We start from the raw sequence: 56,173 nt of genomic DNA, 5'->3' as shown, positions 1-56,173 counted from the left end.
TCCTATGCTCGGGAAGCCTTTATCATGCAGCACGTTATAAGGGATACGCTCCCCTTTAATATAATCATTCACCATATCAAAAGTCCAGTCAAACAAGGGATGAATTTTAATAATGTCATTCACCTGATCATACTCAATATAGTCCATATCATGACGATTAGCAGACTGTTCAGCGCGAATCCCAGTGATCCAGATTTTAGCTCCGCGCAATGCCCTTTGCAGCGGTTCTATTTTACGAATATAACAGCAGGTCTTTCTATTTTCAACAGATTCATAAAAAGCATTTGGACCCTTTTGCGAAACAAATTCTTGGATTTGCTCTGTATTCGGGTAGTACGTATCGATCTTCAATGCATATCGTTCTACCGTTCTGCTCCATAGCGAATACGTCTCCTTAAACAATCGTCCAGTATCCAAGGTGAAAACTGCAATATTCACTTTGCTTTTTCCGATCCAATCGGTGATGATCTGGTCTTCGATACCAAAAGATGTCGAAAACACCACCTGATTAGGATAGTGCTCAGCAATAGCCTCAAGCAATTCGACTCCCTGCTTACCTGATAAAAGTTCTTTAATGTTACTGATCTCCATCTCGCTCAATCAATGATTTAGTATGTTCATTAAGTGCATTTACTTTCGCTTGAAAATCTCCCTTCAATTGATCCCGCAGTTGACTCATCAACTCCAACGTATCATCAATTTCTTCAGGAAGCATATTCTGCAACAGTTCCTTCACCCGTTTTGCTATAGTTGGCGATTTCCCATTTGTCGAAATCGCAATTTTTAAATTTCCTTTTTTTACAATAGATCCCAGATAAAAATCACATAACTCAGGCTTATCAGCTGCATTCAGCAAAATAAAGCGAGCACTGGCTAACGCTCTGATCTGATCATTGAGTTCGTGGTTATTTGTCGCTAACATCACCAGATGCTTATGATCTAGATCAGACTCCAAAAAATCACGCTCTTCAAATTTTATATGCGCATATTGCATTAATATAATCTTAAACTCGCAGCATATTTCAGTAGCGATCACGGTGATCTGTGCTTGATCATTATTTTGAATGATCGCTTGAAATTTTTCTAAACCAATCGGTCCACCACCTACTAATAGGATCTGAATTTGATCTGGCTTGATAAAAATTGGAAATAGCGTATTCATTTAAGCTGTTGCATATTTTTCTACGATATTTTTGAAATTGGGATGTTTCGAAACCACTTCTCCCAATACAATTATTGCAGGAACACCAATACGTTTTTCTTGCGTTTCATCCAAAATATCATTAATAGTGCCCATTATGATTTTCTCATCTGGTGTAGAACCATTTTGGATCAACGCAATGGGAAGATTTTCTTTGCCATGCTTTCTATACAATTCCACGATCTCCGCCAGCTTTCCAAAACCCATCAAAACTACAACTGTAGCATTGGTTTTAACAGCAGCATATAGATCTTCAGACAGTTTACCAGCAGTCGTAGACCCCGTGATCACCCAAAAACTTTCACTTATGCCGCGGAAAGTCAACGGAATCTTTTGCAAACCAGTAAGCCCGATGCTCGAAGAGATACCTGGGACAACAGCTGTTTCAATGTCAAATTGGCTCACAAAATCCAGCTCTTCACCACCACGGCCAAAGACAAATGGATCGCCACCTTTCAGACGCACCACATGACCATGTGTGCATGCATAATCAACCAATAGCTGATTGATCTGGTCTTGTGAAGTAGAGAGCTGTTCCGCCCGTTTTCCTACATATATTTTTGTGCAATTTTCACTAGCAAAATCCAATAGACTTTCATCAACTAAGGCATCATATAAAATCACATCAGCAGATTTGATTGCCTTTATACCTTTTAAACTGATCAATTCAGGATCTCCAGGACCAGCTCCGACCAAGGTTACTTTGGGTTTAATATTCATTCTTCTATCCTCCTCATTAATTGACCTTCACACTATTTCTATACGCATACACTGCATCAAAGAAAATATTCAAGCTCGCAAGATAATTTTCAGCAAACTCGGGTGTAGGTTCATTCTTATTAATTTGTAATACCAATTCTGGAAATGTCGTTTCCAAACTAAACAACTGCTGCTCCACAAATTGGGTTTGAAATTCCTGGATCACAGCATGCTGTGAACTCACATTTACACCTTTATCCAATAATAAAGCTTTGGCACAACCGACAAACGTACTATAGGCATGGTATATCGAATCCGCATATTTCCTTTCTTCAAAAGCAGAAATCGCCCAGCCTTTCTTTTCCTCGGCTTCATAGATCAAGGTAGCCACCAGATCAATCACAACACCCGCACATTCACCTACGCCAATTGCTGTTTCAAAAGTCTCTTGATGTCCCCAATCAATATATTCATCATCCGACAATGTCGTCAAGTCTGCCAATGGCTTCAATAAGGTATAAAAGTAATTTTTTGACTGACGGTCATAATAAGCATGGAAGTTTTCACCTTCCTGTACATTCTTTTTATAATCCGATAAGACCAAATCTACCACATGTAACACTCTTTTCGTCGGCACTTTAATGATTCTTTCAGCCACACGGCCCACGCCATCGCCAACAGTACCACCACCGATCATCACTTGTGCTGCAGGAACAACTTTCCCATTCGCTTTGACAGAGCTACCATGAAATCCCAGATGGGCCAAACCATGTTGACCACAAGAATTCATACAACCTGATATTTTTATCTTTAGTTCCTTATTATAGACAAAGTCGGCATAAAACTCACGGATATATGTTTCGATCACCCGAGCCATCTCTGTACTATTGGAGATACCCAAATTACAAGTATCCGTACCTGGACAAGTCGTCACATCCGATGTGCTCTGAAATCCCGCAGAAGCCAATTCCAGTTTCTTCAACAGCTGATAGATATGAGGCAGAGATCGCTCAGTAGCATATTTTAAGAGTAATCCTTGATTTTGTGTGAAACGAATCTCATCCGCTACTAGACCATCTAGTCCTGCCACTAGCGCTCGCGCTTTTTCCGTAGGAAGATCACCTGTAGATATCTTAACAAATACCCCATAATAGCCTTTCTGCTTTTGTTCAAACGTATTTGTCGACTTCCAGATCAGATATTCAGCGTCTTCATGCAATGATAGATGCGCAATAGCACTTGTATCTGGCGGAGTCGGTTGACTAATGGTATCTCGATCAATCGGAAAAGATTTAACAGCATTTGCAACACGCTCTACCGCGATCAGTCGCAATACTTCATCAATACCCAATTTTTGGATCAAGTATTTAAAACGTGCTTTATTTCGATTATTACGTTCACCATAGCGGTCAAAGACACGTAAAGAAGACTCCACAAAAGGAATCAACTGATCTTCATGTAAAAATTCATGTACCAGATGTGCTAGAAAAGGTTGAGATCCCAGTCCACCACCTAATAGAACTTTAAAACCGCGTTCCTCCTGTCCATCAACGATCTTCACTTTAGGAATAAAGCCCAGATCATGGATATAAGAAAAAGCAGTATCATCATCTGACGACGAAAATGACATTTTAAATTTACGGCCCATTTCCGCACAGATCGGGTTTCTTAAACAAAATTCAAAAACAGCCTGTGCGTAAGGAGAAACATCAAAAGGTTCTTTTGGATCTATACCAGCTGTAGGAGATGCTGTTACATTACGCACCGTGTTGCCACATGCTTCACGTAAAGTAATATCATCCTCAGCCAATTGAGCCCATAATTCTGGTGTACGATCTAGACTAACAAAGTGAATCTGAATATCCTGTCTTGTCGTGATATGCAAATTACGAATCGCATATTCATCAGACACGTCCGATATTTTGATGACTTGTTTGAAAGTTGCTTTTCCAAAAGGCAATTTAATACGCACCATTTGCACTCCGGGCTGACGTTGTCCGTAAACCCCTCTTGCTAGGCGTAAAGAACGAAATTTTTCATCCGTAATCTTCCCCTCTTGAAAAAGTCTAATTTTCTTTTCTAAATCTATAATCTCTTGCTCAACCACAGGGTTTTCAAGCTCTGTACGGAAACTTTGCATATGCTGAAATTGTATTTATTTGGTCTGTATTCTCTTCTATTGGTTCAAAAGTAGAAAAAAAAACGATATAATCTATAAAATCTATTAAATTAATATATATTTGTCAAAAATATTATTGTAGACCAATCCTATAGATATACATAAAATGATAAAAAACAACTGTAATTTACTTGTAATAAGCTTATTGTTGTTGCTTAATAATAATGCATGCGCTCCAAAAATTGAAAACGGATACACTAAGGAACGAGGTTTCGAAGGAAATATTTCTTTGTCTGGAGCATTTGCCCTCTATCCTTTAGTTGTTTTATGGAGTGAAGAATTTAAAAAGGAACATCCACTTGTTCGCTTTAATATTTCTGCCGGTGGAGCCGGAAAAGGAATTGCCGATGCGCTGACTGGAATGGTCGATATTGGACTGATTTCTCGCGATCTTCATCCCGAAGAAATGAAAAATGGTGCATATCCCATTCATGTTGCAAAAGATGCCGTTATCTGCACCATCAATGCCGACAATCCAAACTACCGTCTACTGAAGGAACGCGGATTGACCAATGCAGAACTAAAAAATATCTTTATTTACAATAAGTATAAAACGTGGAATGACATTGATAAACGTTTTACAACAGATCCTGTAACGGTGTATACACGTGCAGATGCTGCTGGAGCAGCTGAAACATGGGCCAATTTTTTTAAAAGTAAACAAGAAGATTTAAAAGGAGTCGGCATATTTGGTGATCCCGGCATTGCACAAGCGGTCAAAGATGATCAAAATGCCATCGGTTTCAATAATATCAATTATGTCTATGATTTAAAGACAAAAAAAGTAATGGATAAGATTGATGTACTGCCCATAGATCTCAATGGCGATGGCAGCATCAACGAACAGGAAAGTTTCTATAATACGATTGATGAACTGACAGATGCCGTGAGTAATAATAGATATCCAAGCCCGCCATCCAGAGACCTGTCTTTTATCACGAAAGGCAAGCCCGACAATTTACTGCTTAAAGAATTCATCTCTTTCGTCTTAAAGAAAAAATCGCAGAGCTATTTACTGGAGAATGGCTATGTGCCGCTAACAGAAACATTTATGAACGAAGAATTGAAAAAGTTATAATATGTTGCGAACAAGATTAATAAAAAATGCTATTGCAAAGCAGTCAAGCTTTGTTTTGTTGCTTATCTCCCTTTCGGTTGTGATCATTATTGGTATTGGCTTGACTTTCAAGTCGATCCCTTTATTTGAAACCTTCAATATTTGGGATCTTCTGACGAATCATATCTGGGCGCCCATGAAAGGAAGTTTTGGATTTCTCCCTTTCATTATGGGTACATTAAGTGTCACACTTGTCGCCCTGCTCATCTCTTGCCCACTTTGTATCCTCAGTTCAATTTATTTGACGGAATATGCTTCCGATACATTAAAAAATATCGTGTTACCTCTGATCAACGTCTTGGCTGCAATTCCTCCCGTACTATATGGGGTATGGGGCGTACTGTTTATTGTACCAGCAATACAATCCTACATAGCTCCTATATTTGGTATCTCTACTTCAGGATATACGATTTTAGCCGGCGGCATCGTATTATCGGTTATGATCTTTCCGATCATGATCAGTATTATGGTCGAAGTACTCAAAACAATACCTGCGGAACTTAAAGCCGCTTCTCTATCTTTAGGAGCGACCAAATGGGAAACTGCCCAAAAGGTGATCTTACGCCGAGCAAAACCGGGTATTATTGCCGCGATTGTTCTCGCCATCTCCCGAGCATTTGGAGAAACAATAGCCGTCTTGATGGTTTGTGGCAATGTGCCCAAGATACCGACATCCATCTTTGACGCAGGATATCCGATTCCAGCACTAATTGCCAATAACTTTGGCGAGATGATGTCTATTCCCCTTTACGATTCAGCACTGATGTTTTCCGCTTTACTCCTATTTGTGATTATTTTCGGATTCAACTTAATTTCACGTATCATATTAAACAGATTGGAGGGCAAACACAATGGATAATCTAAAAAAAAGACTTTTTAAAGAAAAGATTGCGAAAGGCTTTATGCGGCTATCAGGTATGTTGGTCACAGGTTCACTTTTTTTTATTATCGGTACAATACTCTACAAGGGTTTACCATATCTATCTTGGGAGATGGTCAGCCAACTGCCTCAAGGAGGATTTTATATGGGTAAAGAGGGAGGAATATTAAATGCTATTCTCGGTTCGCTCTATCTCGCTGGGGTCGCGACCCTGTTAGCGACCATCATTGGAGTTCCGATCGCTTTATTTTTAAATATATACATCAAAACCTCTTCCAGATTAGCGCAATATTCAAAATTGATGTTCGATATTCTTTACGGTATCCCTTCCATCGTATATGGTGCTGTAGGATTTACGATTATGGTCTATTTTGGTATCCGTGCATCCTTACTTGGGGGTATTATCACCATTACATTACTAACTATACCGATCGTGGTCCGTACAGTCGATGAACTGATCCGAACAGTTCCCAACGATTTGAAGCATGTGACTTTATCCTTAGGTGCCACCAACTGGGAAGTAGCAAAGGTCTTTATTTTACATATTAAACCAGGCATTTTCACCGCTATATTGTTGGCATTTGGACGTTCTATTGGTGATGTCGCTGGCGTGTTGTTGACCACGGGATTCAGTGACAACCTCCCACGGTATATTGACGAACCAGCAGCAACTCTACCGCTGGCTATTTTTTTCCAGTTAAGCAGTCCTATTCCTGAAGTCCAAGGTCGTGCCTACGCATCTGCACTTATTTTAACTTTTATCATTCTAATTATTGTTATATGCACTCACATCCTATCATCGAAACAGAACAAACACAAGTTGTAAACCCTGCTATTCAGCCGCATATTCAAATACAAGATCTGAATATTCATATTGATGGGCACCATATTTTAAAAAACATCAATTTGTCACTACCCAATAATAGTATTACCTCGATCATTGGTCCATCAGGCTGTGGAAAGACAACATTATTAAAAACACTGAACCGCCTGATCGATGATACTAAAGGTGTGCAGGTATCCGGATCAGTCTTTGTCAATGGTGAAGATATTTATGCACCAAATGCCGAAGTGACCCATATCCGAAAAAAAATGGGACTGCTTTCTCAAAAACCTTTTCCACTACCGATGTCGATCTATGACAATATCGCTTATGGGCCACGCATCCATGGTACACGAAACAAAAAGGAATTAAACGCAATCGTAGAGACACAGCTGAAGAATGTAGGACTTTGGGAAGAGGTCAAAGATCGATTGGACCAATCCGCCACGAGGCTTTCTATTGGTCAACAGCAACGCCTATGCTTAGCTCGAGGACTAGCGGTCAAACCAGAGATTATCTTAGGAGACGAATCGACATCTGCACTCGATCCGATCTCCACGCAGACCATTGAAAATCTTTTGATTGAACTCAAGAAAGATTATACCATTGTACTGGTTACCCACATCCTGAGACAAGCACGCCGTGTATCCGATTATATTATTTTTGTATATGGTGGAGAGATCCTTGAGTTTGGAAAAACAGAAGAAGTACTCTTAAATCCTAAACATGAGATCACCCGACAATACGTCAAAGGATTTATTTCATGATAATGAGCTGACGTGCGTATTTTTTAATAAATTATTTATATTTTTATATGATATGAAACAATTCAACTTGTCTATGAAAAGTAAATTAGCCACCGTACTGATTAGTTCTTTTGCCTTGTACTCGTGTTCAAACGGGACTACGGGAGCAGAAACCAATACAGTAGATAGCATCTATCCAGCTGTTGAAAAAAATGAAGCCAATACAAAATACAAACCTGCTTTTGCGGGTCAAACACGTATCAATGGCGTAAAGACCAACACGGCATTTGAAGGAGTCGTATTGAATACCACCTTAAAATCTCCTTGGGGCATAGCAGCGCTACCAGATGGACGGTTACTGATCACAGAAAAAGAAGGTACATTTAGAATTGCTACTACCGATGGCAAAGTTTCAGAGCCGATAACAGGACTGCCAAAAGTAAATTCGGATGGGCAAGGTGGATTGTTAGGATTGACAATCGATCCAAATTTTGAAACCAATCGCATGATTTACTTTGTTTTTGCAGAGCCAAGTGCAGAGGGCAACTTGACAGCAGTAGGCAAAGGAAAATTATCTGCAGATGATAAAACAATAGAAAATGTAGCCGTTATTTATCGAGCTACTCCCAAATACAAAGGCAAGTTACATTACGGTGGACGGATCTTATTTGACAAGTCCGGCAATTTAATCGTGAGTACCGGCGAACGTTCAGATCTAGCAACCAGACCACAAGCACAAGATCTCAAATCAGGATTAGGTAAGATTGTCAGAATCACGACAGATGGTGCGCCTGCATCGGGCAATCCATTTGCAGGACAAGCTGATGTAAGGCCAGAAATATACAGTTACGGTCATAGAAATGTACAAGGTCTGGCACTACATCCAGAAACTGGTGATCTGTGGGAAACTGAATTTGGTCCACGTGGCGGAGATGAATTGAACCGTATTGAAGCTGGTAAAAACTACGGATGGCCGACCATTACTTATGGATTAGAGTACAGTGGCGAAAAAGTAGGTGATGCCATTCAGCAAAAAGAAGGGTTAGAACAGCCCGTTTACTATTGGGATCCTGTCTTATCGCCAAGCGGTATAACATTCTATACCGGAGATCGTATTCCAGAGTGGAAAAACAACCTATTTATCAGCGGTCTAAGCAGTACACATATTGCGCGATTGGTCATCAAAGACAATAAAGTCGTTGGCGAAGAGCGATTATTGGCTAAAGAAGGACAGCGTTTTAGAGATATCACGCAAGGCAAAGATGGCGCACTATATGCGATCACCGATTTAGGAAGACTCTATAAAATCGATAAAAAGAACTAATCTTTTCGAAATAAATGCAAAAAGGTAACCGATGGGGTTACCTTTTTTTATATAGCGGTATGAATAACAAAAGAGATAGTATGATCAGACACGTTGTTTTTCGGATTTTAGCACTAATTATATTGTTGTTCATAGCTATTCCCATTGCGATGGCACAACTCGATCCCGCTCGCCGTTGCGGGACCGGCGATATTGGTGCTATCCTATTTTTTATGGGTATAAATTATCTAGTTTGGATGATCTACCTACTTGCAGAATCTTTTTTCTTATATCGTAAGCATGAAATCGCAAAATTCAAGTTCAATGTGATCGCTGCCTTGATCCTTCCCATCTTTATATTAGTATCTTTTGTTTTTAATCTGATGGATTAAGAACTCAATTCCATACTATAAAGATCAAAATCTTTCGCCCAATAGTCCTTTACGATCTGGTTTAAAATAAAACCATTTTTTTGATAAAACAAATACGTCAGCTGCGAAGTACGGACCGTAATCCGATCGATATCCGGCATACTTTTTAAAATTGCAATCCGGTGTTCCAATAATTTTCTTCCGTAGCCTTTACCTTGTTCACTAGGCAGAACAATATCCCAGCTGATTACACCCCTTCTTTCTTCCAGTTCCAGGTTGATACCACCACAGGCCACTATTTTACCCTCCGCTTCCAGCACAAAGTATTGCTCGATTTCAAAATCGAGGTAGTACTTCAAATCCTCCATTTCATCTTGAGCAAAATAAGCTGGAATATTTTCTTGCATGACACTCAATACGATCTCCCGATCTCTTACCTCGTAAGCTCTAATTACAACCATAACATCGTGATTTTAGGAATAAAAATGACAAGCGCTATTATAACAGAGACAAACGCCGCGGTCAATACCGCTGCAGCTGCCAGATCTTTTGCTTTTTTAACAAATTCATTATTTTCTTGACACACCAAGTCTGCCAAATTCTCAATGGCCGAATTGACTATTTCCAGTGCAAAAACAGCACCAATGCACAGTAAAATAATCATCCATTCGACTGCAGAAATATCAAAATAGAAACCTGCGATCACCGTTACCACGGTCGCAGCAAGATGAATACGCGCATTATGTTCTTCAATCAATAAGATTTTAAACCCATTAAAAGCATAAGTAAAACTTTTTATTCGATCTTGTAGCGAGAATTTTTGATTTTTCATGTAAAAATGCCGTAAAAGCAAAAGCCGTTTCTTACGTATGATAAAGAAACGGCTTTTATTTGATTATTTTAAATTAAATCAGATGAAATATATCATCTACACCTAATATTTTTTTCACCGTAAATCCTTCCGCATATTTAACCTGTATCGATCTCCCAAATTCTCGAGCACGAGCTGCGGTCGATTCCATAAAATCAGGATTTGAAATGTAAGTCTGAGGTTCATCCGAATCACTCTCCTCACCAGTATAAAACTGCGTCTTATACGCCAAAATTGATTTTTCTTTAATAGCGTAAAAATCGGTAATATCCATCACGATATCCGGTTTAATATAATAATCCTGGATCATCTGCAGTACGAGTCGAGGACGATGCGACTCCTGTAGCACACCATCATAGGAAGTTTCGATCTTACGCAATCCCGATAAAAAACAAGCTTCAGAAACCATATGCCCTGCTCTTCCGTGATCGGGATGGCGATCAGTGATGGCATTGGTAATGATAATTTCAGGTTGATATTGACGGATAGCACGGATTACCGCTAATTTATCCTCTTCACTATTATTAAAAAAGCCATCGCGCAGTGCTAAATTATCCCTTACCGTCAATCCCAAGATTGAGGCGGCATCATTTGCCTCCCGGTCCCTTGTTTCAGCCGTGCCACGCGTACCCAGTTCACCCCTAGTTAAATCTACGATACCTACTTTTTTGCCCTCAGCTAAATATTTTGCTATCGTTCCTCCTGCGCCCAATTCCGCGTCATCAGGATGCACAGCAATTACTAATAAATCCAGTTTTATCATGGGAGTATATTTTTAAATGTTTAACCAACTAAATGTAGGCAAAAGTACTAAACATTTTTTTCTTTCTACTCTTTTGATCTTACTCTTCCATCAGTAATTGTTCCACACGCTTTTTCACTTTAGCAGCCATCGGTGAAGTAATGGGATAGAAGTAATCAACGACTTCTCCTTTTTTATTGATGAGGTATTTGTGAAAATTCCAAACAGGCTTACTGTCAATACGGCCATTCTCTTCTCTATGAGAAAGATGTCGGTATAAGGGCGATGCATATTCTCCAGCCACATGTGAGCGTTTAAAGATCGGGAAACTCACTTGTTGATTGATTCGACAAAATGTTTCCAGCGTATAGCCGGTCAATGGTTCCTGTTTTCCAAAATTATTGGAAGGAAAACCCAATATCTCAAAGCCTTGGTTTTTATAGGTCTGGTATAGTTTTTCTAAAGATTTGAATTGTCGTGTAAAAACACACTGGCTCGCGGTATTGACGATCAGCAACACTTTTCCTTTGTAATCAGCTAATGATTTTTCTTGACCATTAAACTGTAAGGCTCTAAAATCATAAACTGTCTTCATAAATTATTTATTGTTATTTTTTAAAAATAGCGTGGATCCCTTCTCGTTTTTTGAAATTCTCTGATGATATTTTCAATTTCAAAATCCTCTCTAGGATCATACGTACTTTTGAGGTTATGTCCAAATATTTTAGCCACTCCCTGATATAAAAATGCCGTCAGTCCGCCTTTCATCTGTTTCACCATTTCATAACTCGAGTGCCCAGTCTGTCTATCAATAAGTTTAATTAAGATTTTCCCCTGTGTGATACTCATGTTTTTAATTTCTTTATTAAACATGGCTTTCACCTCATTTTCACAATTTTCTATTAGTTTCTTTTGTTGTTTTTTATCGGTCTCCAAAGCCAGTTCACGATCCAATTGATCGTATCTTTTTTGAGCAAATATCGCATACGGTAATACTCTTAAGACATTTCTTCTTAATCTCAAATATTCTTTTTTAGCATCCTCCGAAGTCCAGATACGCGGTTTGGAGATTTTTACTTCAGGAATTAAAAACCAAGGCAGTCGCTCACCAGTCTCCAAAGTGGTCATATTGTATTCTTCCAGCAGTTCCTGTTCTCCCTCCCCGTAACGAGGTACTGTCAATGCTTGAGCCATCCCTAAAAGAGGAACGAAGAAAAGCAAAAAAAGCATCCAGCGTAAGTTTATTTTGATCATTACAATTTAAAAATTGTCCTTTTTTTGTCAATAGTATTAAAAAATTATTACATTTAATAAAAATAAATTTGGTTTACTACTTATTCCATTAAATTAACATTAACTAATTTAAGAAATGTATTTTTAAAATCATAATGCAACTGCAAGTTTATGAAAGATTATGTGATTGATATAGAAGCAGAAAATAAAGAAATACGTAAAAGATACAGAGCATTACTACGCGCATGTAAACCAACGATGCAACGAGGCGACAAGCAGATGATCAGAAAAGCTTTTGATCTTGCTCTGGATAGCCACAAAGAAATGCGTCGAAAATCTGGCGAGCCTTATATTTTCCATCCAATAGCTGTAGCGCAAATCGCTGCAGAAGAAATTGGCTTAGGGACTACCTCGATTGTATGTGCCCTATTACACGATGTAGTTGAAGACACCAACATTACTCTTGATGAAATCGAGCAGATGTTTGGTAAAAAAGTACGTCGTATCATTGATGGATTGACAAAAATTTCAGGAATTTTTGATCCCAATAGCTCCATGCAAGCGGAAAATTTCCGTAAGATGCTGTTGACATTGGCCGATGACGTCCGCGTTATCTTGATCAAACTTGCCGATCGCCTCCACAATATGCGCACCATGGAGTTTATGGCTCGCGACAAGCAGCTCAAAATCGCTTCCGAGACCAGCTATTTATATGCACCACTCGCCCATCGCTTGGGTTTGTATGCCATTAAGTCCGAGCTCGAAGATCTCTCCATGAAATTTACCGATCCGGATACTTATAAGTTTATCGCACGCAAGCTCAATGAGAAAAAGGCCGAAAGGGAAAAATTCATTGCAGACTTTATCGAGCCGGTACAAGAAATATTACGCGAACAAGGCATCTCGGCACAGATCTTTGGTAGACCAAAATCCATCCATTCCATTTGGAGCAAAATGCGTAAAAAATCTATTCCTTTTGAAGAGGTTTATGATCTATTTGCTATTCGAATTGTCATCGATACAGATGATGAGCGCGAAAAAACGGAATGTTGGAAAGTCTATTCTATCGTTACTGACCTCTATCGTCCAAATCCTGATCGTTTAAGAGACTGGGTATCCTCTCCAAAAGGAAATGGATACGAATCGTTGCATACAACGGTCATGGGACCAAGAGGGCAATGGGTTGAAGTACAGATCAGAACCAGCCGTATGAATGAAATTGCGGAAAAAGGTTTTGCAGCACACTGGAAATACAAAGAGTCAAATTCCGATAGCGGATTAGACCAATGGATTAAAAAAATCCGAGATGTCTTAAGCAATCCTGAGCAAAATGCCTTGGATTTTGTCGATGACTTCAAGATGAATTTATTTTCAGATGAGATCTTTATTTTCACCCCAAAAGGAGCTTTAATTCAGCTTCCCCATGAGGCCACAGCTTTAGATTTTGCATTTGAGATCCATTCCGATATCGGAGCGACCTGTATTGGAGCAAAAGTCAACCATAAATTGGTACCACTCAGCCATGTGCTGCAAAATGGCGATCAAGTAGAGATCATCACTTCGACCAAGCAGACACCAAAAGAAGATTGGTTAAATTTTGTCGTTACAGCCAAAGCAAAATCAAAGATCCGCTCTTCTTTAAAAGAAGAAAGACGTCGAGTAGCCGAAGATGGAAAAGAAATTTTAGAACGCAAGCTGAAAACATTAAAAATTACTTACAATACGGACAATATTAATAAGATCGCTAACTTTCTAAAATTCTCCAGCTCTCAAGATCTGTTTTATAATGTAGCCAAAGGATTGGTCGATATCAAACAGTTACGAGAATTTGTTGCACATGAAAAAAACAACGATGCAACCTTAAGTACACAAAACACACAATTCAATAACCATATTGGTGGACTGGTCGAGAAATTTAACAAAAAAGACCAAGATACCCTATTAATTGGTGACGACCTGCAACAGATAGACTATACACTAGCTCCTTGTTGCAATCCCATACCCGGAGACGATGTATTTGGATTTTTAACCGTCAATGACGGTATCAAAATACACCGCACAAGCTGTCCAAATGCATCTAAATTGATGGCAAATTATGGCTATCGTATTATGAAGGCCAGATGGACCTCCAAAAATGATGTTTCCTTCTTAACCGGATTGCGTATAGTAGGGATCGACGATGTCGGCTTGGTCAATAAACTGACCACGGTGATTTCACAAGAGTTCAACGTCAATATACGTTCACTCAGTATCACGAGCAACGAAGGCATCTTTGAGGGTAACATTATGGTGTTTGTCAATGATATCGCACAATTGGAGAGCTTAATGAAAACCCTTAAACAAGTACAGGGCATCACAACTGTTTCGCGTTATGAATCTGAAAGTTAACATCAGTTTAATATCACATTTTTTTTATCTTACGATAATTGAATCAAAATTGGTAAATTTGTAAAGAATCTTATTGATTAATATGAACTCAGCTGAAAATTACGCAACAGTAAAAAAGATCTTTGAAGCCTACTTAGAGAATAAAAATCTAAGAAAAACTCCAGAGCGATATGCTATTTTAGAAGAAATTTATTCCCGCACGGACCACTTTGACGTTGAGTCATTGTACATCCACATGAAGAATAAAAAATATCGAGTTAGCCGTGCTACTGTTTACAACACATTAGAATTATTAGTTTCCTGTGATTTGGTGACCAAACATCAATTTGGCCGTAATATGGCACAATTTGAAAAATCTTATGGATTTAAGCAACATGACCATGTCATCTGTATCGAGTGCAATAAAGTAGTTGAGTTTTGCGACCCCCGTATTAACCAGATTCAGAGTCTTATGGGCGATCTATTGAAATTTGATATTAAACATCACTCCCTCAATCTTTACGGTATTTGCAATGAGTGTCAGCAAAGTATTGCTGCTGCAAAAGCTAAAAAAGAGGTTATTTCAAATTAATCTGAGGATTGGTAAAATATAATAGTACATTTGTTCAGAAAATGATTTGCTCATTTTTCTGAACATTTTGTTTTTAGATAATTCAAAAAAATTAACATAAATTCTTAATCACAATACTTTAAAAGCTATGCAAGTTGATGTGCTTTTGGGCTTACAATGGGGAGACGAAGGTAAAGGTAAAATCGTTGATGTATTTTGTCCACAATACGATTTAATTGCTCGTTTCCAAGGCGGCCCTAACGCCGGACACACATTGGAGTTTGATAACAAAAAATTCGTTTTAAACACGATCCCTTCGGGTATCTTCAATGAAGGAATTCTTAACCTAATCGGAAATGGTGTTGTTATCGACCCGATTATTTTAAAGAGAGAACTAGACAATTTGAAAACTGCTGGATTTGATCCAGTAGGAAAAGGAAATTTAGTGTTAGCTCGCAAAGCGCATTTAATCCTTCCTACACACCAATTATTAGATGCTGCTTCAGAATCTAAAATGGGTGAAGGCAAAATTGGTTCGACATTAAAAGGTATCGGTCCTACCTATATGGATAAAACAGGTCGCAATGGCCTACGTGTGGGTGATACTACATTAGCAGATTTCAAAGAACGCTATGAGAAACTGAGAGAAAAACACCTTTCTATTTTAGCACATTACGGTGAAATCCCTGATTTTTCTGAAAAAGAAGAAGCTTTCTTAGCGGCGATCGAATTCATTAAAACAATTCCACATGTTGATTCTGAGCATTTAGTAAATCAATACTTGAAGGATGGCAAAAAAGTATTAGCTGAAGGCGCTCAAGGTACTTTGTTAGATGTTGATTTTGGATCATATCCATTCGTAACATCATCCAATACAACTACTGCAGGTGCATGTACAGGTCTAGGTATCGCTCCAAATAAAATTGGTGCAGTATATGGTATCTTCAAAGCTTATGCAACACGTGTAGGTGGAGGTCCATTCCCAACAGAGTTACATGATCAAGTAGGTGAAAATTTACGTCAATTAGGGCATGAATTTGGTGCCACTACAGGTCGTGCACGTCGTACAGGTTGGATTGATATTCCTGCATTAAAATATGCTATCATGTTAAACGGTGTGACCGAATTGATCATGATGAAAGCCGATGTATTGGATACATTTGAAAAAATCCAAGTGTGTACACACTACAGACATGAAGGCAAAGTAATTGATTATATGCCATACGAAATCATCACAAACGAGGCTGAGCCTATTTTAGAAGAAATCGATGGATGGAATCAAGATTTAACAGGAATTACGCAAGAGAGCGAAATCCCAACAGCATTGCAAAACTACATTACGTATCTAGAGAAAGCATTAGAAGTGCCTATCACGTTCTTATCAGTAGGACCAGATCGTAAACAAACATTAAAATTGACTAAATAGTTAATGCGGGTCGAAGACAATTTTGTTATAGATTCAAAGTATAATTTTCATCAAAAAGCGCTGCAATGGGCAGCGCAATTTGATGAAGTAGCCTACCTCCATTCTAACGAACAGACGGATCAATGGAGTGCATTTGACTGTTTAATTGCTGTTCAAGCCACTGAGCAGTACACCTCTACCCATCAGCATAGCCTCGCTGAGGTTCAACAATTCATTTCGGATCATCCCCATACTTATATACCAGGTTTTCTTTCATACGATCTGAAAAATGAAATTGAGCAACTCCAAACCCATCAAGTCGATCGGTTGGACTTTCCACTTGCATATTTTTTCATTCCGGCTATTACGATTAAGATCATCGGAAATACAGTATCGATCAGTGCCGAAAAGCCTGATGAAATATTTCGAGCCATTCTAGCCCTTGAAATAAAAAACGAAGCGGTCGGTTTTAATGGTCAGGTACAGACCAGATGGACCAAGAAAGAATACCTTACAGCATTTAGCAAGATGCAGGATCATATTCAACGAGGAGATATTTACGAGGTCAACCTTTGTCAGGAATTCTATGCAGAGCAGGTCGATCTAAATCCTTTGGCAGCATTTGAAAAACTAAATCGAATCTCCCCTACACCTTTTGCCGCTTTTTTTAAATTTCAGGACAAATATATCCTGTCCGCTTCACCAGAAAGATTTCTTGCCAAACGCGATAGGCAACTGATCTCTCAACCCATAAAAGGAACAGCAAAGCGCGGATCTACAGATGAAGAAGATCAGCAGATCATAAATCACATGTTGAACTCTAAAAAAGAAATTGCTGAAAATGTGATGATCGTCGATCTCGTCCGTAATGATTTAACAAGAAGCGCAGTTCCAAAATCAGTTAAAGCAGACCATCTATTTGAAATCCACACATTCAAACTGGTCCATCAGATGATTTCAACAATCACCTGTGAGATCAGCCCCGATGTATCAGATATCGAAGTCATTAAAAATACTTTTCCAGCAGGTTCCATGACCGGAGCACCTAAAATAGCAGCAATGCAGATCTGCGATCAAGTCGAAGCAAATCGACGTTCACTATATGCCGGATCTATCGGTTATTTTGACCCAAATGGTAATTTTGATTTCAATGTCGTCATTAGGACCATTTTATATAATGCCCAAAACAAGTATTTATCCTTTCAAACCGGTGGTGCCATTACTATTCAGGCCAATGCAGAGGATGAATATCAGGAATGCTTATTAAAAGCAAATGGCATGTTGAAAGTACTTGATACCCATATCCAATAAATATCTACACCTTTAGTAGGATAAAATTATCAATCTTCATTTTTTTTTCTCAAATTTGCGCCTGATTATGGCACAGCTCTATATTGACATTCATACCCATCAGCACCGCCCGCCAGAGGCAGATCTCTTTTGTGTATACAACAATATGCTTAACAGTGATCAAGATCATAGTTTTTTTTCACCCCTCACCGCAGGATTACATCCTTGGCATATCGCAGCAGAAGATCCATTTAAAGGTTTACCGCTCCTGGAAGAACTACTCCAAGACCAGGAAATCTTAGCAGTCGGTGAATGTGGTATCGATAAAATAATTCCTGTCCCCATGCAGGTGCAACAAGACGTATTTCAAAAGCAAGTTAGGCTAGCCAAAGAATATGCTAAACCATTGATTATTCATTGTGTACGTGCTTTTGAGGAAGTACAATATATACTAAAAGAAGAGCAATTTGCGTGCAAGAGCATCTTTCATGGATTTAACAAGAATAAAGAACTTGCAGAGCAATTATTAAAAAAAGGATATTACCTTTCGTTCGGAGCTTCCATATTGACTGGTAAGCACGATGAAGCACTCGCATCTGCACCCCTAGATCAGCTGTTTTTAGAGACAGACGATGCAACGCTAGATATTAGGACCTTGTATGCCTATTTGGCGCAGTTAAAAAAAATATCTTTAGAAGAACTAAAGAATACCGTATTTAATAACTATCAACTTGTATTTGGATAAAATATGAAAGACTTATCATGGCTATCACGCACAGAAGCATTAGTGGGACGTGAAGCTTTAGAAAAATTGGCAAATTCTCACGTCATGGTTTTAGGACTGGGTGGTGTAGGTTCATTTGCAGCAGAATTTATCTGTCGTGGCGGAGTTGGCAAAATGACCATCATTGATGGTGATACGGTTGATCCATCCAATAGAAATAGACAATTGCCTGCACTGGCAACAAATCATGGTATGTCCAAAGCGCAGATCATGCGCGATCGCTTGTTGGCTATCAATCCAGAATTGGATTTAACCATTATCGAGGATTTTGTTCTTCCCGAAAAAATTTCCGATCTATTAGATCTCAAGCCAGATTATGCCGTAGAAGCCATCGATAGCATTACGCCAAAATTGTTTTTCATCCGTCAGGCCTTAGAAAGAAAAGTTCGCTTTGTAAGTTCAATGGGTGCCGGAGGTAAAATGGATCCCACCAAAATAGAAATTGCCGATATCGGAGAAACGTATAATTGTAAACTTGCCCACCATATTCGCAAAAAACTATATAAGCATGGTATACGAAGTGGCTTCAAAGCGGTATTTTCAACAGAATTGCCAGATAAAGCATCTCTATTATATACAGATGGAAGCAATTATAAGAAATCGGCTTATGGCACCATGTCTTATCTCCCAGCTGCCTTTGGAGGCGCCATCGCATCAGTAGCTCTAAGAGATCTAATTGCTAAAAATTAATGATATTCTCGTCAATATGTACTTAATATATTGACGAGAATATGTAGTTTTGACTATGGAAAAACTTTTAAAGTTAGTTGAAAAGAACAAACTTGCTAATCAGCCAGTTGATGAGTTTTCAATGGTGATCGACGATAAACAAATTGTTCATGGGGTCATTTTTGTCGTAAAAATTGAGAAAAAAACCTTCAAACTTTTCATTCCTGAACCCCACTATAAGGCAGTCATTGATGGCGATGCTAAACCCTTGATCAAAAACATCTTAAAACATCCTGAAGTTATGCTATTTGCATAAAATATTATTAGGCAATGCATTATAAACAGTATATAAACTTTTTGTATTATACTGTTTATATCTCCTTTCCGCATCAAAAATCACTCCCTCACGTTAAGATCCATTGCTGAACATATCTTTTTATTTAAGGCGCTTTTTAAGCGATTTAAAGTATTAAAATATAGTAATAGAACAGAAGTGTAGCATTGAACTCCAGAGACGCTTCAGTGTATTTATTATTGATTATCGCCATCAAGCCAAAATCGGATCAGCTCTACCCCTTGCAGTTGACGCTACTCGATCAAGTTAAAGATCAATAATAAAGAAGTTATAAATAGTACAAACAGGCCCGTTGAAAAGATAATATCTGCAATATTTTCCAATCTTTTAACTTCACGCAAATGACTTCTTTTCATCGCAATAAAAGAGATGATACAGCTTGCCATAAATATAAAGATCGCAAGGGCAGCACACTCATCAATTAAGCTTTCCTCTGTTAATTTCATCTTTTTTATTGTCGTTAAGACTAAAAAACAAATTCCGAGTAAATTGGCCGACGTATTTAATATATGAGAAGTACGTCCTGTACTTTCCCGTTTATCTTGATTATGATTTGTATCCATTGACAATTTTCAATTACAAACAAACTTACCTATACTTTGTTGTTTTTACGGTTGTTGATCATCCTTTTTAAGCGCGCTTACACTTCAGATAAAATCTTGTAATTTAAACCTCAAATGTTACAGTATAAATTTTTATCCAAACAGGGATATTTGTTTAAGTTAATTTAAAGCAGATTATGAATCAAAAATATCAAATATCAGGCATGACTTGCAATGGGTGCCGCACCCATGTATCGGATAAACTCAATCAAATACCTGGGATCAAAGCGATCGTTACATTAGATCCTGCCGAAGTGATCATTGATAGCGAACAGGCTATTGATATCGAACAATTGAATGATACACTATCCGAGATTGGTGATTATAAAATCAGGGAAACAGTAATTGAAAATAACGAATCTAATTCAACAGAACATAGAAAAGAATATCAAACGATAACCAAAGCAGCAGTTTCACCTTCTGGTAAGTATATCTGTCCCATGTATTGCGAAGGACATGCTCATACATACGATGCACCTGGATCCTGTCCGATCTGCGGTATGTTTCTCGTTCCTGTTGAGTCCTTGGCAGATCAGGCAGCAAATCAAGTTGAAGTACCCAAAGCTTCCTGCTGTTCGTCAAAAAAACAGGACAATCCAGTAACAGCAACATCTACAGCAGCTTCTGGTAAGTATATCTGTCCCATGTATTGCGAAGGACATGCTCATACATACGATGCACCTGGCTCCTGTCCCGTCTGCGGTATGTTTCTCGTTCCTGTTGAGTCCTTGGCAGATCAGGCAGCAAATCAAGTTGAAGTACCCAAAGCTTCCTGCTGTTCGTCAAAAAAACAGGACAATCCAGTAACAGCAACATCTATAGCAGCTTCGGGTAAGTATATCTGTCCCATGTATTGCGAAGGACATGATCATACATACGATGCGCCTGGCTCCTGTCCGGTCTGTGGTATGTTTCTCGTTCCTGTTGAGTCCTTGGCAGATCAAGCAGCAAATCAAGTTGAAATACCCAAAGCTTCCTGCTGTTCAACACATGAAAAAGTAGATAAACCAAAGGTTACAGCCCAGTCGGCCGGAAAATACTATTGCCCTATGATGTGTGAAGGTGACAAACTGTATGATAAGCCCGGATCATGTCCCGTATGTGGAATGAATTTAGAAAAAATCCCTGAAAAGAAGGCGGCAGTCACCTACAGTTGTCCTATGCATCCAGAAGTCGAAAGCGACAAACCCGGATCATGTCCCATCTGTGGTATGGATCTAGTCGCCAATGCCGCTGCAGAGGAGGTAGATCATACCTATCAAGATCTGAGGAAAAAACTTTGGATTGCCATTTTATTTACGGTACCCTTATTTATACTGTCCATGGGTGAAATGATCCCAGGCAACCCGATTGGTCAGATCATTACACCAAAGATGTCAGGTTGGGTTCAGCTATTTTTAACTATTCCTGTTGTCTTTTATGCCGCATGGATGTTCTTTGAGCGCGCTTGGACATCCTTCAAAACCTGGAATCTGAATATGTTCAGCTTGATCGGTCTAGGAGCAGGAGCAGGTTTTTTATACAGTGTCGTTGCCCTATGTTTTCCATCGCTCTTTCCAGATGAGCTTCTCGGACATCATGGGCAAGTTGCCCTATATTTTGAATCTGTCGCTGTTATCCTGACCCTAGTCCTATTGGGACAGATGATGGAAGCAAAAGCTCATTCCAAAACAAATTCAGCCATTAAAGAACTGATCAAACTATCGCCTGCGGAAGCAAATTTGGTTGAAAACGGTGTGGAGAAGAAAATTTCCGTCGCCGACATTCAGTTGGATCAACTATTACGCGTTAAACCAGGAGAGAAAATCCCAGTAGATGGAGCAATTACATCGGGTTATAGCACCATTGACGAATCCATGTTAACAGGAGAACCCGTTCCGGTAGACAAAAAAGAAGGCGACAACGTGAGTGCAGGAACCATTAATGGGAACCAAACCTTCTTGATGAAAGCCAACCGCGTAGGTGACGACACCTTATTGGCACAAATAATTGAAATGGTCAACAGTGCAAGCCGTAGTAAAGCGCCCATTCAAAAACTGACAGATCGTGTATCCCGTATTTTTGTCCCCGTTGTGATCGCTATTGCCATATTAACGTTTGCCGCTTGGATGATTTATGGCGTCGAATCCAAACTTGCTTTCGCATTGGCCAATGCATTAGCCGTACTCATCGTTGCATGTCCATGTGCATTAGGTCTGGCAACCCCGATGTCAGTGATGGTAGGTATAGGTAAAGGTGCTAAAAATGGTATTCTCATCAAAAATGCAGAAGCACTTGAAAAACTAGATAAAGTCAATGTCTTGGTGACCGACAAAACAGGAACCATAACCGAAGGAAGACCAAGTCTGGAACAGATATTCAGTACCTCCAGCCACACTACTGACGAACTATTGATACTAGCCGCTTCTGTCAATGCAAATAGCTCCCACCCATTAGCAGAAGCTGTAGTCAAGAAAGCTAAAGAGTCAACATTAACATTCCAGGAAACCGATCGTTTTGACACCATCAATGGCAAAGGTGTGATCGGTTATATCGCCAATCAAAAAGTGTTATTGGGAAATGAATCCTTATTAGCAGATGATGGCATCACGATCACAGATGCAGTCAAAGAACAAGTTGCCGTCGAGCAGCAAAAAGGCCGTACCGTTTCCTATTTGGCTCAAGGTACGACACTGTTAGGGTATTTAGTGATCGCTGATAAAATCAAAGATACCGCAAAACAAGCCATCCATTATTTGATGGATCATGGTGTTGACGTGATTATGTTAACCGGTGATAATGCAAAAACAGCCAAAGCAGTAGCCGATGAGCTGGGTATTAAACACTTTAAAGCGCAAGCACTGCCACAGGATAAATTAATGGAAATCAAAAAGCTACAGCAAGAAAATAAAGTCGTAGCCATGACCGGTGACGGGATCAATGATGCACCCGCTTTGGCGCAAGCCGATATCGGTATTGCCATGGGTACAGGTACAGATGTAGCCATCGAAAGCGCTGAGGTGACCTTACTAAAAGGAGATTTACTAGGTGTGGTCAAAGCAAAAATACTGAGCCATAAATTGGTGAGCAATATCAAGCAGAATCTACTCTTCGCCTTTTTGTACAATGTCTTAGGTATTCCTATTGCAGCCGGTATCCTATACCCTACTTTTGGTATATTGTTATCGCCGATGCTCGCCGCAGCAGCGATGAGTCTAAGTTCAGTATCCGTCATTTTAAACTCATTGCGACTCAATACGGTCGATATTGATGCGAAATAATTGCTACTACAGACCTGCATCAGGTCTACATATTTGAAAATAGCCTCTTAAAAAAGAGGCTATTTTTCGTAGCTACATGATGATTTCCGAAGAGAATAAGATTAATTATAACCATATATTTGAAGCAGCAATTACAGAAACAAAAACAGTTGATCGCTCATTCGCCAGAGGTTTTGCTATATCCATTGATCGATCAGCAGCTCCAAAGCTTAAAACAAAGAGTCCTTGTCAATCGTCGAGCAATTACACAAGAGGAATTATTGGAACAATACAGTTTCGGTTCAATTGCTACAAAAGACTTTGACGATACCGAATATGGAAATTAGTTGATGTTTTTTTGGTTTATCCCATCAATACGAGCATTTTCCAGAAAATTACAGATCGATCTCCTTCATTGTTTAAGATTAATTTGTTACTTTCAACGAAGTATGGGCGCTGCAAGAAGAATTCATCCAGTTTCATATTGAGACGTTATTTCAGATAAATCAATGATGGTAAACAATGAAAATATGGCATTACTTCTTAGGGACCCTGTTGATCTTCGGCTTACTGAGCTGGCTTTCCTATCATAATGGAATGGCTTATGATGGTTTAACAACTATAGGATTTCCGCTTACGTATTACAAGGAAGGTGTTGGACAAAGTTTAGATACTGGACAAATGGAAGGCTTTAGCCATTATTCATTGCTCGCTGTAGCGGCAAATCTAATCTGCTCCTTTCTGACCTACTTCGCTTCACGTTACTTGTTCAACATGTGGAAAGATAGAACATCATGAAAAATCAATAAAGTTTAAATTTTAGCGGCATAAATGATCACTCTGTAATAGCTTTCTTAATCAAGCATATAAAGTATCGCCTACAATGATTATTTTTGACAAAAAATAAAGCGCAAAATGAATTTCAAAACGATCATACTTTTAATCTTAGTCGTCATTATTACGATTTTTTTTATGCAGAATACTGCTCCTGTGGAGTTCTGGTTTTTTGGCAAGCATATTTTTGCGCTTTCCTCTATTATAGCCATCACCCTCTTTATTGGGATCATTATTGGTGCTATTCTATTACGACCAAGGAAAATAAAGACCGAAGTGATTCAGGTCAATCCCTCTACGACATCAGATATGGACGAAATATCGAGCTCCAAATCAACATTGAGCAATGAAGATCGCGATTATATTTCCTGATTTGTAAAAATTAATTCCCTATAAATGAAAGGACAAGAAGGTCCTTTGTAATTAAATAGTCGTTTTATTTGCACTGTATAGTAGTTTTTTCTACCTTTGCATCACTCCAAACAACGAAGGAAACTTCAAAAAAAGAGTAAGATTCCGTAGCTCAGCTGGTAGAGCAATACACTTTTAATGTATGGGTCCTGGGTTCGAATCCCAGCGGGATCACAAGAAAGCTTCACAGAAATGTGAGGCTTTTTTTGTATCCAATGGGATGAGAACAGAAGCGTTGGGATGGGTTCGACCTTTTTCATTGCGGACATTCGTTTGGGGTATGTGGGTCGCAATAAATCCCAGCGGGATCACAAGAAAGCTTCACAGAAATGTGAGGCTTTTTTTGCAATCTATCTTTACATAACCGCGTTGCATTTAGCCACAAATTGCTCAAACTTCCGATCTGTATTTCGCATGATCGGTCCATGACCGAAGCAGATGACAGCAGGATTTAGATTTGCTAACTTCTGGAGCGATTTGATGTTGAGCCGCTGATCGGAGGTGAATATATTTGGCGGAAGGCGCAGACCAGTCGCTGTGGTGAGCAGGTTCATATTTGTCGCAGCATCCCCGATTATCAGTACACCATCCCGCTCACGGAAAAAAGAAATATGACCTGCCGAATGTCCGGGAGTCTCTATTACCCGAAAGTTTCCGATCCTATCGTTTTCAACAATTGTGTGCTCCACTTGATGGCCCTGACCTGCCCAGTACTTTTGTTGAAGGTTTGCTACCCAATGTTGCGGAGTTGGATAATCGTGGGTTACCATACCCGTTTCGGTCCTAAAAACTTCACTGGGATGACAGAGCAAGGGTATCGCAAACTCAGCGCATATCAGATCGCTACAGCCTTGGTGGTCCGCATGCGCATGCGTCAGTACATGTTGGTAAACGGGGATTTTCTGGAGAGCTTTCTTTACAGTGGTATACGAACTCCTTATTCCGGAGTCGACCAATACACCTTCGATAATATAGCAGTTGATACTGTTTCGTGGCATCAATGGAATCTGGAAAACTTCGGGAGCAATTTGATGTAACATTGTTTTTTTATGCAAATCTACACCGCTGACCAGGACTGCATAAGGACATTTGTCCTATAATACATTGGGTCTATGTATTTGTCCTTTCGCTCGTGTCAGTGATCGCTGCGTGATGCCCAGGTACGATGCCAGATCCTGCGTCGCTATGCGCTGCACGAGCATCGGTTCGCTAGACAGTACATGGCGGTATTTATCCACAGCCGACCTATTATTGTAATTCAGCAGATAACGTTCCTTTTGGTTATACTCCCGCTCCATCACCGATTTTATAACCCCGTTCCAGACGGTCACCTCACCAAGCAGATGCTGATAGTTCGAGTAGTCTATCCGATAGATCAGGCTATCTTCTATAGCCCTGATACTCCTTCTCGATTTTTCCTGCGCCACAAACTCCGGAAATGAGGTCACAAATTCATTTTCAAACTTGAAGCAAGTTATATTCTCCTTACCTTCTTTATCGATCGCGTACGCCTTTACTGCGCCACTAGCGATAAATCCAATATGACGGCAGGATTCATCCTCACGAATAAAAAAATCACCCTTTTTTAAGCGCATTGGTTTGAAAAACTGCATAGAAAAGTTGATTTCCTCAGCCGATAGTCCTCCTGTTGAGGATAGGTAATTTTCAAATACGTCAGTCATTTCGCACTCTTCTTGTCCTTTCATTTTCTTTTTAACCGTCTATGGATACATATCAAATCCAACATCCAAATCTAACAATTATTGTACATTCACAAAAAGCTGCATCTATAGCTTTTTTAGTTCACTTTACTAGCACATTACAGGGCATGATCTTTCCATTTACTGACTGTTACTCCATTTTATTTCATCAGCTTTTGTTTGTATATTCAGAATAGAAATCTGTCGCTCTGATGGCGTATTCTTTAATTGGTCGACGCTTTTCCCATAATTCGTCAACTATCATTAGCGTGGTAGTGGATTGCGCCTCCCATAGAGCTCAATAGTACAGTCATCATATCAGGGTCGGCGAGTTTCGAACCAATAGAGGCTCATGATCGTGTGCGGGCATTTAGGGGACTGAGCCAACTTTCTTGTTCACGGTAGAGAATTTGGGATGGCAGGACTGCTTAAATCCCAGCGGGATCATGAAGGTAAAGCTAATCGCAATATGAGCTTTCTTTAATTTCAAAGACATGAGAGATCAGAAAGAATGTAGACACATTTGCCACTTTCTTTGTGATTCTATACATTTGTTTTCGTAAGACCAATTGAGAGGAATAGCACTGAAGAGTGACTTATTGATCTTCACTCCTGTTTTAGCAACAAAGTACCAAATAGAAAAAAAATCATAGAAGCTGTCCCCATTCGGAGAACTCGGTCGTCATTGAGGTATATTTAATTTAAAAATTTTAACACGATGAAAGAATTTGCATTAATTTTCAGACTACAAGACATTTCCGATTTCAAACCATCACCCGAACAAATGCAGGAAAGAATGAATTGGTTAGCAGGTATTGCCTCACAAAACAAATTAGTGGATAAGGGAAATACGCTCTTACCATTTGCAGGAAATGCTAAAACTGTAAAGCCAAACAATGTGATCACAGATGGTGCCTACACCGAAATCAAGGAATTTATCAGTGGCTACATTGTCATAAAAGCAGACACCATTGATGAAGCAGTAGAAATGGCAAAAAGTAACCCGATCTTTGATCAAGTGGGCGGAAGCATTGAAGTACGAGAAGTAATAAAACGTGACTAACCCAAAATCATATACGGAACTTTTACCGCATTTATTCCGACAGGAATATGCTAAAATGACGGCTGTCCTTTGCTGTCATTTTGGATTGGCAAATATCGAAATTGCCGAAGATATTGCTAGTGATACCTTTCTAAAAGCATCTGAATACTGGGCTGTCCATGGTGTACCCGATAATCCGAACGCATGGCTATATACCGTGGCTGCAAACAAACTTAAAGATTATTTCAAGCACAGATCTATTTTTGATAGCAGAATTAAAGATGCAGTAACTGTTCAAGCAATGGAGATAGAGAAGATTCTGGAATTTGATGATCGAAACATTGCCGACAGTCAATTGGCTATGATTTTTGCCGTATGTCATCCGACAAACTCTACAGAAGCACAGATCGCATTGGCACTTCAGATTTTAGGTGGTTTTAGTGTCGAGGAAATCGCCAAGGCCTTTTTGACAAATAGAGAAACCATTAAAAAGCGATTGCAAAGGGCACGCACCAACTTACGAAATAATCATTTTCAAATGCAAGACTTAACTGCAAATGATATACAAGCGAGGTTGGACACGGTTCTAAAAACATTGTATTTGCTCTTCAACGAAGGCTATTTTTCCACAACCCACAATCAGCTCATCAGAAAAGAGCTTTGTTCAGAATCCGCTCGGCTTACGCTGGTCTTAGCTGAAAATCCACTCACCAATACACCGCAAGTAAATGCCTTGCTTGCTTTGATCTGCTTTCAGAGTTCGAGACTGGATGCAAGAACTGGTACCAATGGCGAAGCCATCCTTTTTGACAAACAGGACAAAAGTCTCTGGGATCAGGCACTCATCGACAGGGGAAATTATTATTTAATCCACGCCTGCAACGCTGAAGAAGTTTCAAAATACCACTTAGAGGCAGCTATAGCATATTGGCATACAACCTCCACCGATACGAACAAATGGAAACATATTTTACAATTATATAATAGGCTTATCCTGATCGAATACTCACCAGTTACAGCCTTAAATCGAGCATTTGCTTACGCTAAAGTCTATGGTAGCGAAAAGGCAATCGAGGAGGTGGAAAAGTTAAATCTTCCGGAGAACAACTACTATCATGCATTATTGGGTTATTTGTACGCTCAAATAGATATGCCTATTTCAATTCAACATTATGCAAAGGCAATTGATTTGACCAAATCCAACATAGAAAAAGAGACACTCAGACAAGAAATTGATCGCTTGTTGCAAAGCGCAGAAAATAAGGGTACAGCAAGCTAAGGGTTAAAGCAATCAAATGGATAAATTGTAAAACTGGGTGAACTCAAAACAGTCATGCATGCATCGGAGATTCAAAACGATTGTACCATACAGCCGTTATAGAGATCGTCATATTTCTGGTTAATATCTGCTCAATGCCTCTTTTTTACATACGCATATGTGTACGCAATAGTGCTAGTATTCAAATTCCAACTCGAAATCTCTTTCTCAATTAATTCCGGATGTTTTTTGCTGATATCCCTTAAAGCGTTACCGACAGATTTACGCAGATATTCGCTATCGCTTGCTTTGTGCTGAGCAATTAATTCGATTGCCACCTGAGGATGCTCTTTAAAGTAAGCGCGGCTTGTCCAGATCCTCAAGCCTTCGGTCACAGCACGACAAACATTTGGATTTTGATCGCTCAGCCATTCTGTAATTTCAGGAAGCGAATTTTCGTAACCATGATCTGCACAGTATTGATCGAAGGCTTTTGCAATAATCTCCTGAACTTGCCAGCTATCGTCCACATGTGCACGTTCTTTCAGTACCACAAGAACTGATGGATCCTGAGCAGCTATAAAACCCAAGATAAAAATTGCGCAACAACGTAACTGGTAAAACTTGCTCTTTAATAGATCTAAGGCGATTTCTTTAGACTCAGCTCTGGACTGCGTGGTCACTATTTTTTTTGCCTCTTCTTCGAAAGGCTTAAAACCATGTTCAACTTTTAGTAATGCTTCAAGAGAGGACTCCATATTCAATTTATGTTACGTGAGCAAATTACAACTTTGCATAGATGTTTTTTAATAGCTTGATTTATATCTTATGTTGCAATACCACAAAACTGTTGCCTGAAACAACAGTGGAGCTTGTATTTAAGCAATAAAAATAAAGAATTGCAACTAAATAAAGCTAAAACAATCATGGAGCATGCTCTTACTTTTCATTTTATATCAGAATAAGACACACCCGTTAATTAAAGTCTTTTACACATTTCTTCAGCTGCCGAATATGACGCTCCGTATGGTAGATATTAAACCAAGCCCATTCCAGTCGTGTAAAAGGTCCATATTGTGGAATAGCATAATCTGTACAGATATCCGAAAGATCTTTTGTCCGAATCACAGCTGCCATCTGCTCTATTCTATTCTGTAAACCAGCCATCAATCTCTCTTTGTCCACTGGTTTTTCCGTTGGTATAATAGCATCTGGCGACTTCATGCGGATGGTATCATCCGTAAATATTTTCTTGATCATATCGATCTTCTCATTTGGTGACCGATCACCAGATTCCGATGCCCCATCCATCGTTTCTGCAGAGGCATAGGATTTGCGTATATGGTCTGCTATCTGTCCAGGAGACCAGCCTCCGTCTACCGGTTTTTTATTGATTAAGGCTTCATCCATACCCCCTAGCAAGGTTACCAATTGATTCGTGACCTCTTCAAAGGCCTGTAATGTCTGTAAGTTCATATCGTTTGCCATTATACATCCAGCATCATCGGTTGCCATTGTTCAATGTGGTTAAAAAATCCGAATCAGCAATGCAGTCCATTTTATAAAACCAAATCTAATCCATGCAGTACTACCGCTTCATAAAGATAAGCAAATCAAAACTTTTGAACACGATATTTTCCAAATTTTATCTCGTTAACCGCGACCTTTCTACTCGCCTTCTTTCCCTGTATTACTTGTTTCTGAAATAGCAAAAATAGATCACTATCGGTGATCATCCGACATTACTTCTTTTTTGCTTATTTGTACACATTCATTCCATAAATCGCCAACTTGTATAGGATCCTCCCCTTCTTATATTCATGAACTGAAAGCACAGAAACTTGCAAAAGACAGCCATAAACAGTCCTTTCAATTCTACCTCAGATGATTAGCAAGATAATGGATGATTTCGGTCGCTATTTGTTGATGGATCAATTTTCTATCGATGCTGCGATCATCTTGATAATAAGTTGATGCCTCTTTTTGCAACTGCGGGTTCCCCTCATTCAAAAAAATGTAATGCCCTGTGTTTCTAGGCAGCTTAACAAATTTTGAACCTCCAATAACGTTACTGTATCTGATTGCATTGGTTTCTATCGGGGCGATTTGGTCATCATGTGCGCCGATTATTAATACTGGAGGCATTTTCTGATACTTCTGTTCCAAAAGTCCCAACCCTAACGCTGGAGCTAGTGCTATATGCACTTTAAATCGACTATCTTTTAAAGTAGTGGGTATTTCTGTGCAAGGTATCCTTGTCAATAATGCTGTCAGGTCACCAAGCTCCGGAACAATGAATTCTTTGTGGCCTTGTTCGGATAGAGCGTTACGTTTCAGTAGCTCACAGTCCAATTGAATGCCTGCTAGCGCCAGTGCTGTATAGCCGCCCAATGAAAAACCTATCGTACCAATACGATTACTGTCCACATAATTGGTAAAACGTTCGTCCTGTAAAAATGAAGAGAGCAAAAAACTCAGATCCAGTGGTCTTTCCCAATAGCGAACAAAATATTCTGGAATTTTATGATCAAGAGTATTTCCCCAATGATCCGGTGACAGAACCATGTATCCATTCTTTGCCAGTTCAATGGCCAGCCAAGCTAAACTCAGCCTGTTTCCTCCTGTGCCATGCGATAGTACGATCAACGGATATTTCTTATTTATAAAAGTCGCATTCTGTATGGTCGGAGTTAATACAAAGGGTAACGCTGTCTCCTTTACATCCTGGTCAGTTGTTGGATACCATATCTGAGTCTTTATGGGGCGCTCTCGAGCATGGTCAATATAACTGATCGTCTGTTCACCGACATTTGACACCTGACCTTGACAAAAGAATGATATTAAGCTCAATAATAAAATAGTACACGTACGATTCATCTTCTAATAAATTTTAAGTATAAGTATTTTCATATTCAAATATATAGTAGTCCTGATTAGTGCAATATAAGGCACTCAAGTCGCTCATTTCACCTAACGAAATCAAGCTAAATCAGCTTTCCGTGTTTAATTTGTGTATGATGACTGTACCTCGTCCACCGCACTTTTTAAAGCCTCGTTCATCTTGATTTTAACTCCTGTAAACCGTAATAGGGTATTATACGGACTTCTTTTTTTTCCAGAAAACAACATTGGTATACACGGTCGTCCCGACCAAGATCAATATTGTGATCACATCGATGCTTTTAGATATCAGATCTTTCTGCGGGCCCAAAAAACAGAGTACGAGAAGCGTACTTATGTATATTACACCAGCATTGACCCAAAGCTTTGATACCTTCGGAGCATACTTCTTTCTGGGTAGATTATTTTCAGAATATAATTCAGCTATTCTATTTTTATCCCAATACAGTAAAATCAAACCCGCAACCATCATTAAACTCGTGATGATCCAGGTACCTGTAAAATGCAGAGAAATGGTGATCATCCAGATATTGGTTGTTATGGCCAGAAAGAAAAATGTCCCGATCAACGCAAAGCGCTGTGTCATCAGCAGGATTGCGGTGACGATTTGAGCCAGGCCAAGAAAATTATAATAAATCCCGGAAAGATAAAGTACCTCAAAAAACTGACCTATCGCACCAGTTGTTGGCAATTGAGTAAACCTTTCGCCCACTAATTTTGTAAATCCAGAGGGTACAAATGCCAATGCAATAAGATAGCGGATATGGATAATGATCCATTGGACAAATTTAATTTGTTGTAAATGATAAAACATAGCTAAAAAAAAGGATGAGGTTATTTAATTACAAAAAGCTTTGGAAGATAAGTTTTTAAGATCTGGATGATACCCTTTTTTCCTGTAAGCCCATGTATATTTTGTGATTTGCATCATTATTTCTTATTGATTAGCAAATTTACCACAATTGACTCATTAAAGTCAATGGTTATCTTTAACCAAAAATAACCAAATCTTCCATATTGATATCTTAAAAAAAGGCTTGGATTTTTTATTAATCTAAGCCTTTCTTAACATACCCCTTTCCACATGAGGCCAGATCATCATGACCAATGATCAACCTGAATAGATCAGCGGTTATGGAACATATATGATCCCATTAACCGGTAATTTTCAGAGATTGAATCAGCCCATCTTTAAATTCATAGTGATAAGTCAAGATCAGCGGACTTCCCGGAAAATTGCCTGCAATTTCAGCTTTCAACGTCTGGTCAGTTTCTGAATATTCAAGAGGTTTCATCGTACTTTGATATTCTTTGTTGGCTTTTTCTATCCAATTTTCTATTTCCTTTTTGCCGTTATGTGTTTTTCCTTCGTCAAAAACTACGGCTGCTTCTGCGAAACAATTCGCGTAAGCAATAGAATCAAAGTTGTCCTGTGCCTGTACGAGATCGGCTACTACTTTTGGTAAATTCATCTTTTTATGAGTTAAAATGTTATTAAATCGTGGGAATTGTGCCTCCATCCATGATATATTCTGTACCAGTCAGGTAATGGGCTCTTGGCGAAACCAAAAATCCAACAAATTCAGCAATTTCTTCAGGTTGTGCCGGTCTTCCTATTGGAATTCCTCCCAAAGCATCCATGACGCTTTGTGTCGCCTGTTCTATCGTGATAGCTGTACTTGCCGCAATTCGTTCCATCATTCTCGTTGATGATTCCGTCATGATCCAGCCCGGCGAAACAGTGAGTACCCGTATCCCTTTAGGCGAAACTTCTTTTGACAAACCTTTGCTATAATTGATCACCCCTGCTTTTGCTGCAGCATAAGGCAAAGTAGAATCGTATAACGGTAATCTTCCCTGAATGGATGCAATATGGATGATCACACCACTTTTTTGCGCAAGCATTTGTGGTAAAAATGCCCTGTCCAGTCGTACAGGAGCAAGCAGATTCGTTCGGATCGTCTGCTCCCAGTCCTGATCGGTCAGTACAGCAAAACCCCCACCTTGGGTTTCCGAACCCCCGAGCGCATTGATCAGAATATCCAGTCTCCCAAATGTTGCTAAAACTTCTTCTGCTACGCGTCTCGCTCCTTCGGCTTCACTCAAGTCAGCAGCAATAAAATACAGATGATCATGCAACGTATCGGGTGCATTTCTCGCTGTAATGACAACAGTTGCACCCGCATTTGAAAGTCGCTCTGCAATGGCTTTACCCGTTCCTTTTGTGCCACCTGTTACAAGGGCAATTTTGCCCTCCAATTCATGATTAAAATTAAATTCTTGTCCCATATATTAAAATATTTAGGACAAAGTTCAGTCTTATGTACAGATCTCACAAGTACGGAGTTACGATTCATATAGGGATAAATTTTTCCTCTATTGCAGTATTTTTACTATTCCCACAACTTGTTTCAAGTAGGAAAGATTTCTATCAAAACTCAAGCTAAGATCGGATAGATCTATCGTTTCTTAAAAGTGTTGTTTTCGATTTTATCTTGTATAGTTCGGCTTATTAAGCAAGATGGGAGTCGGATTAAGAAGTACCCACTTGGTTGCAAGTTCACACAAAAAATTAAGGTCATCAGCAAATCCAGTGTTACGAATCTCTTTGATAAGAATACGGGCTTCTTCCAGTTCTTTCGCAGCTAAAGCATGTTCAGAAGATACGTGTATGTCAAATGCATCCAACATTTTTTTAAAATCCTTGTCCCAATTTCCCCCGCCATTTCGGTAGATTTCATCACGCACTTTCCCAGCGATGCGGACCACCTCTCCTTGCACTGTTAGGGCACTCCCCTTAGCAGGAATTAAAAGCTCCCACAATTCTTCAAATTGCTCTTTCCAATTTGTACCACCTACGCTTATTGGTGCCACGCCATCATGCATGATACGCTTTTTAACAGGTACAACTTGATACATCTCATAAAGATTGCTGAGTGCATGGTCTGTTTCTTGCAGATAGTCTTTATTAAAATTTTCACGATGGAATTCAAAATTCTCACCTATCCGAATAATTTCATCCCTCATCTTTTGCGTTATTTCGGTGTTGGCTTGGAGCAATATACGCGATACTTCCACCAACGGGATCAAGTCGATATTACTTGCGCGAGATAATGCCCTTTCAAGCGGCGTTTGTTTAGTCGCATTTAAAGCCTGGGTGTCAGCCCCATGAGCAACCAGTTTTTTGACAGATGAAACATTAAAACTACTTCCCGCAGCAAAATGCAATGGTGTATCGCCATAGATATCCACAGCCTGTATATTTGCTCCAAGTTCTAAAAAGACCGTGATATCGCCACTTCGAGTCATCGCATGTTGGTGAAGAGCTGTACGGTTGTAACTGTCCACAGCTTCGATGTCTGCTCCGCTTGCTACCATCCAACGAACCAGTTCATCAGGCACATGAAAAAAGCTGAGTGCCGTTGCTTTTCCATAACCACCTCTTGCATCTAATTCACAGGTATCAAATACTTTTTTAAGATTTTCAATCTTGTTTTCCTTGATTAACTCATCAAAATTCTTGGGAAGTGTTTTTTTCTTTTTTGCCATTTTCTTTTAGTTTCGGATTCGATTACATATGCTACCAATGATTTGGGCCGATACCAGTTGTTGAGTATCGTACACATCTAAATTTAAGATAAAAAGTTTTAAAATGACACCAGTTTAATGACTTTCTTTCGTCCTCTTATCGCAAAATACTGATTAGCTGATATGCTTACTTGTTATCCAAATTTAGTTTTAGCTTCTTCACGCACACACATGTAGAAGTAGATCAAATTTCCATCTGGATAGCAAAATAAGAACGGCCTATTGCCCACGGTATTGTTGTGGGTACTGGAACAGAGCGCCACGATAATCACAACTTGAAGTGCAGTTTGTAATAGCGGATTTATAGGGATAAATTTTTCCCCTATTGCAGCATTTGGAACATAGGTTTATCTTTGTACGATGTATGAAAGAAAAAATTTACCAAACTTAAATTGCGGTCTGGATTTGATTGGCGAAGTCCTATATGGCAAATGGAAAATCCGCTTGCTCTGGTTTATTCATGAAGGATATCAACGTCCCAGTGAACTGCAACGTAAAATACCCGATGCCACAAGGCGCGTGTTGAATATTCAACTCAAGGAACTTGAAGAACATAAATTAATTACCAAAAAAATCTATCCTATCGTACCACCTAAAGTCGAATACAGTTTAACAGAATTTGGAAAAACACTCATTCCGGTCATCTCTACATTGGGAAACTGGGGCGATGAACATGCCGAAAAATTACGTGAGGTCATTATGCAACGCTTACAACCCGAATGTCCATAACATACATATACTTGAATTGCCTATCTTCCTGATTCGACCGAAAACCCGCCTGAATGAGATCGCCAATTTTTAAGTCAACCTTTGTACCATAAAAATAGGTTTGGGCAAATGACGTTGCCATATGCCAGTTGTTTTGCTCGTTGGTCATCAGTTTATATTTGGCGCTATTCCCTTTTACAACGAGTTGGGTTTACGTTATGGCTGAGCTTCTGCATTTGCAGAACCAAAATACGAATACATCAGCAGCGAAGCAGCTCTTTTTGCTTTACTGTCTGCAGGAACAAGCTTCAGACCCAATTCATCACTTTTGAGTATACCATCAGCTCCCCACGTGATATCTTTACCTGAGCCGTTGACAATGGTACCATCTTCTTTAATCAGCAGTATCACTTTTCCTTCATCGGATAGCAGCTCATCTCCACGTAAATGAACCAGTATCTCCCCTTTGTCAGATTTCAATTCCCCCGATGCGGTGATCGTGCCGAGAAACTCTTCGCCCAGGTAGCACTTTCCTTCTTTATCCATCTGTAAAACAAAATTATTAGATCCACCATCGCTATCCAAAATCTGAAAAGCGTCCAAAATGATAGCGGTTTTTTGAGACTGTTTTCGCTCTTGCTCAACAGCAGCAACAGCATCCTCAGCTGGATGCTTCACAGGGCTACTTTGGCCTGTGCAAGCAAGTAACAAGATCAGCGTTCCGCTTAAGAGTAGTGTCCCCATGATTCAAAATTTTGAGTTAGTGATATCGTATCCGATTATTTAATGTAAGAATAAAAAACGATTAATAGGTCTTTTTCATCAGCTTTTTTTAACTATTCGTTGCGGTACAGCGTTCGGACAATGGTCTGTCGACCGTTAGCCCGAACGCTAAATGACGCAATAGCTATCCAATTGCATAAGCGCATACCGTCAAAGCTGTTCCATCCAATAGGTGAAAGAGCACCTACTTAACCCGTCATGCTATTTTGCAAAAGTTCAGTAATGGGTCTTATTTTCATATTGTGGTTTCCCAGTCTTTCCATGACTTCGCTATTTAAATCTTCTTCAGAAAGGACAAGAAATAGATCTTTTTCAGGAATATCTAGATATTGTACAGCAGAAAAGCTCATTTTGTCTTTCAGTTCATGATAGCGTTTGTCATATTCTCTTACAAATCCAGCAGGTACTTGGTTTGGAGTCAACCAGATCCAACTATCTTTATATTTGCCTCGATAGCTCGCGTATCCGCTGTTAAAATGCTCAGGTGCATCAAATTTTATTTCAAGGATCTGCTCGATCTGTTTAGCATTTTCCTCTATGGAGTTTTCAGTTTGGATCACTAAATCCCCTTCATTGACATCCAGTGTTAACAAGTCTAAAAACTCAGCAAAAGAATTTGCTATTTTTTCCTGATGATCACACTCTATATCGATCCATGCAACCTGCGGTTCCTCTTTATTTTCCCTATAATCCAAACATATGTACCAATGTCCATCTCCATCAAGCGGAACAAGTCCATCCAGTTCAAAACTCACATATTCTTGAGATTCTGTCCAATCAAAGTCCGTCAATGAAGGAAAATAAGGTCCGATACCCATGATCTGTTCCTGAGGGGTTTCCGCAATTTTATAACGGATATAACCGCCATTCTGAATTTTTAGAATTTCTATCAGTTTCGCAGGAAGTTTGTATCCAATTTGCTTCTCCGCTTGTTCCAAAATCTCAGGAGTCAACGCAGGCTGAACATAAGGTAGGTATCTTGGTACACTCCAAATGTTTTTTAATTCACTATTTTTCATATTATTACGCATTAAGATAGGTTTATACTTATGAATTTGGGCGGAAGTGCATCCATAACTCTATTGAACGTTCACAGCAAAAGTCCAATCATCAATTTGTTTATAGAATACATGCCCTATTATTAAAACCAATTTGGTTTACTAATAGTTTCACTTGTTCTGAAATTATTTGATTAAATTTTTTTATTCATTGTACTTCGTCAAAAATCACCCGCAAAGTCCAGATGGTTGCCAATAGGTATGCAAATTTCAAATCTGATATTATAAAATAGGTAACAGTGTGTCATGGGCATGGTTAAGATCCATGACATCTTTTACATACTTTAAACGGAGGCAAATAGAAGTGTTGTTCTTTTCATCATATCTATCATTAAACTTTGCCCAAAGTTCTGTATAAAAAATTAAAAAATCAATAATTTATAAGTAGATTTTACCTCTATGTCCGTCGTTGATCTGTTAACAATCAACACTTTGAGTTTTTTCATCTTCGCTCAAGAGATCTCAGCAAACGAGCAGACAGATGATCTGCACCCTGTCCGGCAATCCTGGGAACAGCAATCTTCCTATGAATAGCAATATGGACTTATAAAACAAGCGTAATTGATCAACTGCCTTAACGCAGTTCGTGGATGTCTAGGTAGGCCGCTTCTGGTCAAAAATGGTTAAAATAAACTTTTTAATTGAAATCGAGTCAATCCTATAAGCTGACTGGGCAAATCAAAGCCAGATCAAAATAAAACATTTACGACAAATCGTTTGTTTTTTAAAATAACAAACGGTTTTCTTCGTTTATCATGATATGATGTATGAACATCAGATTGTGCGTCTGGACGGCTAACAGTTTGGTGTTTTGCATACGGTCTGGCCATCGGTAAGATAGAAAAAGAAGCTGCTTTTTTTACTTCTTATAGCTGTGTATCGAAAATTAACTTGTAATTTTATATCTATGAAACATCCATTATTTATTTACGCTGTCCTAGCGTTAGCCACTTTAGGATCAAGTTGTACGAGTAATAAAAAATTTGCTGCTCTACAAGCAAGTTACACGCAACTACAACAAAGTAATCAAGACCTCAATAGTCGCTTACAGACAACTGAGAGTGATTTAAATGGCTCTAAAATCAGAATTAAGAGTCTGGATGAACAAATTGCTTCTGAAAAAGCAAATGTTGCCTCTTTACAAACGGCCTTAAACAACTGTCTTAATTCCAGCAATCAAGGAAATGTGAATATTTCAAAGCTTGTGGATGAAATCAATTCGTCCAACAAATACATTCAACAGCTTGTCAATAGTAAAAACAAAAGTGATTCACTCAACTTAGTTTTGACCAACAACCTGACCCGTTCCCTAAGCAGAGAAGAAATCAGAGATGTGGATATTCAAGTATTAAAAGGAGTTGTCTATATATCACTTGCTGATAATATGCTTTATAAATCCGGAAGCTATGAGATCTCAGACAAAGCAGGTGAAACATTAGCCAAGATTGCTAAGATTATCACCGATTATAACAGTTACGATGTACTCATAGAAGGTAACACAGATAATGTGCCGATCAGCATGCCGAACATCCGCAATAACTGGGATTTAAGTACGTTGAGAGCTTCTTCAGTGGTGATGGCTTTGCAAAACACCTACGGAGTGGATCCAAAACGTTTAACCGCAGCAGGACGTGGTGAATATAATACAGTCGCTCCAAATGATAACGAAGCTGGAAAGGCAAAAAATAGAAGGACTCAGATCATCATTACGCCTAAGTTAGATCAGTTTATGGAACTTATTGGTAAAGCGCCAGAAACAAGTCTGGACTAAATCACCAATGGTAAACAGTGCTTCACAGTTGTTATGGAACTGCACTCGATCCACCCGATCTGGAATTGATGTACTCCTAGCAGCAGGATTTCAAAAGAAAAAGCTAATCGAAGGATCAGCTTTTCTTGTTTACAGGCATTTACTGTTTCCTACATCAAATGTCTGTTGATCGAGCAGCGATTTAGAAAAACTCCCGTAAAAACAGCGCCATCATTTTATAACTTGGCATACGATGCATAACTTGCAACTGACTTTAAATTTTAGCATCTCAGATGAATGATATAAAAGATAAATTGAGAACGCATATTGAAAAAATGATTAGCCTTACTGATGATGAGTTTTCGTGGATATATGAACATTTCACCTTTCAAGAATTCAAGAAAAATGAGCTGATCTTTGAAGAAGGTCAACCCGTTAAGCATGTCTATTTCGTACTATCAGGATTAGTCGTGCTGAGCTACACCGATCGGGATGCCAAGCAACATCTCATTTCTTTTGCCATGGAGGACTGGTGGGAAACTGATTTCGTTGCCTTTTATTCCAAGAGCAGATCAACATTCGCGTTAAAATGTATTGAAAACACCAAAATGCTGTGCCTCACCTTAGATCATTTTGAGAAGCTATGTGCTACCATTCAAAAAATGGAACATTTTTTTCTTAAAAAATCTATTGCAGGACATATAGGTTCGCAACAACGTATCTTATTATTCCTGACTTCTAGTGCGAAGCAAAGATATGAGCACATGATCACCAACCATCCCGCACTGGTTCAACGTATCCCAAAGTCCATGTTGGCATCCTACCTAGGTGTATCCAGGGAAACATTAAGCCGTATTTTATAATGCTTTTGAAAAAGTGATATTTGTCACACCGTCTTTTACATGTACATCATGATCTTTGTACCATACTTTAATAAAACAATAAAATGGAAAAAAAGATCATTAACCCTTGGACTTGGCAAGATGCTCGAAGTTATGTACAGGCTGTTGAAGTAAAGCATGTGGAAAGTACACTGTATGTATCAGGACAGACCGCAATTGACGAACATGGAATCTGCAGTGCTGAAAATATGCGCACCCAATTGGAAATAACCTTAAAAAATCTTGAAAAAGTAATACAGCAAGCTGACTTCGATCTCTCGAATATCGTTAGGTTAAATATTTATACCACAGATTCTGAAGCATTATTTAACAATTTTGATGTTTTCCAAGCATGGATCAGTCAACACAAGATCAAGCAGACCAGTACCGTACTTGAAGTACCGAAACTATTTGAAACCCTTCAAGTTGAGATGGAAGCTACAGTAGTTAAGTAATTTATCACTAACGATCTACATCACACAGCAGTATCAGATTACGATGTGTACACATAAAAAAAGACCGATCATCAAGAAATGATGAAAGGTCTTTTTTTTAACTGATATTCCTGTTGTCTCCAATAACTAGACTGTTCCAGAAATGAAATGGCCGGGGAAAGACGGATCATTTCCCTTTTTCAATATCGCAACAGGGAAAGACAAGTTCAATTTAACTGATTACCAATTATTGATCGTTCCAGATTTATCAATAATCTGTTTGATAAGCGAATTAAAATGATTGTTTAAACCCGTATAGGCATCTTCAAATCTTACTTTTCCATTATCTTCAAAAAGATATAATTTTGATTTTCCGACTTTTGTCATTCGTAGTGTTACCCATTCATCGCCACTCCAACCACTTGCACCTCTGTAAGTACCTTCCACATATCTTTTAGCTTCAAAATCAGGACTGTTGATCCGAATCTTGCCATCTTTAAAAAGAAAAGTGAGTTTATAGGATAAATCATATTTACGAAGTGTTTTTCCGAGCCCATTAGAAAGTTTTATAGGGAGAACTTCTTCTTCATACGCTGTTATACTGATGCTTTCACCTTCCACGACACTAAGTCCTTTTTGTGGATTTTTATATAGGGTATTAATGGCATTGAGCACATTTTTATACAAATCCATTTGTTTTACATTGGGGACATCCACCACGGTAAAATCGCTGTTGTCATTGGATACAAAACCCTTTTGCGTGAGTTTAAAATACTGAGCAAAACTCAACTGGGCGACCAGTAAAAGTATGGCCATACTGAGTACCTTTTTTATATTCATCATTTTTAAAATTTTCAATCTGCTGTTTTTTCTTCACTCAATGATCGTTCCACATCAGTACATAAACCCCATTTTATTTCAAATTTTACAGAAAAAGATGGAAATTCCAACACAAGGCTGATCATATGGCGATGATCATGCTATCGCAATATCCATCAGTTCCTATCCAGCTTTATGGTTTTCCTTTTGGTGTATGTAAAATTTCCTGCTTCCATGCTGTAGTCAACAGCGGGTACAAGTCTTCATAGCTGAATAAGACCATCGGAGTGATTTGAATGTATTCAACAGGATACCAGTTTTTTACAAACCGCATCAGTGCTTGCTGAGCTTGATCGATCTGTCCTGTCACATGAAAAAGCCTTGCAGCCTGTATATGGATCGTTTCGCTGACTATTTTATCTGCAAACGTTTCATAATAAGCAAGGCTTTCGTCCGTATTTCCGGTCTCCAACATAAATTGGAGCAGATATTCGGCTCCCTGTTCACTCTCAAATGTCAATTTTGGACGATACTGCTTTAATTGTGCCCTAAATTCATCAACTGATTTCCCTTCTTTCACCAGTTGCAGCGGTTTGTTGTCTATGATCAAATCTTTTTCTCCATTCAGTTTCGCTAAATGATTGTTAATTTGATGCCTATAAAAATGGATGCGATGCTCAGGTAAATTTAATTTTTCTTTTTCCTTCAAGAAATTGTTGTAAAACGTTGCAGCTCTCGAAATTTGGCCACCCCTAATTGCTGCATGGGAATAGGCAAAAAAATGTTCGCACAAAATGTTTCCCGCATACCACTGCTCGTCAAAGGGTAAAGCATTTTCATCGTTTGTCATCGCATTTTGGTCGTTGCTATTGAAATAGCTTATCTCAGCATATACCATAGCTTTCTGCGGTTCAAAGCCTTTTATATGCGCTAATTGTTGAAGACCAATTTCAATTTGCCCACTTCTTAACGTGTCCAAAATATCTCGCAATTTTTTCGGTATTTTTACTATGCTCATCGTCGTATATGAATGGTGTTTTATTTTTTATTACATGCTCTTTTCCTAAACGATATTAAAAGTACTCTATTTTTTAAAAAGAATTGTTAATACGATCCATTTACGATGGCATTACCCCTATTATCAATAAAAGCCCTATGACAACCACTTTTTCCGCAACGAACTCAACGCAGCTTGATCGACCAGCTAGCCAGCGCTAGCCCTATACCAAACTAATACGGCTATGAAATTGTTATACCAAGACGAACTTTAGTACTAAAGATAGAATATGCTCACAACGGATAAAGAAAAAAAAGAATCGGGAGATTTTTATAAGGATGCCATACTGCTGTTGCAAGAATGCGATTGTCAATTTATGTTGGGCGGAGCATTTGCCATGTTCCACTATACAGGCATCTTTCGGGACACCAAAGATTTGGATATCTTCTGCAAGAGCAGTGAATACCCTAAAATACTGAAACACTTTGCTGAAAAAGGCTATCAGACAGAGTTAACGGATGTGAGATGGCTTGCAAAAGTATTTCATGGAGATTATTTTATCGATATTATATTCGATACGGTCAACAATATCTGTACCGTGGATGATAGTTGGTATGAACGTGCTCCCAGTGGTCATTTTGCTGACCTACCCGTCCAGTTTATTCCTGTAGAAGAACTCATTTGGTGCAAAATTTATGTGCAAAACCGAGAGCGCCACGACAGTGCAGACATCAACCATATTTTGCTGAAATATGGAAAAAGTGTGGATTGGGAATTGCTTTTAAAACGCTTAGACCCCCATTGGCATCTGCTGCTGGCGCAATTACTTATATTTCAATTTGTGTATCCTGCTGACTATCGGGAGATCATCCCCCAATGGCTGTTCGACGAATTGATGAAAAGAGCTGCAGAGCAATATGAGCTCCCCTCTCCTGTCGAAAAAGTATGTAGAGGTCCGCTCATCGACCAGACCCAATATGAAGTCGATGTAAAGGAATGGAATTATAAATCATATACCATAACGACTATATAATTGATGGAAGAAAGAAAAAAAACAAAAATTGCCGCCATGGCGGATATCCATATTCGGATTTCAGACAAAGGCAAGTTGCGCGATATCTTTGAAGAATTAAATGAAACCGCCGATGTACTGGCGATATGTGGTGATCTGACCGATACGGGTGATGAAGAAGAAGCGGTCGTACTCGGTGAAGAGTTAAAGGCACTTCGCATCCCGGTGGTGGGTGTATTGGGCAATCACGATTACGAAAAAGGTAGGCAAAAGATCATTAAGCAAATATTGACCGATCATCATATGACGATCTTAGATGGCGAATCCATTGTCTTAGCAGATGTTGCTTTTGCAGGAGTAAAAGGATTTGGAGGAGGATTTGATCAATATATGCTGTCTATTTTCGGGGAAGATATGATGAAAGAGTTTGTTCATGAGGCTGTCAATGAATCTTTGCAACTTGACCGTGCACTGACCCGCCTGGAACAGGATTACCCCCATTTACCCAAAGCGGTATTGCTGCATTATGCACCGATTAAAGATACCGTAGTGGGTGAACCCGAGCAATTGTTTCCTTTTCTAGGTTCCTCACATCTGGCAGAACCCCTGACCAGAAGGCAGGTGTCTATTGCCTTTCATGGACATGCACATGGCGGCACACTCAGCGGTCATACGACAAGTGAGATTCCGGTATACAATGTCGCTCTTCCTGTATTAAAACGAGAGCGAGATGGTCAGTCCTATCTGCTAGTTGAGGTATAATATATTCCTGATCAAAAGAGGTACTAGGCCAAACTTTAGATCGCTTACCCGTTTAAATTCTGTCAAGCCATCTGAATACGTTTTTCAAAAAACATATTCAGATGGTTTTCATCGGAAAATCCAAACGCAAAGAGTGGAAACGAATCACCGCAAAACAAAGGTTCTGGCATATCGCAGCCTCTATATAAAACATGGGAAAAGTTTAAGAAAACGACTCGGTCACCTTTTTCCTATGATTAATACCCCAATCTTTTAATGCATAAATCAGTGGTGTCAATGTGTCTGCATATTCTTCCAGCTGGTAGGAGATCTTCACTGGATATTCCTCTATAATATTTCTCCTGAGCAGTTTATGCTGCTCCAGATCCTTGAGTTCTTTTGCCAAAACTTTTGGTGAGATTCCCGGAATACTCTCCTGGATATCTGTGAAACGATCATTACCCACACCAATCGATATGATAATTGGTATTTTCCATTTGCCATTGATCACATCCAAAGTATCTCGTACCGGTTTTATGGTTTCTAAACAATCGCAGTGAACTTTTTTTTGTGCCATTATGTTAATTTTTTACGATACTGCTGTGCGCATCATGTTCATTTAGTTTGTGCTATCATCCGAATTGATTTCGCTCATTACTTCAGCAAACAATTCTGTCGACTTGATTCTATCCTGTATATCATAAATCGTTGATACGACGATCAGTTCATCAACTTGTGTTTGTTCAAGAAATGCTTTGGTCTGTTTTTTAACAGCATCTTTGGTTCCCACAAAAGAATACTTAAGCATCTGATGCACATTTGGATGATGGAAAATATCTTGCAATTCCTCCGTCATTTCTGTTGGTGGTTGCAGCGGTTGAGAATTTCCAGTCAAAATACCCAAAAACATTCTGATCAGTGATGTAAACATTCTTTGTGCTTCTTCATCAGTTTCAGCAATAATCACATTGACCCCCGCAATCGTGTAGGGTTTATCCATCACTTCGGAAGGCTGGAACTCATCGCGATAGATCGTTAATGCGTGCATTAAATGATCGGTGGCAAAGTGACTTGCAAAAGCATAAGGCAATCCTTTTCGGGCTGCTAGATGGGCACTATCTGTACTTGATCCTAAAATGTAAATAGGAACATCGACATCTTCTGCGATCGGAGCTCTTACTTTACCCTTGCTGTTCGTTTTTGAAAAGTAATGTTCAATTTTCTCAATTTCAGAAGGAAAAGAGTGCGCTGCTTTCATAAAGTCCGATCGGATTTCCTGGGCCGTCAGCGTATCCGTACCTGGAGCTCTTCCCAGACCTAAATCAATGCGGTTTGGATAAAGATGAGCAAGAGTTCCAAATTGCTCCGCAATGATCAAAGGAGAATGATTGGGTAGCATAATTCCGCCAGAACCTACTCTTATTTTACTGGTATTTTCGGCTACATAAAGTATCAGCAGCGAAGTTGCACTGCTTCCGACCGAATCCGAATTATGATGTTCCGCAAACCAGTAGCGTTTATAATGATTTGCTTCTGCCACTTGAGCCAGTTCCAGCGAATGCTGTAAAGTCTCTCTAAATGTGCTGCCTTCTGAGACGATGGCGAGCTCTAAAATGGAATGAGCGATATGTTTTTTCATCTTTTTATATTTTTGATATAATTAATCCCTTGATGCTTTTAAAAATTTCTGAATGCTGGTTTTGGAAGTTCGAGGTTTCCACGCAGCGTTGTTTCTTCGTAGTCCGTATGGAAAATTCCTCGTTCTTGTAAAATAGGAACAACCAGTTCGATAAAATCTCGGAGACCGTAGGGATGATCCTGTTTAATGATCAGCATATCCATTATTCCCTGTTCGTACCATTCTTGAATTTCATCAGCTACACTTTCGGCAGACCCTAAAAACAGCGGTGGTGCAATTCGCTGATACCGATTTAGTACAGCAAGCTCCATATATTTCTGATGCGCTTCAGCATCTGTTCTTCCCACGATCGGATTTTGCGAAGTGGCTATAATAAAGCTGTCCTGGTTTCTTTGTTTCTCATCCAATTTTCTTCTCAGCGCCATAGCGGTATGTCTTGTCTCTTCCATCGAAAAACCACCTATAAAAGCACCATCTGTGTACGTCGTAGCAATGTCAACGAATGTTGGCGAGCTTCCTGCGGTGTATAGAACAGGTCTTCCCTGAACAGAACGGCTTATATTCAAAGGACCTTCAACAGAAAAATATTTCCCCCTATAGTTTGTTAAATGCATTTTGTGTGGATTCAAAAAGATTCCATTCTCTTTATCTCTTACAAATGCATCGTCCTCATAGGTGTCCCACAAGTTCCTTATAATTTCTAAAAACTCGATGTGCATGGGATACTGATCTGCTTTCGACAAATGACCTCTACTGAAATTGACCATCCCTCCCGGATTGGAAGTAATGGCATTCAGTGACACTCTTCCGCGGCTTATTTTATCCAAAGACAATGCTTGTCTTGCCATGTTATAGGGGTCGGTATAAGAACTCGAGGCCGTGAATGCAAGTCCTATATTTTTGGTCACCATCGCTAAGGCAGACATAATAGAAACTCCCTCGAACATACTCAGATAATGTGGAATATTCCCGGGACCAACATGACTGACATCAATCAAAAATAAACTTTCAAATTTGGCATCTTCCGCAAGTTTAGCCTGTTGAACGTAAAAGTCTATATTTTCGCCTGCGTCCGATGGCATATCCGGATGTTGCCAAGAGGTATGATTCCATCCAGGTCCATCAATTATCGCAGCGAGCTTCAATTTTTTTGTATTACCCATATTCCTTCGTGATTAAATTAAAGGAGTGATCTCTACTCGATATTTCCGAAGTATCGATCGTACCATTTTTTACACCTTACAAAATTACAGTAAATCTACTAACCAAAATATAGTAGTTACCTAAAGGAAAGTGAAATTTATTTTCATCAGTAAATCGTGCTTTTGGGAGTTTAAAACCACAAATCAGCTTTCCTTAAGGAAAGTACGATACAATTTATCGTGATATAAATATAAATTGCACTGTACCATACAGGCTAACGAATCAGTTTTGAATAGTAAACAGCAGATCGCCTGAATGGTAGTCCATCAATTTTTAACATCATCAGCATATGAAAATAGCAATAATAGGTACGGGTGCAATAGGCGGAACAATTGCAAAAAAAATGTCTGCTGCAGGACACCAAGTCAAAGTAAATAACACCGGCAACATCGATAAATTGAATGCCCTTGCTCAGGAGTTAGGTGCAACAGCTGCTCATCAGAAAGAAGTGGTGAAGGATGTAGATGTGATTATTTTAGCGATACCCACCATAGCCATACCCACATTACCCAAAGATCTGTTCGCGGAGGTACCACAAAATGTCATTGTGGTCGATACCTCCAACTATTATCCGTTTCGTGATGCGGATATGGAAGAAATCAAAAATGGCCAGGTAGAGAGTGTCTGGGTATCTGAACAATTGGGACGACCTGTGATAAAAGCTTTCAATAACTTACTGGCGGAAACACTTGCCAGTGGTGGAAAAAAACCTGGTGATGATGACCGAATTGCCATGGCTATAGCCGGTGATGATGCCGAAGCAAAAAAGGTAATAGCCGGATTAGTTGATCATGCCGGTTATGATACCGTTGACTCGGGAACACTTTCAGAATCCTGGAGGCACCAGCCCGGAACTCCGGCATATTGTACCGAATTGAATGCAGCAGAACTGAGACAGGCATTGGCAGATGGCGTGAAAGATGATGCGCCCATTCTGAGAGATAAAGCCATAGCCGAGCTTTCAGCAATGTCGTCCTATCCTTCCCATCCAGAGGTTGTTAAATTCAATCGAGCATTATTCGCTTGAGAAAATATAGCAATCATTTTATAACTTCCTATACGATGCATAATGTGCAGGTGACATTAGATTTTATAAGCTCACATAAATGCTATAAGAGATATTGGAAAATGTAGGTGATGATCAAGATCTACTACATACTGTTACTTTAGATGATATGAGTTATACAACTATAATACAACGCATAATACATCTACTCTTGAATAAAAACACCTTTTCAGCTACGAGCTGAAAAGGTGTTTTGTGATTTAATTCCCTTTGAAAAAGGATCCATTTTACATCTACCAAATGTACGTCCTTACCTGCATTCCTAAAATGATTAAAAATAACCAATTCATAATCAATGCCAATTTCTAACTTTGTGAGCGGTGATATCACATCTAACTATTACCTAACTATCATAAAACCAAAAAACAAAGCATAATTTTAAACCATTATAACACCGAACAATTATGAACATAAAAATTCAGCACTTTTTGCCGCTACTCTTTTTTTTCGTAGCCTGTAAATCAGATCAGACAACTGGTGACGCGACAAATTCTTTTTTACCCCTGCAAATTGGAAACTATTGGAAGATTGACCCTCAAAATTATACAGAAATACAAGATACACTCCGAATAGATGGTAAATTGTATTATAAGTTTTACTCCTTAGTGGGTGGTGATGCCGTTTCAACAGCTTATCTTCGAATCGATGAAAACGGTAAATTAAAGGAATCTTGGCCAGATGCTACTGATAAAGAGTATACCCGTGCTCAGTTCAACAGCAATGTTGGTGATAGTTTCTACACGCTTAATGACACGACCACAAATGATTATAAAGTTACTGTGGTTGAAAAAACCGATGAAAAAATTACTTTTTCTTTTGATATGGTTAATCATGACAATTTGAAAGGTAAACCACATCAGGTAACTTACATCAAAGGAATAGGTTTAGATGATAATTGGAAAAGCATTAAGATTGATGGGAAAATTATAAAATAAGATTTTTTTGGTATGCGTAAAATACGGAGATTGTTACCTTAAAGACAAGCCTTTAAAATTTAAACCAAGAACGGTTTTCCGTTGAAGGTCCATTGCTTTGAATGTTGGAATGGTTTTTATTTTTGAAATATACCGGCCACAATTAAAGAAAAGATATTACGTAAGATCGCGGCCAGACGAATAGCTATTTTAAAAGCCGTCTAATCCTGGTGGGCCTGCTGCCATTGAGCAGGCCTTCTGTACAGAATTGGATGCAGCAGAATTGAAACAGGCATTGGCCGATGACGTGAAACAAAATGTCTTACAGCTACTTGTGTGGATCATTTCGCTGACTATTTTATCTGCAAACTTTTCATTTCTTTATGGAGCTACATTAAAATCATTTTTACCAATTGTTGATCGTATTCGATTTATCCACAATCTGTTTTAAGAGTGCATTCAGATGAGTGTTCAATCGATTGGCAGCATCCTCTAAAATCAATTTACCATTTTGGTCATATATTGCGGTGCTATTCTTCTTATCTTCCACCAGATTGAGCATTCTCCAACCACTACGACCCCAATTGCTCCCATTTTTGGAAGTACGTTCATACCATCTTCTCAGTTCAAAAGTAGGGCTGTTCATCCGGATTTTACCATCTTTAAAAAGAAAGGATAAAGTATACGACAGGTCATATGCATAATTCGTTTTTCCAAAACCACTACCTCCATGCCTCACAGGAAGCGCTTTTTCTTCATATGCCGTTAGCGTAATACTTTCACCTTCCAGCACACTGAGGCCTTTTTGAGGATTGCTGTACAGCGAGTTAATGGCATTAAGTACGTTCTTGTACAAATCCATTTGTTTGACGTTCGGTACTTCTACAACCGCAAAATCATGATTCTCATTGGATACAAAACCCTTGTCCGTGAGCTTAAAATATTGAGCGAAACTCAAGTGCGTAAGCAGTACAAGTACGGCCATACTGAATATTTTTTTCATATACATCATCTCTAAAATTTTTCAATGCTACCTTTCGTGCTGGATTAATCATGTCAATTATTAAAAATCCAATTGGGAACAACAAAAATAGAAATATTTGTCATTTGGCAAAAAATTAGTTTCACCTATCCTACCCGATCATGGAATGATCAGGAGTGAATGTTGTAGTACACCCCTATGGTATGACTGATATGAAAAAACAAAAAGATAGCCGATATGAACATAAATGGCCAACGTCTGAAGGGTAAATTAAAATAAAACGAATTTCCGATCAGGCCGATTCCCCCTAACCATAATGCAGGAGTAATGGCAGGGGCAGAAAAACCGACCATGCTGTTGCTCCATGCACTATTGGGCAAGCCAATCAACATGATCCATGAAGCAAAATAGAGCAGCACACCTACGGTGTAGATGTAGAGACCAAGCATTTGGCCTTTGTTGCTTCTAGAGATATGGAGAGGCATCAAAAATGCCAACAGAAAGATGATAATTCTTGAAATCTGTTCCCCATACATGAGGAAAGAAGGAATATCTTTTGAAAATACTTCAGGCTGATATGCTGGTGGCAAATGATCCGTCAATAGGATATTCCAGATCAGTATCGGTAAAATCAAGATAAAACAGTTTCCAAGATATTTTTTAATCATACTATTTTCGATTACACGTCAAGATAACAGATAATTTAATAAAATCCGCATTTATCGAATAGGGCTTGCCATTATTTTTTACCGACTCCGTTGCTGCATTTGCTCCTCTAACTTGTTCCTTTGGATCACAGCTAACCGATTACTGTCATCTTCTGGGCAAAAACTAAGCATCCCCTTCCCTTCATATAAAAGCACTAAGCCACTTAAATGTAATGCTAAAAATTCCAAATCCGTATATGCTGCTATGAAAGGTCTTAATCCAAAAGACTTTATGTAGGTTGATGGAATCTCCTTTGGCAGGGCTACATCAATTTTCATGGAGTCTGATGCGGACTATGAATCGATAAAAACACTGATAGATAAAAATATTATAAAAGATGGCTATATGGTATTTACGCCGTAGAAATATTTGAAAAGGATCACATTTCAATGATGATAACTTGGCACCAAGTATAAAACCTAATTACGCATTGGATATGATGGCGCCGGATAATCCCTGTCGACATGCATTTTATTGATCAAAATATCGTTGATCCGTTGACGCATCCGCTTATCATCGACCGAAATTTTTAGAATTTTGTTGCTATAATAGGTATCGCCTTTAAATTCCTGCTCTATTTTATTGGCAAATGTTGGGCTCAGCGATTTATATGCAAATGAAAGTTCAGTTTCGTTTTCTGCTATTTTTTTTATGGCCAGTGTCCAGATAAACCCATATTCAGGAAATAAGAAGCTTTTTTTTATCGGCACAAACTGCGTTTTTTTGCCTTTTAACTTGTAATTATAGAGCATATAAATACTTGGTTTAGAAACATCTTTTGCTGCCGCCGCGACCAACTTATTATATTCTTTTTCGTTATCAACAACAATTTCAGTACTTAAACCTTTCTCCTGGATTTCAAAGATCGCCGTACTATCTGTATGGGCCAGGGCTTTAATCTCCATATCCTGATCAATATACCAGCCATCCATATCTGGGATAGCCTGTTTTACACGTTCAAAACTTGCTTTTAATTTGGTTGGGAGCAATTTACTGGTCACCGTTTGCGCACGCAGACCATCCACTGCAGCGATAAAAAGAAGCATTATACAAAGATATTTTCTCATCATGATTATATTCATTTAGCAATACTAAGAGCTCCGGCAAATTACACGTTTTATCAGTGGCAACCTATGACCAATTCATATTTGAAGGTCATCATTTACGATTCGTAAGGTATTGGTGCCGCATGCGTACGCTTTAACATTGAATTACCCTGCCCCCTCGCCTTTTTACAGACCACTGTCCACTAGCTTACTGTCCTATCAAAATCAGTCAATGAAAGAAAATAAGGCCCGATCCCCGTTATCTGTTCGTGAAGAGTCTCTGCAAGTTTGTATCTAACATATCCCCCATTCTGAATTTTTAGAATTTCTACTAATTTTTCAGGAAGATTATAACCAATTTGCTTCTGCGCTTGCTCCAGAATTTCAGGAGTAAGTTCAGGATGAACATACGATAAATATTTTGGTACACTCCAAATATATTTCAATTCACTTTCTGTCATCTTGTGTTTCTAATCTTGTTTAACATTATTGAGATAATACTCCCGCTTATCAATAGCCCCATCAGCGTGGTACACAATGCACTCCCCATTTTTTCTTCCTTTTTTAAATTCAGCAGTCATCAATAATACTCCATCTGCGTAAATCTCTGTCATGCCCTCCAATTTTCCATCCACGATCTGATTTCTAATGGAAATATCTCCATTATCATCGTAGATCGTTATCTCTTTGCTGTGATCTTTTCTAAATAGCGTTTTACTTCTAGTCAGACCATTGTCCGTAATCAACTGACTGACATGAAAACCATCTTCATAAACTGATGTTACAGCAGAGCCATCATCAGTCAACCAGTTGTAAACTCCAGAATACGGGGTATTGGGATCATCCTCTCTATAGGTGATTCCGTTCGAGATTATAATTTTAAATGGGCTATTTAAATTTTCTTTAGACATCTTTTATTTTTAATAATCCAATACTCCCTACTATTAATTTTAATCGTATCCCATTTTTTCCTTACCAACTTTAAAATTAGCATATTTTTAGAAAAAGTTAATCGTCAAATTATATCAATACCTATTATTCGTTTCTTTTGACTATAACTATCCGAAATACTTCCGATGATACTTTTCCTTTTTAAGTTGGTAGTCGTATGGATGCTCTTTGGTAATATGATATCCCTCACAGAATTCACAGTGGTACACATATCGCGGAGTTGCAGTTTTAGCACCGAAACCTTTATTTCGATGCTTCCTCCGCACAGGTTTTTCTAGCCATTTCCGAATCCTCCATTTAAGCCAATGAATAAAGAAGGTCGCTTCAGCAACACCGTTGAATCTTACTTTCCCAGTTGCTCGGCATTTTCGTCTCTCGACCACGTCATTGATCTCGATACTGTAAAACACACTGTCCACAAACTTTTTATAACTACTCATGATGTTTCCTCCTTTCAGTCATTGCGATCTTATTCTTTTTATCTTCTGGGCAGAAACTGAGCATTCCTCTTTCTTCGTATAAAAGCACACCTACATCTTTGATAGCACTGTAAACCTCTTCTTTAGCACTCTGATAATGTACAGATGTTGTGATTAACTTATTCTTCGGAAGACAGTCCCATCGCTTAATTGTAAATCCTTCCCAGCGGCTCATTTCTTCAACAAAAGCACGCAATGGAATATTTTCGTAGGTGCGGACTTTACGGGTCCACATTTTTGCCATTTCAAAATTCATATCCTCCATACGGAATAGCGTGTCTTTAGGCACACTGGATTTATCCAACCAGTCGGCCATCAGGACCCCAAGATCGCGAGGGCTATGCAGTCTTTTACTTTTCTTAAGACTATACGCGTATAGATTCAACTTTCCATTATTAAGTACGATCTTGGTTGATTCTTTTACCGATTTAATCACAAAGTCACTCGAAGTCGAAGTCACTTTACCTTTCACAGTCCCGACAATAAAGGGTTTATCACTGGTTGAAACATAAGCCTCACCTATCAAATCAATGTAAGCTATGTCCCTTTTCTGTATCGGGTAACGCACCCAGGTCTGTGCATTCATCCTGATACGCGTACCATCTTCAGTCTCCAGTACACATTGTTGTCTCGTCTCCGTGTAGATCTCGAGATTTGCGATTGTTGGCGCTTCATGATTACCAGCTCTTCTCTCAATTTTCAACACCCCCTCTTTGGTCCTGCTGATCAATAAATCCCCTACCTGCTTGATTCTGCCGACATGATCAGGGTAAACTTTAATCCAGGTCGATTTACCCACAAGAAGCATACAGGAGGACTCCTCAGAAGGAATATCTCCATCATTAGCAAAGTGCAGACTGTTGTTTACAGCTGGAAGGACATACGTAACCTCTTGCCTTAAAGCAAAATATATTAGCGTAGCGAGTCCAAAAAATAAGAGGGCAGCCACGGCAACAGCCAAATAAATTTTTTCTTCCTTTTGTACTTTAACCACTTTTTCTTTTTCGGCTTTTAAGGCTTTCGCTTTTTCGATGATCGCATCAACATCTGGTTTCCAATCCTGCAGAATACCTTTGGGCAGTTGTCCGCCCAGTCCGCGCAACACCTCTATAACCATAAGCTCATATTCATCTTCAGTATACCGTATCTTCTCACCCTCCAACAACTTCTCTTCCTCCACAGTTAACTGTTCCAATAACTGCTGTTTGATTAACTCTTTTATATTGATATCTGTGTGTCCCATTGTGTATTGTTCTATTGTATGAATAACTCCATTAACTGTTACGACCAGCGCTTTAGTAGCTTCCTGATCTTCCTATTTGCAGAACTAATCAAGTTCCTGACGTGTTGAGGCGTGAGGTTATGGACATTTTCCAATTCCTTATTATCCATTCCGTCCACTTTAGAGGCTATAAAAATCTCTTCTTCCCGTGGTGTAAGCCTTCTGGCATGAAACAGCAGCTCATCGAGTGTCTCTTTATAGACCAGATCCGTATCTGCCTGTTCAGAACTGCGTAGGTCTTCATGATCTTCAATCGGTTCTTTTAGACGTATTCTTTCGGAACGAAGCGTACTAAGTGCCGTATTTCGGGCAATAGCCATTATCCATGCAAAAGGATCTTCCAATTCTCCTATCTTTTTATGATCCGTCCATATTGCGATCAGTGTAAGCTGAAAAACATCTTTAACGAGTTCATCATCATTCTGTATGCAACGGGTTATCTGCTTCAGCAACTGAGGGCCATGTTTATCAATGATAAACCGAAGTCCCCTGTCCGGATCATCCATTAATATTTTAAATGCTTCATTTTCCATGCCTTAGGTTTTATGTCCATTCTTCAACGATCCTTAACTAAAAAAGTGAAATTATACCCCTGATAGTCAATTAATTAAAAATTAAATGAAAATGCAGGCAGTACATTTCCCATAGTTGGGATAGTTATATATAGAAGACAATAAATTTATAAATGGTAATATAAAGATACAACACAATTATTAAATAAACAAATACAAATATCTGATTAATAAATAGTTGCAATAATTTAGCGACATGAAATTGAACTGCAATAACTGAAGGAATTAACAGATTAAAAAGACTAAACTAATCGATATGAAAAAGCAAATAATTTATATCAAATCATTAGCTACATCTAGAGCTGGGCATACAATCCTCAAAATTATAAGGATTATCCTGATCGGACTTTGGACATATACTGCAGCGATAAAACTTGGCAATATGCCCTATAATATTGATAGCATGCATAAGCAGTTTTTTCCTGCTCCTATAGCGACTTTATTAGCCTATTTCGTTCCGGTGCTGGCAATAATTTCCCTTGTTTTTTTAGTATTTAACCTTAAAACTGGACTGTTATTATCAATAGCCTATCTTACTGCTATCATCCTTTTTATTGTAGTGGTATTATCTGAAATCATAGCAAAAGAAACATGTTCATGTGCCGGTATATTTAAAGAAATGAATTATAAAGGTCATCTTGTTTTTAGTCTGATCATGTGGACTTTAGCTGTAATTGCATTATATATTTATCAAAAAAATAAAGCGGGTATGCCGAAAACCGCTACCAGAGTAGGCTCATAACCAATAAACTATCATCATCATGATGAAAACAAAATTTAATTTTTGGAGAGTAATGGCAGCAGCTGCTATTATGTTCTCCGCAGGGGTAGGTTACGCAGACGCAACAGCAATGCAAACTGCAACACACTACAATGCCACCCCTGCTGATGCAGAAGATCAAACGCCAAATTGGCAACCGATCACTCCGGGAGGAGCAGGAAGTCTGAATTGTACTCTTAATGAAGA

64 protein-coding genes and 1 tRNA gene (2 of these 65 cut by a window edge) are annotated in these 56,173 nt (G+C 38.9%); 30 read left to right on the top strand and 35 right to left on the bottom strand.

Going from position 1 to position 56,173, the window contains the following annotated elements:
* The 4 genes in view from AC06G9_RS10990 to AC06G9_RS10975 are tightly spaced (at most 16 nt apart) and all read right to left on the bottom strand, a layout consistent with a single transcriptional unit that may run on beyond the window.
* Window positions 1–591 carry the 5' portion of a phosphoadenylyl-sulfate reductase gene (locus AC06G9_RS10990; RefSeq protein ID WP_248753687.1) on the bottom strand. It extends 111 nt beyond the left edge of the window, so only the first 591 of its 702 coding nucleotides appear in the window; it begins with the start codon at window positions 589–591; its stop codon lies off the left edge, out of view.
* A complete protein-coding gene (locus AC06G9_RS10985) occupies window positions 578–1,162 on the bottom strand; it encodes a precorrin-2 dehydrogenase/sirohydrochlorin ferrochelatase family protein (protein ID WP_045756117.1) in 585 nt (194 codons plus the stop codon). Before AC06G9_RS10985 ends, AC06G9_RS10990 begins: the two co-directional genes overlap by 14 nt.
* A complete protein-coding gene (gene cobA, locus AC06G9_RS10980; RefSeq protein WP_346569552.1) occupies window positions 1,163–1,921 on the bottom strand; it encodes a uroporphyrinogen-III C-methyltransferase in 759 nt (252 codons plus the stop codon).
* A 16-nt stretch (window positions 1,922–1,937) separates the two neighbouring features.
* Complete coding sequence (locus AC06G9_RS10975; protein WP_480958148.1) at window positions 1,938–4,040, bottom strand: HEPN domain-containing protein; 2,103 nt, start codon at window positions 4,038–4,040, stop codon at window positions 1,938–1,940.
* 190 nt (window positions 4,041–4,230) lie between these two features.
* Between AC06G9_RS10975 and AC06G9_RS10970 the strand changes: the two genes are divergently transcribed.
* From AC06G9_RS10970 to AC06G9_RS10945, 6 genes are all read left to right on the top strand, one after another.
* A complete protein-coding gene (locus AC06G9_RS10970; protein ID WP_248753690.1) occupies window positions 4,231–5,157 on the top strand; it encodes a PstS family phosphate ABC transporter substrate-binding protein in 927 nt (308 codons plus the stop codon).
* Window position 5,158: 1 nt separating this feature from the next.
* Window positions 5,159–6,055, top strand: a complete 897-nt coding sequence (gene pstC, locus AC06G9_RS10965) for a phosphate ABC transporter permease subunit PstC (RefSeq protein WP_260949505.1) — start codon at window positions 5,159–5,161, stop codon at window positions 6,053–6,055.
* The gene (locus AC06G9_RS10960) at window positions 6,048–6,902 is read left to right on the top strand and encodes a PstA family ABC transporter permease (protein WP_045754779.1); all 855 of its coding nucleotides are present in this window, start codon (window positions 6,048–6,050) and stop codon (window positions 6,900–6,902) included. The genes pstC and AC06G9_RS10960 overlap by 8 nt, the downstream gene beginning before the upstream one ends.
* The gene (locus AC06G9_RS10955; protein WP_045754780.1) at window positions 6,857–7,666 is read left to right on the top strand and encodes a phosphate ABC transporter ATP-binding protein; all 810 of its coding nucleotides are present in this window, start codon (window positions 6,857–6,859) and stop codon (window positions 7,664–7,666) included. Before AC06G9_RS10960 ends, AC06G9_RS10955 begins: the two co-directional genes overlap by 46 nt.
* Window positions 7,667–7,739: 73 nt before the next feature.
* On the top strand, window positions 7,740–8,969 hold the full coding sequence (locus AC06G9_RS10950; RefSeq protein ID WP_480958147.1) for a PQQ-dependent sugar dehydrogenase: 1,230 nt from the start codon (window positions 7,740–7,742) through the stop codon (window positions 8,967–8,969).
* Between the two features lie 59 nt (window positions 8,970–9,028).
* The gene (locus tag AC06G9_RS10945) at window positions 9,029–9,340 is read left to right on the top strand and encodes a hypothetical protein (RefSeq protein WP_248753692.1); all 312 of its coding nucleotides are present in this window, start codon (window positions 9,029–9,031) and stop codon (window positions 9,338–9,340) included.
* On the opposite strand, the gene AC06G9_RS10940 is transcribed toward AC06G9_RS10945, so the two are convergent.
* From AC06G9_RS10940 to AC06G9_RS10920, 5 genes are all read right to left on the bottom strand, one after another.
* Window positions 9,337–9,780: a GNAT family N-acetyltransferase gene (locus AC06G9_RS10940; protein ID WP_045754783.1), complete on the bottom strand. Its 444-nt coding sequence runs from the start codon at window positions 9,778–9,780 to the stop codon at window positions 9,337–9,339. The genes AC06G9_RS10945 and AC06G9_RS10940 overlap by 4 nt on opposite strands.
* Window positions 9,771–10,151, bottom strand: coding sequence for a diacylglycerol kinase family protein (locus tag AC06G9_RS10935; RefSeq protein ID WP_480958146.1), 381 nt, complete (start codon window positions 10,149–10,151; stop codon window positions 9,771–9,773). The genes AC06G9_RS10940 and AC06G9_RS10935 overlap by 10 nt, the downstream gene beginning before the upstream one ends.
* A gap of 73 nt (window positions 10,152–10,224) precedes the next feature.
* On the bottom strand, window positions 10,225–10,950 hold the full coding sequence (gene bshB1 / locus AC06G9_RS10930) for a bacillithiol biosynthesis deacetylase BshB1 (RefSeq protein WP_480958179.1): 726 nt from the start codon (window positions 10,948–10,950) through the stop codon (window positions 10,225–10,227).
* Between the two features lie 82 nt (window positions 10,951–11,032).
* On the bottom strand, window positions 11,033–11,527 hold the full coding sequence (locus tag AC06G9_RS10925; protein WP_281047140.1) for a glutathione peroxidase: 495 nt from the start codon (window positions 11,525–11,527) through the stop codon (window positions 11,033–11,035).
* Between the two features lie 20 nt (window positions 11,528–11,547).
* Complete coding sequence (locus AC06G9_RS10920) at window positions 11,548–12,186, bottom strand: DUF4294 domain-containing protein (RefSeq protein ID WP_480958145.1); 639 nt, start codon at window positions 12,184–12,186, stop codon at window positions 11,548–11,550.
* Window positions 12,187–12,336: 150 nt separating this feature from the next.
* On the opposite strand from AC06G9_RS10920, the gene AC06G9_RS10915 reads away from it, so the two are divergent.
* The 7 genes from AC06G9_RS10915 to AC06G9_RS10885 all read left to right on the top strand — a co-directional run bounded on the left by AC06G9_RS10915 (window position 12,337) and on the right by AC06G9_RS10885 (window position 19,567).
* On the top strand, window positions 12,337–14,553 hold the full coding sequence (locus tag AC06G9_RS10915) for a RelA/SpoT family protein (RefSeq protein WP_045754787.1): 2,217 nt from the start codon (window positions 12,337–12,339) through the stop codon (window positions 14,551–14,553).
* A gap of 82 nt (window positions 14,554–14,635) precedes the next feature.
* A complete protein-coding gene (locus tag AC06G9_RS10910) occupies window positions 14,636–15,124 on the top strand; it encodes a Fur family transcriptional regulator (RefSeq protein WP_045754788.1) in 489 nt (162 codons plus the stop codon).
* A gap of 127 nt (window positions 15,125–15,251) precedes the next feature.
* The gene (locus tag AC06G9_RS10905) at window positions 15,252–16,529 is read left to right on the top strand and encodes an adenylosuccinate synthase (RefSeq protein WP_248753694.1); all 1,278 of its coding nucleotides are present in this window, start codon (window positions 15,252–15,254) and stop codon (window positions 16,527–16,529) included.
* 3 nt (window positions 16,530–16,532) lie between these two features.
* Window positions 16,533–17,819, top strand: a complete 1,287-nt coding sequence (gene pabB, locus AC06G9_RS10900) for an aminodeoxychorismate synthase component I (protein ID WP_480958144.1) — start codon at window positions 16,533–16,535, stop codon at window positions 17,817–17,819.
* Between the two features lie 67 nt (window positions 17,820–17,886).
* A complete protein-coding gene (locus AC06G9_RS10895; RefSeq protein WP_480958143.1) occupies window positions 17,887–18,543 on the top strand; it encodes a TatD family hydrolase in 657 nt (218 codons plus the stop codon).
* Between the two features lie 3 nt (window positions 18,544–18,546).
* Window positions 18,547–19,272 (top strand): tRNA threonylcarbamoyladenosine dehydratase, encoded by a 726-nt coding sequence (locus AC06G9_RS10890; RefSeq protein WP_094772126.1) that lies wholly within the window; start codon window positions 18,547–18,549, stop codon window positions 19,270–19,272.
* 55 nt (window positions 19,273–19,327) lie between these two features.
* Window positions 19,328–19,567, top strand: a complete 240-nt coding sequence (locus tag AC06G9_RS10885) for a hypothetical protein (RefSeq protein WP_045756454.1) — start codon at window positions 19,328–19,330, stop codon at window positions 19,565–19,567.
* A 272-nt stretch (window positions 19,568–19,839) separates the two neighbouring features.
* Here the strand turns inward: AC06G9_RS10885 and AC06G9_RS10880 are convergent, their stop codons facing one another.
* A complete protein-coding gene (locus AC06G9_RS10880) occupies window positions 19,840–20,169 on the bottom strand; it encodes a hypothetical protein (RefSeq protein WP_045756453.1) in 330 nt (109 codons plus the stop codon).
* A 176-nt stretch (window positions 20,170–20,345) separates the two neighbouring features.
* Between AC06G9_RS10880 and AC06G9_RS10875 the strand changes: the two genes are divergently transcribed.
* The 5 genes from AC06G9_RS10875 to AC06G9_RS10855 all read left to right on the top strand — a co-directional run bounded on the left by AC06G9_RS10875 (window position 20,346) and on the right by AC06G9_RS10855 (window position 24,866).
* On the top strand, window positions 20,346–23,468 hold the full coding sequence (locus AC06G9_RS10875) for a heavy metal translocating P-type ATPase (protein ID WP_480958142.1): 3,123 nt from the start codon (window positions 20,346–20,348) through the stop codon (window positions 23,466–23,468).
* A 119-nt stretch (window positions 23,469–23,587) separates the two neighbouring features.
* Entirely contained in the window at window positions 23,588–23,794 is a 207-nt protein-coding gene (locus AC06G9_RS10870; protein WP_045756451.1) for an immunity protein Tsi6 family protein, read from the top strand.
* Window positions 23,795–23,969: 175 nt separating this feature from the next.
* The gene (locus tag AC06G9_RS10865; protein WP_260949511.1) at window positions 23,970–24,245 is read left to right on the top strand and encodes a hypothetical protein; all 276 of its coding nucleotides are present in this window, start codon (window positions 23,970–23,972) and stop codon (window positions 24,243–24,245) included.
* A gap of 117 nt (window positions 24,246–24,362) precedes the next feature.
* The gene (locus tag AC06G9_RS10860; RefSeq protein WP_094772122.1) at window positions 24,363–24,653 is read left to right on the top strand and encodes a DUF1049 domain-containing protein; all 291 of its coding nucleotides are present in this window, start codon (window positions 24,363–24,365) and stop codon (window positions 24,651–24,653) included.
* 140 nt (window positions 24,654–24,793) lie between these two features.
* Window positions 24,794–24,866, top strand: a tRNA-Lys gene (locus AC06G9_RS10855).
* 182 nt (window positions 24,867–25,048) lie between these two features.
* On the opposite strand, the gene AC06G9_RS10850 is transcribed toward AC06G9_RS10855, so the two are convergent.
* On the bottom strand, window positions 25,049–25,690 hold the full coding sequence (locus AC06G9_RS10850) for an MBL fold metallo-hydrolase (RefSeq protein ID WP_480958141.1): 642 nt from the start codon (window positions 25,688–25,690) through the stop codon (window positions 25,049–25,051).
* Between the two features lie 96 nt (window positions 25,691–25,786).
* Window positions 25,787–26,398 (bottom strand): Crp/Fnr family transcriptional regulator, encoded by a 612-nt coding sequence (locus tag AC06G9_RS10845; RefSeq protein WP_480958140.1) that lies wholly within the window; start codon window positions 26,396–26,398, stop codon window positions 25,787–25,789.
* A 712-nt stretch (window positions 26,399–27,110) separates the two neighbouring features.
* Here AC06G9_RS10845 and AC06G9_RS10840 point away from each other — a divergent pair.
* On the top strand, window positions 27,111–27,455 hold the full coding sequence (locus tag AC06G9_RS10840) for a YciI family protein (RefSeq protein ID WP_094772063.1): 345 nt from the start codon (window positions 27,111–27,113) through the stop codon (window positions 27,453–27,455).
* Window positions 27,448–28,713, top strand: a complete 1,266-nt coding sequence (locus tag AC06G9_RS10835) for an RNA polymerase sigma factor (RefSeq protein WP_480958139.1) — start codon at window positions 27,448–27,450, stop codon at window positions 28,711–28,713. The genes AC06G9_RS10840 and AC06G9_RS10835 overlap by 8 nt, the downstream gene beginning before the upstream one ends.
* A 131-nt stretch (window positions 28,714–28,844) precedes the next feature.
* Here the strand turns inward: AC06G9_RS10835 and AC06G9_RS10830 are convergent, their stop codons facing one another.
* The 7 genes from AC06G9_RS10830 to AC06G9_RS10800 form a co-directional block, all read right to left on the bottom strand.
* On the bottom strand, window positions 28,845–29,450 hold the full coding sequence (locus tag AC06G9_RS10830) for a DNA alkylation repair protein (RefSeq protein WP_480958138.1): 606 nt from the start codon (window positions 29,448–29,450) through the stop codon (window positions 28,845–28,847).
* Window positions 29,451–29,667: 217 nt separating this feature from the next.
* Window positions 29,668–30,207, bottom strand: a complete 540-nt coding sequence (locus AC06G9_RS10825; protein ID WP_480958137.1) for a DinB family protein — start codon at window positions 30,205–30,207, stop codon at window positions 29,668–29,670.
* A 360-nt stretch (window positions 30,208–30,567) separates the two neighbouring features.
* The gene (locus tag AC06G9_RS10820; RefSeq protein WP_260949518.1) at window positions 30,568–31,569 is read right to left on the bottom strand and encodes an alpha/beta hydrolase family protein; all 1,002 of its coding nucleotides are present in this window, start codon (window positions 31,567–31,569) and stop codon (window positions 30,568–30,570) included.
* Between the two features lie 217 nt (window positions 31,570–31,786).
* Window positions 31,787–32,407 carry a hypothetical protein gene (locus tag AC06G9_RS10815; protein ID WP_480958136.1) on the bottom strand — a complete coding sequence of 207 codons (621 nt, stop codon included), beginning with the start codon at window positions 32,405–32,407 and terminating at the stop codon, window positions 31,787–31,789.
* A 340-nt stretch (window positions 32,408–32,747) separates the two neighbouring features.
* Entirely contained in the window at window positions 32,748–33,065 is a 318-nt protein-coding gene (locus AC06G9_RS10810; protein WP_346572842.1) for a nuclear transport factor 2 family protein, read from the bottom strand.
* 22 nt (window positions 33,066–33,087) lie between these two features.
* Window positions 33,088–33,882: an SDR family oxidoreductase gene (locus AC06G9_RS10805; RefSeq protein WP_260949520.1), complete on the bottom strand. Its 795-nt coding sequence runs from the start codon at window positions 33,880–33,882 to the stop codon at window positions 33,088–33,090.
* A gap of 201 nt (window positions 33,883–34,083) precedes the next feature.
* Entirely contained in the window at window positions 34,084–35,142 is a 1,059-nt protein-coding gene (locus AC06G9_RS10800) for an ankyrin repeat domain-containing protein (RefSeq protein WP_094772057.1), read from the bottom strand.
* A 444-nt stretch (window positions 35,143–35,586) separates the two neighbouring features.
* Here AC06G9_RS10800 and AC06G9_RS10795 point away from each other — a divergent pair, with 444 nt between their 5' ends.
* Complete coding sequence (locus tag AC06G9_RS10795) at window positions 35,587–35,910, top strand: winged helix-turn-helix transcriptional regulator (protein WP_260949522.1); 324 nt, start codon at window positions 35,587–35,589, stop codon at window positions 35,908–35,910.
* Here AC06G9_RS10795 and AC06G9_RS10790 read toward each other — a convergent pair.
* From AC06G9_RS10790 to AC06G9_RS10780, 3 genes are all read right to left on the bottom strand, one after another.
* Window positions 35,879–36,031: an NAD(+)--rifampin ADP-ribosyltransferase gene (locus AC06G9_RS10790; protein WP_480958135.1), complete on the bottom strand. Its 153-nt coding sequence runs from the start codon at window positions 36,029–36,031 to the stop codon at window positions 35,879–35,881. The genes AC06G9_RS10795 and AC06G9_RS10790 overlap by 32 nt on opposite strands.
* 74 nt (window positions 36,032–36,105) lie before the next feature.
* Window positions 36,106–36,633, bottom strand: a complete 528-nt coding sequence (locus AC06G9_RS10785) for a hypothetical protein (protein ID WP_480958134.1) — start codon at window positions 36,631–36,633, stop codon at window positions 36,106–36,108.
* Between the two features lie 227 nt (window positions 36,634–36,860).
* Window positions 36,861–37,691, bottom strand: coding sequence for an SMI1/KNR4 family protein (locus tag AC06G9_RS10780; RefSeq protein WP_480958133.1), 831 nt, complete (start codon window positions 37,689–37,691; stop codon window positions 36,861–36,863).
* A gap of 946 nt (window positions 37,692–38,637) precedes the next feature.
* Between AC06G9_RS10780 and AC06G9_RS10775 the strand changes: the two genes are divergently transcribed.
* The 3 genes from AC06G9_RS10775 (at window position 38,638) to AC06G9_RS10765 (ending at window position 40,816) form a co-directional block, all read left to right on the top strand.
* Window positions 38,638–39,501 carry an OmpA/MotB family protein gene (locus AC06G9_RS10775; protein ID WP_480958132.1) on the top strand — a complete coding sequence of 288 codons (864 nt, stop codon included), beginning with the start codon at window positions 38,638–38,640 and terminating at the stop codon, window positions 39,499–39,501.
* 272 nt (window positions 39,502–39,773) lie between these two features.
* Window positions 39,774–40,343, top strand: coding sequence for a Crp/Fnr family transcriptional regulator (locus tag AC06G9_RS10770; protein ID WP_260949525.1), 570 nt, complete (start codon window positions 39,774–39,776; stop codon window positions 40,341–40,343).
* An 83-nt stretch (window positions 40,344–40,426) separates the two neighbouring features.
* On the top strand, window positions 40,427–40,816 hold the full coding sequence (locus AC06G9_RS10765) for a RidA family protein (protein ID WP_260949526.1): 390 nt from the start codon (window positions 40,427–40,429) through the stop codon (window positions 40,814–40,816).
* A gap of 219 nt (window positions 40,817–41,035) precedes the next feature.
* On the opposite strand, the gene AC06G9_RS10760 is transcribed toward AC06G9_RS10765, so the two are convergent.
* Window positions 41,036–41,638 (bottom strand): DUF4468 domain-containing protein, encoded by a 603-nt coding sequence (locus AC06G9_RS10760; RefSeq protein ID WP_480958131.1) that lies wholly within the window; start codon window positions 41,636–41,638, stop codon window positions 41,036–41,038.
* Window positions 41,639–41,807: 169 nt separating this feature from the next.
* Window positions 41,808–42,632 (bottom strand): hypothetical protein, encoded by an 825-nt coding sequence (locus AC06G9_RS10755; RefSeq protein WP_480958130.1) that lies wholly within the window; start codon window positions 42,630–42,632, stop codon window positions 41,808–41,810.
* Between the two features lie 268 nt (window positions 42,633–42,900).
* On the opposite strand from AC06G9_RS10755, the gene AC06G9_RS10750 reads away from it, so the two are divergent.
* The gene (locus AC06G9_RS10750) at window positions 42,901–43,644 is read left to right on the top strand and encodes a nucleotidyltransferase (protein WP_260949529.1); all 744 of its coding nucleotides are present in this window, start codon (window positions 42,901–42,903) and stop codon (window positions 43,642–43,644) included.
* A gap of 3 nt (window positions 43,645–43,647) precedes the next feature.
* Window positions 43,648–44,385, top strand: coding sequence for a metallophosphoesterase family protein (locus AC06G9_RS10745; protein ID WP_346573147.1), 738 nt, complete (start codon window positions 43,648–43,650; stop codon window positions 44,383–44,385).
* Window positions 44,386–44,587: 202 nt separating this feature from the next.
* On the opposite strand, the gene AC06G9_RS10740 is transcribed toward AC06G9_RS10745, so the two are convergent.
* From AC06G9_RS10740 to AC06G9_RS10730, 3 genes are read right to left on the bottom strand one after another with little or no spacing between them, the layout of a single operon-like run.
* Window positions 44,588–44,941, bottom strand: a complete 354-nt coding sequence (locus tag AC06G9_RS10740; protein ID WP_045756272.1) for a winged helix-turn-helix transcriptional regulator — start codon at window positions 44,939–44,941, stop codon at window positions 44,588–44,590.
* Window positions 44,942–44,983: 42 nt separating this feature from the next.
* Entirely contained in the window at window positions 44,984–46,003 is a 1,020-nt protein-coding gene (locus tag AC06G9_RS10735; RefSeq protein WP_480958129.1) for an LLM class flavin-dependent oxidoreductase, read from the bottom strand.
* Between the two features lie 38 nt (window positions 46,004–46,041).
* Window positions 46,042–47,166, bottom strand: coding sequence for an LLM class flavin-dependent oxidoreductase (locus AC06G9_RS10730; protein ID WP_045756274.1), 1,125 nt, complete (start codon window positions 47,164–47,166; stop codon window positions 46,042–46,044).
* Window positions 47,167–47,495: 329 nt separating this feature from the next.
* Here AC06G9_RS10730 and AC06G9_RS10725 point away from each other — a divergent pair, with 329 nt between their 5' ends.
* Both AC06G9_RS10725 and AC06G9_RS10720 read left to right on the top strand, forming a co-directional pair.
* On the top strand, window positions 47,496–48,233 hold the full coding sequence (locus AC06G9_RS10725) for an NADPH-dependent F420 reductase (protein WP_480958128.1): 738 nt from the start codon (window positions 47,496–47,498) through the stop codon (window positions 48,231–48,233).
* A gap of 443 nt (window positions 48,234–48,676) precedes the next feature.
* Entirely contained in the window at window positions 48,677–49,207 is a 531-nt protein-coding gene (locus AC06G9_RS10720) for a hypothetical protein (protein WP_480958127.1), read from the top strand.
* 385 nt (window positions 49,208–49,592) lie between these two features.
* Here the strand turns inward: AC06G9_RS10720 and AC06G9_RS10715 are convergent, their stop codons facing one another.
* The 8 genes from AC06G9_RS10715 to AC06G9_RS10680 form a co-directional block, all read right to left on the bottom strand.
* Entirely contained in the window at window positions 49,593–50,189 is a 597-nt protein-coding gene (locus tag AC06G9_RS10715; protein WP_480958126.1) for a hypothetical protein, read from the bottom strand.
* Between the two features lie 149 nt (window positions 50,190–50,338).
* Window positions 50,339–50,836, bottom strand: a complete 498-nt coding sequence (locus tag AC06G9_RS10710) for a hypothetical protein (RefSeq protein WP_480958125.1) — start codon at window positions 50,834–50,836, stop codon at window positions 50,339–50,341.
* Window positions 50,837–51,295: 459 nt separating this feature from the next.
* Window positions 51,296–51,946, bottom strand: coding sequence for a transcriptional regulator (locus tag AC06G9_RS10705; protein WP_480958124.1), 651 nt, complete (start codon window positions 51,944–51,946; stop codon window positions 51,296–51,298).
* Window positions 51,947–52,125: 179 nt separating this feature from the next.
* Window positions 52,126–52,383, bottom strand: coding sequence for an SMI1/KNR4 family protein (locus AC06G9_RS10700; RefSeq protein WP_480958123.1), 258 nt, complete (start codon window positions 52,381–52,383; stop codon window positions 52,126–52,128).
* Window positions 52,384–52,392: 9 nt separating this feature from the next.
* Window positions 52,393–52,833 (bottom strand): toxin-antitoxin system YwqK family antitoxin, encoded by a 441-nt coding sequence (locus tag AC06G9_RS10695; protein WP_480958122.1) that lies wholly within the window; start codon window positions 52,831–52,833, stop codon window positions 52,393–52,395.
* 147 nt (window positions 52,834–52,980) lie between these two features.
* Complete coding sequence (locus tag AC06G9_RS10690) at window positions 52,981–53,313, bottom strand: hypothetical protein (RefSeq protein ID WP_045756105.1); 333 nt, start codon at window positions 53,311–53,313, stop codon at window positions 52,981–52,983.
* On the bottom strand, window positions 53,306–54,595 hold the full coding sequence (locus tag AC06G9_RS10685) for a FecR domain-containing protein (protein ID WP_480958121.1): 1,290 nt from the start codon (window positions 54,593–54,595) through the stop codon (window positions 53,306–53,308). The genes AC06G9_RS10690 and AC06G9_RS10685 overlap by 8 nt, the downstream gene beginning before the upstream one ends.
* Before the next feature lie 38 nt (window positions 54,596–54,633).
* Window positions 54,634–55,167 (bottom strand): RNA polymerase sigma factor, encoded by a 534-nt coding sequence (locus AC06G9_RS10680; RefSeq protein WP_094772043.1) that lies wholly within the window; start codon window positions 55,165–55,167, stop codon window positions 54,634–54,636.
* A gap of 295 nt (window positions 55,168–55,462) precedes the next feature.
* Between AC06G9_RS10680 and AC06G9_RS10675 the strand changes: the two genes are divergently transcribed.
* Both AC06G9_RS10675 and AC06G9_RS10670 read left to right on the top strand, forming a co-directional pair.
* On the top strand, window positions 55,463–55,948 hold the full coding sequence (locus AC06G9_RS10675; protein WP_153195957.1) for a MauE/DoxX family redox-associated membrane protein: 486 nt from the start codon (window positions 55,463–55,465) through the stop codon (window positions 55,946–55,948).
* Between the two features lie 19 nt (window positions 55,949–55,967).
* Window positions 55,968–56,173, top strand: the 5' portion of a protein-coding gene (locus tag AC06G9_RS10670; protein ID WP_248753754.1) for a hypothetical protein. 76 nt of this gene lie beyond the right edge of the window; only the first 206 of its 282 coding nucleotides appear in the window; its start codon is at window positions 55,968–55,970; its stop codon lies beyond the right edge, outside the window.

Source organism: Sphingobacterium sp. MAE (assembly GCF_056711605.1).
The sequence above is the reverse complement of the archived record's forward strand: the minus strand, read 5'-3'. Positions and strand labels throughout refer to the sequence as shown.

Excerpts from the sequence above, each read along its gene's own strand:
- AC06G9_RS10770 (WP_260949525.1), top strand. The coding sequence starts at position 39,774 with ATGAATGATATAAAAGATAAATTGAGAACGCATATTGAAAAAATGATT.
- AC06G9_RS10760 (WP_480958131.1), bottom strand. The coding sequence starts at position 41,638 with ATGATGAATATAAAAAAGGTACTCAGTATGGCCATACTTTTACTGGTC.
- AC06G9_RS10675 (WP_153195957.1), top strand. The coding sequence starts at position 55,463 with ATGAAAAAGCAAATAATTTATATCAAATCATTAGCTACATCTAGAGCT.
- AC06G9_RS10735 (WP_480958129.1), bottom strand. The coding sequence starts at position 46,003 with ATGAAAAAACATATCGCTCATTCCATTTTAGAGCTCGCCATCGTCTCA.
- AC06G9_RS10895 (WP_480958143.1), top strand. The coding sequence starts at position 17,887 with ATGGCACAGCTCTATATTGACATTCATACCCATCAGCACCGCCCGCCA.
- AC06G9_RS10765 (WP_260949526.1), top strand. The coding sequence starts at position 40,427 with ATGGAAAAAAAGATCATTAACCCTTGGACTTGGCAAGATGCTCGAAGT.
- AC06G9_RS10915 (WP_045754787.1), top strand. The coding sequence starts at position 12,337 with ATGAAAGATTATGTGATTGATATAGAAGCAGAAAATAAAGAAATACGT.
- AC06G9_RS10685 (WP_480958121.1), bottom strand. The coding sequence starts at position 54,595 with ATGGGACACACAGATATCAATATAAAAGAGTTAATCAAACAGCAGTTA.
- AC06G9_RS10695 (WP_480958122.1), bottom strand. The coding sequence starts at position 52,833 with ATGTCTAAAGAAAATTTAAATAGCCCATTTAAAATTATAATCTCGAAC.
- AC06G9_RS10755 (WP_480958130.1), bottom strand. The coding sequence starts at position 42,632 with ATGAGCATAGTAAAAATACCGAAAAAATTGCGAGATATTTTGGACACG.
- AC06G9_RS10975 (WP_480958148.1), bottom strand. The coding sequence starts at position 4,040 with ATGCAAAGTTTCCGTACAGAGCTTGAAAACCCTGTGGTTGAGCAAGAG.
- AC06G9_RS10820 (WP_260949518.1), bottom strand. The coding sequence starts at position 31,569 with ATGAATCGTACGTGTACTATTTTATTATTGAGCTTAATATCATTCTTT.
- AC06G9_RS10740 (WP_045756272.1), bottom strand. The coding sequence starts at position 44,941 with ATGGCACAAAAAAAAGTTCACTGCGATTGTTTAGAAACCATAAAACCG.
- AC06G9_RS10935 (WP_480958146.1), bottom strand. The coding sequence starts at position 10,151 with ATGAAAAATCAAAAATTCTCGCTACAAGATCGAATAAAAAGTTTTACT.
- AC06G9_RS10940 (WP_045754783.1), bottom strand. The coding sequence starts at position 9,780 with ATGGTTGTAATTAGAGCTTACGAGGTAAGAGATCGGGAGATCGTATTG.
- pstC (WP_260949505.1), top strand. The coding sequence starts at position 5,159 with ATGTTGCGAACAAGATTAATAAAAAATGCTATTGCAAAGCAGTCAAGC.
- AC06G9_RS10845 (WP_480958140.1), bottom strand. The coding sequence starts at position 26,398 with ATGAAAGGACAAGAAGAGTGCGAAATGACTGACGTATTTGAAAATTAC.
- AC06G9_RS10790 (WP_480958135.1), bottom strand. The coding sequence starts at position 36,031 with ATGGCAACGTCATTTGCCCAAACCTATTTTTATGGTACAAAGGTTGAC.
- AC06G9_RS10840 (WP_094772063.1), top strand. The coding sequence starts at position 27,111 with ATGAAAGAATTTGCATTAATTTTCAGACTACAAGACATTTCCGATTTC.
- AC06G9_RS10800 (WP_094772057.1), bottom strand. The coding sequence starts at position 35,142 with ATGGCAAAAAAGAAAAAAACACTTCCCAAGAATTTTGATGAGTTAATC.
- AC06G9_RS10880 (WP_045756453.1), bottom strand. The coding sequence starts at position 20,169 with ATGGATACAAATCATAATCAAGATAAACGGGAAAGTACAGGACGTACT.
- AC06G9_RS10730 (WP_045756274.1), bottom strand. The coding sequence starts at position 47,166 with ATGGGTAATACAAAAAAATTGAAGCTCGCTGCGATAATTGATGGACCT.
- AC06G9_RS10885 (WP_045756454.1), top strand. The coding sequence starts at position 19,328 with ATGGAAAAACTTTTAAAGTTAGTTGAAAAGAACAAACTTGCTAATCAG.
- AC06G9_RS10850 (WP_480958141.1), bottom strand. The coding sequence starts at position 25,690 with ATGCCACGAAACAGTATCAACTGCTATATTATCGAAGGTGTATTGGTC.
- AC06G9_RS10710 (WP_480958125.1), bottom strand. The coding sequence starts at position 50,836 with ATGATTAAAAAATATCTTGGAAACTGTTTTATCTTGATTTTACCGATA.
- AC06G9_RS10875 (WP_480958142.1), top strand. The coding sequence starts at position 20,346 with ATGAATCAAAAATATCAAATATCAGGCATGACTTGCAATGGGTGCCGC.
- AC06G9_RS10860 (WP_094772122.1), top strand. The coding sequence starts at position 24,363 with ATGAATTTCAAAACGATCATACTTTTAATCTTAGTCGTCATTATTACG.
- AC06G9_RS10705 (WP_480958124.1), bottom strand. The coding sequence starts at position 51,946 with ATGATGAGAAAATATCTTTGTATAATGCTTCTTTTTATCGCTGCAGTG.
- AC06G9_RS10750 (WP_260949529.1), top strand. The coding sequence starts at position 42,901 with ATGCTCACAACGGATAAAGAAAAAAAAGAATCGGGAGATTTTTATAAG.
- AC06G9_RS10715 (WP_480958126.1), bottom strand. The coding sequence starts at position 50,189 with ATGAAAAAAATATTCAGTATGGCCGTACTTGTACTGCTTACGCACTTG.
- AC06G9_RS10985 (WP_045756117.1), bottom strand. The coding sequence starts at position 1,162 with ATGAATACGCTATTTCCAATTTTTATCAAGCCAGATCAAATTCAGATC.
- AC06G9_RS10890 (WP_094772126.1), top strand. The coding sequence starts at position 18,547 with ATGAAAGACTTATCATGGCTATCACGCACAGAAGCATTAGTGGGACGT.
- AC06G9_RS10680 (WP_094772043.1), bottom strand. The coding sequence starts at position 55,167 with ATGGAAAATGAAGCATTTAAAATATTAATGGATGATCCGGACAGGGGA.
- AC06G9_RS10920 (WP_480958145.1), bottom strand. The coding sequence starts at position 12,186 with ATGATCAAAATAAACTTACGCTGGATGCTTTTTTTGCTTTTCTTCGTT.
- AC06G9_RS10725 (WP_480958128.1), top strand. The coding sequence starts at position 47,496 with ATGAAAATAGCAATAATAGGTACGGGTGCAATAGGCGGAACAATTGCA.
- AC06G9_RS10910 (WP_045754788.1), top strand. The coding sequence starts at position 14,636 with ATGAACTCAGCTGAAAATTACGCAACAGTAAAAAAGATCTTTGAAGCC.
- AC06G9_RS10960 (WP_045754779.1), top strand. The coding sequence starts at position 6,048 with ATGGATAATCTAAAAAAAAGACTTTTTAAAGAAAAGATTGCGAAAGGC.
- AC06G9_RS10785 (WP_480958134.1), bottom strand. The coding sequence starts at position 36,633 with ATGGGGACACTACTCTTAAGCGGAACGCTGATCTTGTTACTTGCTTGC.
- AC06G9_RS10805 (WP_260949520.1), bottom strand. The coding sequence starts at position 33,882 with ATGGGACAAGAATTTAATTTTAATCATGAATTGGAGGGCAAAATTGCC.
- AC06G9_RS10830 (WP_480958138.1), bottom strand. The coding sequence starts at position 29,450 with ATGGAGTCCTCTCTTGAAGCATTACTAAAAGTTGAACATGGTTTTAAG.
- AC06G9_RS10905 (WP_248753694.1), top strand. The coding sequence starts at position 15,252 with ATGCAAGTTGATGTGCTTTTGGGCTTACAATGGGGAGACGAAGGTAAA.
- AC06G9_RS10865 (WP_260949511.1), top strand. The coding sequence starts at position 23,970 with ATGAAAATATGGCATTACTTCTTAGGGACCCTGTTGATCTTCGGCTTA.
- AC06G9_RS10950 (WP_480958147.1), top strand. The coding sequence starts at position 7,740 with ATGAAAAGTAAATTAGCCACCGTACTGATTAGTTCTTTTGCCTTGTAC.
- AC06G9_RS10775 (WP_480958132.1), top strand. The coding sequence starts at position 38,638 with ATGAAACATCCATTATTTATTTACGCTGTCCTAGCGTTAGCCACTTTA.
- AC06G9_RS10700 (WP_480958123.1), bottom strand. The coding sequence starts at position 52,383 with ATGACAGAAAGTGAATTGAAATATATTTGGAGTGTACCAAAATATTTA.
- AC06G9_RS10825 (WP_480958137.1), bottom strand. The coding sequence starts at position 30,207 with ATGGCAACCGATGATGCTGGATGTATAATGGCAAACGATATGAACTTA.
- cobA (WP_346569552.1), bottom strand. The coding sequence starts at position 1,921 with ATGAATATTAAACCCAAAGTAACCTTGGTCGGAGCTGGTCCTGGAGAT.
- AC06G9_RS10745 (WP_346573147.1), top strand. The coding sequence starts at position 43,648 with ATGGAAGAAAGAAAAAAAACAAAAATTGCCGCCATGGCGGATATCCAT.
- AC06G9_RS10780 (WP_480958133.1), bottom strand. The coding sequence starts at position 37,691 with ATGAAAAATAGTGAATTAAAAAACATTTGGAGTGTACCAAGATACCTA.
- AC06G9_RS10955 (WP_045754780.1), top strand. The coding sequence starts at position 6,857 with ATGCACTCACATCCTATCATCGAAACAGAACAAACACAAGTTGTAAAC.
- AC06G9_RS10720 (WP_480958127.1), top strand. The coding sequence starts at position 48,677 with ATGAACATAAAAATTCAGCACTTTTTGCCGCTACTCTTTTTTTTCGTA.
- pabB (WP_480958144.1), top strand. The coding sequence starts at position 16,533 with ATGCGGGTCGAAGACAATTTTGTTATAGATTCAAAGTATAATTTTCAT.
- AC06G9_RS10810 (WP_346572842.1), bottom strand. The coding sequence starts at position 33,065 with ATGAATTTACCAAAAGTAGTAGCCGATCTCGTACAGGCACAGGACAAC.
- AC06G9_RS10815 (WP_480958136.1), bottom strand. The coding sequence starts at position 32,407 with ATGTTTTATCATTTACAACAAATTAAATTTGTCCAATGGATCATTATC.
- AC06G9_RS10690 (WP_045756105.1), bottom strand. The coding sequence starts at position 53,313 with ATGAGTAGTTATAAAAAGTTTGTGGACAGTGTGTTTTACAGTATCGAG.
- AC06G9_RS10925 (WP_281047140.1), bottom strand. The coding sequence starts at position 11,527 with ATGAAGACAGTTTATGATTTTAGAGCCTTACAGTTTAATGGTCAAGAA.
- AC06G9_RS10945 (WP_248753692.1), top strand. The coding sequence starts at position 9,029 with ATGAATAACAAAAGAGATAGTATGATCAGACACGTTGTTTTTCGGATT.